Genomic DNA, 57,671 nt, shown 5'->3' with positions numbered 1-57,671 from the left:
CGCACGTTGCAGCGCCAGCAAAGGCGGCAGAAAGCGCTGGCCTAATCCGCTGGGTAACTGGATATGCACGCTGCCTTGCAGCGCTTGCTGTGCCGGGCGCAACTGGCTTTCAACGTCCTGCATGGCGGCAAGTAGCGGCTGCATCTGCTGTAAGTAACGCTCGCCCTGCTCGGTCAATTTCATCGCGCGTGTGGTGCGGTGCAGCAACACGATGCCGAGTTCCTCCTCCAGCGCCGCGATTTGCTGGCTCACGGCAGATTGCTTCATCCCACTCAGCCGCGCTGCTGCCGAAAACGATCCGGCTTCCGCCACGCGAATGAAGGTGTTGATGGCGTTGAGTTTGTTATTCATTTAATGATTTTTTTGATAAGTGGCATCTGAATAGTGGGATATCAGCAGTAAAAATAATAGATAACACTGTGCCTGTCTTGTTCACAGGAGAATCATCATGTCGCAAACTCATCACGTCGCGCTGGTGGCAGGCGCAACCGGCATTGTCGGCAGTCAGCTGGTAAAAACACTGCGTCAGCATGATTGGCAGGTGATCGGCCTGACGCGCCAGCCTGCAACCGCAACGCACGATATCCCTTTCATCCACGTCGATCTGCTGGATGCGCAACAAAGCGCACAGGCGCTCGCCCCACTCAATCAGGTCACGCATATCTTCTACAGCGCCTGGCTGAATGCCGCCAACTGGCGAGAAATGGTTGAGCCCAACGTGACGATGCTGCGCAATCTGGTGGTTAACATCGATAAAAGCGCGCCGCTGCGCAGCGTCAGTTTGATGCAGGGATACAAAGTGTATGGCGCGCATCTGGGACCGTTCAAAACGCCCGCGCGCGAAAGCGATCCCGGCGTGGCCGGAGCCGAATTCAATGTGGAACAGCTGCGCTGGCTAAGTGACTATCAGCGCGGGAAAAGCTGGCACTGGCACGCCTTGCGCCCCGGCGTGGTCGGCAGCGCGGTGCCCGGTAATGCCATGAACCTGGCGCTAAGCATCGCGCTCTACGCATCACTGTGTAAATCTCAGGATTTACCGCTGCGCTTCCCCGGCTCATTGCACGCCTGGCACAGCATGGTCGATCATACCGATGCTGGATTACTCGCACAGGCCACACTGTGGGCGGCCAATGCGCCCGGCGCGCAAAATCAAGCTTTCAACGTTAACAACGGCGATTTATGGCGCTGGAGTGAGCTGTGGCCCGCGATTGCTAAGTGGTTTGAACTGGAAAGCGCGCCGGCGGTGAATCTGTCGTTTCATCAGCTGTTTCAGGATTACCGCGCGCTGTGGCAAACCATCGCTAAAGATCATCAGCTGATCGAGCCAGATATCTTGCAACTCAATGATGGACAGTTTGCCGATTTTGTCTTTGGCTGGGATTACGACATGTTTGGTGACGGCAGCAAAATACGGCGCGCGGGTTTTAACGGTTATCAAGCAACGGAGGAGATGTTCTTTAATTTGTTTGCCGAATTGCGCGCGGCACGCATCATTCCTTAACGCCAACAGGGAAGCCCGTGCTTCCCTGTTGTTTTACGATCAATGCAGAATGGTTTTGGAGAAAACCTGAATCACCACAATACCTAAACCTATTAACATTAAGCCTGCCATTGCAGCAAAATCGAGTTTCTGGTTGTAGAAAAAATAGGACATGACTGAGACCAAAAATATGCCCATTCCGGCCCAGATAGAATAAGCAATGCCGACATTCATCTGTTTAACCACTTGCGATAAGCCATAAACGAAATGGCATAACCGATTACCACAACCACGCTGGGAATAAGGCGTGAGAATCCTTGCGAAGCCTTCATCATGGTTGTGGCAATGGTCTCAGCGACGATGGATATCGCCAGTATCACGTAAACATTATTCATAAAGCCGCCTTCTCTAATGCTCGAGAGTAAACACGCAGTATAGAGTAGCTGTTAGAGGCTTTTTTCCCAACGGATTAAATCACGCTTAAGTAACGTCAGACCGATCGCCACCACCATAATATCTTTGAAAATAAACGAATCGAGTTTGCCCAACTGCGGCAGCAAGCTGAGTGTGACTAATCCAGTCAGTATGAGTAATCCCGCGCCAATCATGCCTAATTCTGGACGTTTGATACCCGCGATAAGCAGAAGCACCGTAGAGAGTTCCACCACACCAAGAAAATAGCTGCTGCCATGCAGGCCGAGGAAGTAGGGAAATATACCAAGCCATGTTTTGGTAAATATGGGTTCCAGCGCCTGAACTTCAAATTCAAACCACTTTGCCATACCAAAAACCAGGAAAATAATAATTATTGATAATCTTAATACCAGCGGCTCTTTGCTGGTGAGAAAATGAATCGCACGTGAAGCACAGACTTGTTTGGCTGTTGTCATAGTAAATTCTCCCGCTATTTATGTGGCCGGCTCGTTAAGAGTTGAGCTGGCTAAAAGTCATGGTTCATGGTGTCGATTACATCTCGTCGCGAGCGTATAAGTTGCGGTGGCCTCACCTTGAGTGCGCTTTTCATGATATCTTCCTTTTGTTAGTGCTCACTAAAATATATAACGCAACCGAACACAAAACGCACCACATTTTATTAGTGAACACTAAAATACGTGACGAATTTATCAGAAAGTTCAGATCCAATGGGAGTTATGTCAATGAATGTCAACAAAAAATCAGGCAGACCACGTCTTCTCCCAAAAGAAGAGCTCGCAGCCATCATGTTCGCGATCTTTGCCAGCAAAGGCTATGAAGCCACGTCTCTTAACGATCTTACGCAAGCCACCGGTACCAAACCTGCCACCTTGTATCAGGCGTTTGGCAACAAAGAAGGGATGTTCATTGCTGCACTTGAACACTACAAAGCAGCATGGCTGGCAGATTTAGAGGTGATTCTTTCCTCTGATGCATTGAGCTTTAACAACAAGATCAAGCAGTTCCTGTTTTCCGCGTTTAATCTCTTCTCCTGTGAAGGTAAACCGCCAGGCTGCTTGCTGGTGTTTTCCGCCCTCTCATTCCGTCCTGAAGCCTCATCGTTGGGCACTAAGCTCTTCAACGAGCGAAATGCATTTAAAGCGTGGATTATTGAAGAAGCGCAACGTGCGCAGCAGAACAACAGCCTTTCCAGCACATTATCACCGGAAGAAGTCGCTGAATTTATTCTGACTTTCGAAAGCGGTTTGGCATTGATGGCATTGGATAATCCCGATCAGAAGGTAATTAGCGCGATGATCGATAAGATGATCGATGCCGTGATGCCATGTTAAAAACAGCCATATCTCCGCTTACTTAATCGCTATATACTCCGATGCATATCGTAATCAGGAGCATTTATGCACATCTCTTTTAAGCGGATTATTCTCGCCGGCCTGCTCACTTTTACCTCTGTACACAGCTATGCCAGCCGCGTGGTGACCGATCAGATTGGTCGTCAGGTGACGATCCCCGACAACATCGATCGCGTGGTAGTGCTGCAACATCAAACTCTGAACCTGCTGGTGCAGCTCAACGCTACCGATAAAATTGTCGGTATCCTGGCGAACTGGCAACAGCAGTTGGGCGAAGGTTATGCGCAGCTGGTGCCGGAACTCACGCACAAAGCGATGCTGGGTGATTTAACGCATGTCGATTTGGAACAGCTGGTGGCGCTGCATCCCCAAGTAGTGTTTGTCACCAACTATGCGCCGAAGGAGATGATCGACCAGATTTCTGCCTTAGACATTCCGGTGCTGGCGATCTCACTGCGTCACGATGATGCCGGTCAGCAAGGCAAAATCAATCCCAGCATGCAGAACGAAGATCAGGCCTACGATCTCGGCATCAGGGAAGGCATCACGCTGATCGGCGAAGTAGTTAATAAACCTAAGCAGGCGCAGGAGCTGATTGATGCCGCGTTTGCCGGGCGCAAAATCGTCAGCGATCGTTTGAAAAATCTCCCCGATCAGCAGCGCGTGCGCGCCTATATGGCGAATCCTGACCTCACCACTTACGGCTCGGGCAAATACACCGGCTTGATGATGGCGCATGCGGGCGCATTCAATGTCGCTGCGGCGACCGTGCAGGGTTTCAAACAGGTCAGCATGGAACAGGTTGTGGCGTGGAATCCGCAGGTGATTTTCGTGCAGGATCGCTATCCAAACGTGGTGCAGGAGATCCAGCAAGATGTGCGCTGGCAAACCATTGATGCGGTGAAAAATCATCAGGTGTGGCTAATGCCGGAATACGCCAAAGCCTGGGGCTATCCGATGCCGGAAGCGATTGGCCTCGGCGAACTGTGGATGGCGAAAAAGCTCTATCCGGAAAAATTCCGCGACATCGACATGCAACAGCAAGCTGATCGCTGGTATCAGCGCTTTTACCGGACGCACTATCATGACAACGCTGAACATTCTGGCAGCCGGTAGTTTGCGCGCGGCGTGGCCGGATGTGGTAGCGGCATTTACCTCGCTCTCCGGCATCGCGGTGAACACCGATTTTGATCCGGCGGGCATGCTGCGCCAGCGCATTGAAGCCGGCGAGCCGTGCGACTTTTTTGCATCTGCCAATCGACTGCATCCTGAAGCGCTGTTGCAGCAAGGACGCGCAATAGAAGTGGGATTATTTGCCGCCAACTCACTGTGCCTGACGGTTAAGCGTGACATTGTCACGCAAGATGATGACTGGTTAGCGCTGCTGTGTCGGGATGATTTACGTTTAGCCACTTCGACGCCGCTCAGCGATCCTTCGGGCGATTACACCTGGCAACTGTTTGATAATATTGAGCAACGTCATCCCGGACTGGGAAGCATGTTGAAAGCCAAAGCGCGCACCTTGGTTGGCGGCCCGGATTGTGTAACGGTGCCCTCCGGTAAGCTGGCGGCGCAGTGGCTAATCGAACAGCACCACGCGGATATGTTTATCGGCTACGCCAGCTATGCGCCGCGTTTGCGTGGCTGCCCACAACTTGAGGTGTTGGATATCCCTGCGCCTTATAACATGCAGGCCGAATATGGCTGGGCATGCTGCTCTGAAGCTGCACGGCCCTTTGCGGCATTTCTCTCCTCAGTCACGGCGCAGACCATCTTGCATCAGCATGGATTCCAATCCACGGTTTAAACCGCGATCGCCTCCAGCACCATACACAACAGCAGCACATAGATACGCGCATGCCAGACATCGGGCACCGCCGGAATCCATCGGCGGGCAAACAGAATCCCTAAAAATCCGGCGACCACCAGCAGCAACAATATCTTCAGGCTGATAAAACCCAGATAACCGCTGGCGGGAATCTGCTGCCAGCCGCTGATGGCGTACGTCGTCGCGCCTAAAACAGCCACCGGCAGCGACAGCGGATTGGCCGCGCTGACGCAGTCGCGCATGGCATAGCCATGACGACGCAGCAGCGGCACGGTCATCACGCTGCCACCGACGCCGAGCATCGCAGCAATCACGCCGATCATTGTGCCGCCCACGCTGGCTGTCATACGCGACAACCTTCGCGGTGCCGCGCGAGTGAAGAAACCTTTGCGCAGCAGGCAATCGGCGATAGTCACCACCATGTAAACCATAAACAGCCTGCGCACCCACGTATCGCTGATCACGCCCGCCAGCCAGGATCCAATCACTGCACCCAGCGCGATAAACCCGATTAGCGGCAGCAACATGTCTGTATGCAATTTTCCAGCTCGCCAGTTTTGATAGCTAGCCCAGCCGGCGTTGAAAATCATCACCGCAGTCGAGGTCGCCACCGCGATATGCATCGCCTGCGCCGCCAGAAGTGGCTGCTGTAATAGCAGTTGATAGACAAACGGCACCACCACAAAACCGCCGCCAAAGCCAAACAGCACCGTAGTGATGCCGGTGGCAAAACCCGCCAGCCCAATAATTAACAGCTCGTTCATCGCCATTCTCTGCATCATGAAAAGAGTGATGCAGCATACGCAGCAACCTGCCCGCTTCCCATTTGTGCAGCGCTCAATTACCCTTGCAAATCAGTCAATTTGCGGTGGATGCCGGGTATGCGAAATAGTCACATTGATGAATACGACAAGATTGATCGTGACGTGGTGGCGCTGGGAAATGACTACGCGCAGGGATTTGTGCTGCCCGAGCATCGTCATCGCCGCGCGCAGTTGCTGTATGGCGCGACGGGTTTGATGCACGTTTCGACCCAGGCGGGCGAATGGGTGGTTCCGCCGCAGCATGCGGTGTGGATTCCGCCTGACACCGCGCACAGCGTGAAGTTTGTCGGCGTCTCCACACGCAGTCTGTATATCGAGCCTGTTTGTGCGACAGCATTGCGTGATAGCGAGCGCTGTCGCGTCATCAGCGTCTCGCCGCTGCTGCGACAGCTATTGATTGAAGCCGTTGATTTACCGCTGTTATACGCATCCGATCGCGATCGATCGCTGGTGCAGTTGCTGCTGCTGGAGTTAGCGGCGATGCCTGTACGGGAATTCGATATTCCACTGCCGCAGCATCCGGCGCTGTTGGCGCAATGCCAGAACTTCTTACAGGCACCAACCATTCATGACACCGCCGATCGCTGGGCCAGCGCACTGTTTATGAGCCCCAGCACCTTCCGCCGCCATTTCCTGCAGCAGACCGGTTTGTCCTTCTCCGCCTGGCGACAGCGTGCCTGCGTGGTAACGGCGCTGGCGCGACTGGTAGCGGGTAAATCTGTTAACGACGTGGCGCTCTCGCTCGGCTATGACAGCAGCTCAGCCTTCTCCACCATGTTTCGCCGCGTAACCGGTCAGGTTCCGTCGTTCTATAGCGATCAAATCTGAGCAAAATTTCACCACTCATTTGGCGATTTCAGGCTGAAAACCGGCTTACTAAGGCTACGTTTTCTTGCGTAACACACTGAATATATTCTTATTCCTTTTAGACCCAATGCGTGTCGAACGTTCAGGCGGTTAACTGCTGCTGCACCGCATCGAGAAACGCCCGCAGCGCCGCCGGTTGCCGTTCCCGCGACATGTAGAGGCCATAAATGGCCAGCGTTTTCGGTTGATATGCCGGCAGCACGGTTTGCAGCTGTCCATGGTCGATGGCGTGACGCGCTTCCATTTCCGGCACCATCGCTAAACCGCAACCGGCGATCGCCGCATCACACAATACCGACGAGATACCGGCGCTGAAATTGCCGTGCACCGCAGCTGAAATAGTTTCGCCCTGCGCATCGGAAAATTGCCAGCTCTGCCCGGCGAAACGGCTGTAATGCAGGCAGTTATGCTGCGCAAGATCGGCAGGCGTTTGCGGCGCACCGCGCGCCTGCACATAGTCTGGCGAGGCGCACACCACCGAAACACACTCGCCCAAGCGGCGCGCAATGGCGCCAGGTTCGGGATCGTCGGTAATCCGTACCGCCACATCAATGCGCTCGCCGATTAAACTCACTGGCTGATTGTTGATCTCCAGCTCGATGCGCACCGCCGGAAAACGGGCGAGAAATGCCGGGATCATCGGGCCAAGAATATGCGTGGCGGTGGAGTGCGCACAGGCGACGCGCAAGGTGCCGTGCGGTTGGCTATCCGCGCCCTGATCGGCAATCTCTTCAGCCAATCTCGCCAGCGCGCGCGATTTTTCGAGGATCTTCTCGCCAGCGGGTGTGATGGTCAGTTTGCGCGATGACCGATGCAGTAAACGCGCACCGGCCCACTTCTCCATTTCATCCAGATAGCGGCTGACCATCGGCCGCGAAATATCCAGCGCACGCGCCGCAGCACTTAAGCTGCCCAACTCGCAAATGCGGTTAAATACCGTTGCCGCCGTGACTCTGTCCATGTTGGCTCCATCTGATCGTTTTATGAAACTGATCATATCCAGTTTCGGGAATTCTACCAGCCAGCAATTTCTCTACAATAAAGCCCTCAAAGACGGCGAGGTGCCGGATAAAGGAAAATTCGATGAAAATGAAAACGCTGACACTGGCATTGGCCTTTGCCGCCCTGCCTGCCTTCGCTGCACCACTCAATTTAGAAGTGTATAACCCGCAGGAGAACGGCATTTTCCCGGTCTCTTCGACGCTGGTTTCTGGTCCGCATGAAGCGATACTGTTTGATGCGCAGTTCAGCACCAAAGACGGCGAGAAGCTGGTGCAGATGATCAAAGCCAGCGGCAAAAAGCTGACGCAGATCGTTATCACCTCCGGCGATCCTGACTTCTATTTTGGTCTGGAACCGATTGTAAAAGCGTTCCCACAGGTGAAGATCGTGGCGACGCCGGATGTGGTAAAACACATCGAAGCCAGCAAAGCCGCCAAGCTGGCGTATTGGGGGCCGCAGATGAAGGACGGCGCGCCAAAGCAGCTGTATGTTCCGCAGGTTACGCATGCCACGACGTTTAAAATTGATGGTGAAACGCTGGAACTGCGTCACGCCAATGATTACGCGGCTTACGTGTGGATCCCGGCGAACAAAGCGATTCTCGGCGGCACCGGCATGGCTTCCGGCATGCACGTCTGGACTGCTGATACGCAAACGCCTGCCATTCGTCAGCAGTGGCGCAATGTGTTGATAGAGATGCAAAAACTGCAGCCTAAACAGGTGATTCCGGGCCATTATCTCGGCGAGCGCCCGGCGGGTGATGCGGCGATTACGTTTACCTTGAACTATCTGCAAACCTTTGAGAAAGCGCTGCAGCAGCATAAAGGTTCGGCGCAGGTGATTGAGACCATGAAAGCCGCTTATCCGCATCTGCCGGAGGAGAGTTCGTTGGATTTGAGCGCCAAAGTGAATACCGGCGAGATGAAGTGGTAATTGATGTTTCAATGAGTGAGGTCGCCATAAATGGCGTAATGCCGATCAGTTAAGCGCCGTATCAAATCACCGCACCTTCCGTAGCGGCGCGATTTATCGCGCAATGAATTGCGCCGCTACAATTTGTGCTCTCGGTAAATAGGGGTTTTCATGTCTAAACTGACGCGCATTACGCCATAAATGGCGACCGTTATTCCAACCCGCACTAAACCCAACCCCCGCAAATATCCATATTCCAGCAATCCAAAGCCATTTTAGTTAATAGGAAAAACAGAATTCGCCTGTTAATTTCCCTGAGCCTGCATCGTTACTGATTATTCTCACAAAGGGTTATTACAATGAATTCATTACGGCTATTAGGTCGGATTTTATTATTTACACTATTGGGAATGCTTTTAATTAATTCTGCTAACGCAGATACGCCGCAAAAAGGCGGCACCCTCACGCTGATTTTGCCAAGCGAACCTTCGGCGCTGGTGGCGCTGGCGACCGTGGCGCAGCCGGTGATTGCCGCCAGCGCCAAGGTCAACGAAGGCCTGCTCACCTACGATTACAACCTCAAGCCGCTGCCGCAGCTGGCGACTTCATGGGAGATCAGCCCGGACGGCAAACGTTACACTTTCCATCTGCGTAAAGGCGTGAAGTGGCATGACGACCAGCCCTTTACCTCAGCCGATGTGGCGTTCTCGATTGATTTGTTGAAGAAAACTCACCCGCGTGCGAAATCGACTTTTGCCAACGTCGCCAGCATCGAAACGCCGGATGAGTTAACCGCCGTGCTGGTATTAAGCCATCCCGCGCCCTATTTAATTACCGCCTTTGCGGCCGGTGAAACGCCAATTCTGCCGAAACATATTTATGAAAACAGCGATGTTTTGAAGAACCCTAATAATAATGCACCGATTGGCACCGGGCCTTATATTTTCGAAAAGTGGGAGCGCGGCAGCTATATCCTTTATAAGCGCAACCCGAATTACTGGGATGCACCAAAACCGTATATCGATCAATTGGTAGTGAAGTTCTCCACCGATCCCACCGTGCGCTCCCTCGCGCTGCAAACCGGCCAGGCTGATATCGGTTATCGCACGCCGGTGGCGCTCAGCGAGCTGAAGCGTTTGCAGGAAAATCCAAAGCTGGTATTTGAAACCAAAGGCAATAATTACTCCTACAGCGTGGCATCGATTCACTTCAATCTGGATGATCCGCTGTTCAAAGATCTGCGCGTTCGTCAGGCGATTGCGCATGCCATCAACCGCAAAGCCTTGCTCAACGTGGTCTATTTCGGTTATGCCACGCCAACCGAAACGCCGGTCGCGCCGGGCCTGAAAGCGTTCCACAGCAACAAACCTTCGCCGTATCAGTACGATCTGGCTGCCGCCAATAAACTACTGGACGAGGCGGGCTATAAGAAAGGCGATGACGGCGTGCGTCTGCGCGTCACGCTTGATTACAACACCTTTGACGATACTTTCCGCCGCAACGCCGAGTTTGTGCGTTCGGCGCTGGCGCGCATCGGTATCGCCGCCACGCTGCGTTCGCAGGACTTGTCGACCTACGCCACGCGCGTCTTTACCCAGCGTGATTTCCAGTTCTCCATCGATCAATACGCCAATCTCTACGATCCTACCGTCGGCGTGCAGCGTCTTTACTGGTCGAAGAACTATCGTCCGGGCGTGCCCTTTACCAATATCTCCCATTATCAGAATGCCGAGGTCGATCGCCTGCTCGAAGCGGCGCAAACCGAGAATGACAACAGTAAACGTCTGCAAGAGTTCCAGCAGTTCCAGGATATCGTGCAACGTGACGTGCCGGATGTGAATCTCGCCTCGCCGCAGTTCATCACCATCAGCAACAAACGCGTGCACGATCACTCGCCTACCGCCGATGGCCTCGAAGGCAATTTATCCAGCGTATGGGTGGAAAAATGAGTCGCGCCGCTTACCAGCCCGCCACCATTGGTATTCTGATGGTGAAAACCGCGTTTCGCCGCTATCAGGGCGATATTGGCAATCCGCAAACCTGGCCGTTCCCGGTGCGTTATCAGGTGGTGGAAGAAGCCATCCCGCAGCGCATGGGACATCTCGGCGAACATCAATTGCTGGAGCCGTTTAAACGCGCGGCGCAGATCCTTATTGATCAAGGCGTCGATGGCTTGACCACCAGCTGCGGCTACTTATCGTGGTATCAGCAGGAGCTGGCGGCGTGGTCGCCGGTGCCGATTGTCACCAGCAGCTTGTTGCAATATGTCAGCCTGCGGCAGATTTTGCCTGGCGATAAACCGCCGCTGATCCTCACCTTTGATGAGTGCACGCTGAAAGCCGATTACCTGACGCGCGTCGGCATTCCCGCCGATGCCCAGGTTGCCGGCATGCCGCCCGAGTCGGAATTTGTGCGCTCGATTCGCACCGGTGACAGCAGCGTCAACTGGGAAACTCTCGCCGACGAAGTGCTTGCGGCGACTGCTGCCGTATTACAACGCTTCCCCAACAGCGGCGCGCTGCTGCTGGAGTGCACCAATCTGGCGCCGTTTAGCGCCCTGCTGCAACAGCGCTTTGGCTTGCCGGTTTACGACACGCTGACGCTGGTGAACAGCTTCCAGGCCGCGCTGCGCCCGCCGCACTGGGATCGAGGTGCGCAATGGACCCTTTGATGTCACGCAGCCACGCGGCGGAACAGAAACCGGCGCTGCCGCTGTCGCGCACCAGCAAACGCGTGTTGTACGCGCTGCGTAGTGCGCTGATTCAGGCGGTGCCCGCCGCGCTCGGCATTGTGCTGGTGGTGTTTGTGCTGCTGCAACTGGTGCCGGGCGATGTGGTGGATGTGATGGCGAGCCAGTCGGGCAGCGCGTCGGCAGAAACCATGGCGTGGCTGCGTGCCGAGTACGGGCTGGACCAGCCGGTGCTGACGCAGTTCTGGAACTATTTGTGGCATCTGGCGCACTTCAGCCTCGGTTATTCGCCGCGCTTTGGCACCGATGTTACGTCGCTGATTGTTGGGCGCTTGCCCGACACGCTGCTACTGATGCTGTTGGCGCAAGCGGTCGCGCTGCTGGTCGGCATCGGCTTTGGTGTGATCATGGCGGTGTGGGCCAATAAATGGCCGGATCGCCTGTTAACGCTGGTCAATCTGCTGCTCTATTCGCTGCCGGGATTCTGGATCGGCTTGCTGGTGCTGCTGCTGTTTTCGGTACAGTTGAACTGGCTGCCCAGCGGCGGCAATCAAACCATTGGCGCGGATTTGTCTGGCGGCGGCGCGCTGCTGGATAAACTGCGCCACGCGGTGTTGCCGGTGCTGGCGCTGAGCAGCTACTTCATCGCTATCTATGCGCGCCTGACGCGCAGTGCCCTGCTCGACGTCGCCGATCAGGATTTTATCCGCACCGCGCACGCCAAAGGCTTAGCGCCGTGGCGCATCGTGTCACGTCACATGCTGCGCTGCGCCCTGACGCCGGTGACCACCGTTGCCGGGCTCTATTTTGGCAATCTGCTCGGCGGCGCGGCGGTGATTGAAACCGTGTTCAGCTGGCCGGGATTGGGCAGCCTGGCGATGGAAGCGATCATCGCGCGCGACTTCAACGTGGTGCTGGGCATTTTGCTGCTGTCGGCCTTTATGGTGGTGATCGTTAACGTGCTGGTCGATCTGCTGCAAAGCCTGATCGATCCGCGCATGGAGGGCCGCGCATGAAAAGCTTAGCGTTACATTCCTCACCAGTGCGGCCGCGCTGGCATCGTCTGTTTCGTTCGCTGGAAGCGATAATCGGCAGCGTGCTGCTGGCCGCCGTGCTGCTGATGGCGTTGCTCGCTGACTGGCTATTTCCCGGCGATCCGCTGGAGATGATCGCGCAGCCGTTTCTCTGGCCCGGCGATGACGCGCAATTTCCGCTCGGCACCGATTCGCTCGGGCGCGACGTGGCCGCCGGGATTTTCCACGGTGCGCGCGTGTCGCTACAAATCGGCGCGACGGCGGTGCTGGTAAGCCTGGTCATCGGCCTGCTTGCCGGTGCCAGCGCCGGCTATTTTGGCGGCAAAACCGACCGCATCGTCACGCGCATCAGCGAGCTGTTTCAAACCTTTCCGGCGTTTCTGCTGGTGGTGGTGTTAGTGGCGATCGGTCATCCCACGGTGAATTACATCGCCTGCGCGATTGGCGTGGCGAGCTGGCCGATGATTGCGCGGCTGGTGCGCGCCGAATGTCGTCTGCTGCGCCATCAGGAGTTTGTGCTGGCCGCGCAAACGCTCGGTTATAGCCCGCTGCGGATTTTGCTGCGTGAGCTGCTGCCCAATTTGCTGCCGACGCTAATTGTCACGCTGTCGGTGATGATGGCGAGCGCCATTCTCACTGAATCCTCGCTGGGTTTTCTCGGCTTCAGCGATCCCAATCGCATCAGTTGGGGCGGCATGATTGGCGATGGCCGACAATCGCTGCAAAACGCCTGGTTCCTCGCAGTGCTGCCCGGCAGCGCGCTGGCCGCCACCATTCTGGCGTTGAATCTGCTGGGCGACGCGCTAAATGACTGGCTCAATCCCCGCCGCAAAGGAGCAGTATGATGAGCGCGATTCTCGAGTTCCGTCACTTTAGTGCGCGTTTCGGCGATCGCCATGCGGTGCAGGATCTGAATCTCAGCTTGCAGCCCGGCGAAATGCTGGCGCTGGTGGGCGAATCCGGCAGCGGCAAATCAATCACCGCGCTGGCCGCGCTGCGCCTGACGCCTTCAGCCGCATCGCTCGCCGGAGAAATCCGTTATCAGGGCCTGGATTTACTGGCGCAGCCGGAAGCGACGCTGCGCCGTTTGCGCGGCAAATCCATCGCCATGATCTTTCAGGATCCGATGACGTCACTCAATCCGGTGCTTACTGTCGGCCAGCAACTTGCCGAAACCGTGCAGCTGCATCTTGGGCTGCGTGCGCGGGAAGCGCGTCAGCGCGCGATTGCCTTGCTGGAGCAGGTGAATATTCCCCACGCGCAGCAACGTATTGATGATTATCCGCACCATTTTTCCGGCGGGCAGCGCCAGCGCATCATGATTGCCATGGCGATTGCCTGCGAGCCGCAGCTGCTGATTGCCGATGAACCAACCACCGCGCTGGATGCCACGGTGCAAAAACAGATCCTCGAACTGCTGGATCGCCTGCGCCATCAACTCGGCATGAGCGTGCTGTTTATCACCCACGATTTAGGGCTGGTGGAGCAATACGCCGATCGCGTTGCGGTGCTGTATCGCGGAATCAAAGTCGAGGAGAGCAGTAAAGCCGCGCTGTTCGCTCAGCCGCAGCATCCTTATACGCGTGGTTTACTGGCCGCCTCGCTGCACGCTGGCGAAACGCCGCATTATCGCCAGCGACGCTTGACGGAGATCGTGCATCAGCCGGATGGACCGCCGCGCCTGATGACGCCGGAGGCGTTAGCGCTGCCGGAGATTGATGCGCAATCTGCCCCGCTGCTGTCGCTGGATAAGCTGCATTTTCGCTATCCCGCGATGCCGCCGGGCAGCGCCTCGGTACGCGATGTGTCGCTGCATATCCGGCAAGGGGAAACGCTTGGATTGGTGGGCGAATCGGGCTGCGGGAAATCCACGCTATCGCGCCTGATCCTCGGCCTGCTGAAACCCGACAGCGGCGAGATTCAGTTTGCCGGGCAGCGCATCGATCACCTGCGCGACGGCCAGCGCGCGCTGCTGCGTCCGCGTATCCAGATGATTTTTCAGGATCCTTTTTCGTCGCTTAATCCACGTCACTCGGTGGAGGAGATTTTGCGCACGCCGCTGCGCGTGCACGGACGCGGATCGCGCGCTGAGCAGCAGCGCGCGGTGCGTGAGATCCTTGATCAGGTGGGTTTGCCGGAGAATGTACTGCAACGCTATCCGCACGAGTTTTCCGGTGGCCAGCGCCAGCGCATTGGCATTGCGCGCGCGCTGATTCTCGATCCTGATTTGCTGATTTGTGATGAGCCGGTATCGGCGCTGGATGTGTCGGTGCAGGCGCAGATCCTCAATTTGCTGGTGAGCCTGAAGCAGCAGCGCAATCTTTCGCTGCTGTTTATCTCGCACGATCTGGCGGTGGTGCGTTACATCGCCGACCGCGTGATGGTGATGTATCAGGGCGAGATGGTGGAGCAAGGCGATCATCAGCAGATTTGGCAGCGCCCGGTGCATGCGTATACCCAACAGCTACTGGCGTCGGTGCGTAAGCCTGCGGTGCAGTCGCTGATGACGGGAACGGGTTGACCATGCGGTCGCCATAAATAGCGTAATACCGATCAGTTACGCACCGCATCACATCACGGCACATTTCGTAGCGGCGCGATTCATCGCGCAATGAATTGCGCCGCTACGATTTGTACACACAGTAATTTGTGTTTTTATCTCTTAACTGACAAACATTACGCCATTTATGGCGACCATCATCCCAGCAGGAAATCCAGCAAATACAAAGCGCGTTTGATTTGGTAGGATTTTGGCCCGAATTTGCGAAATAAGGTGGCGGGTCATGCCCCAAAAGAAGGCGACGCTGATTGGTTTGATGGCCATTCTGCTGTGGAGCGCGATTGTAGGACTGATTAAAAATGTCAGCGAAGGGTTCGGCCCGGTGGGCGGTGCGGCACTTATCTACAGCGCCAGCGCGGTTTTGCTGATTTTCACCGTAGGCTTGCCAAAGTTGCGCACTTTTCCGCGCAGCTATTTGATTATCGGCAGCGTACTGTTCGTCTGTTATGAACTCTGCCTGTCACTCTCATTAGGCTTCACCCACAGCGGACGCCAGGCAATTGAAGTCGGCATGGTCAATTATCTGTGGCCAAGTTTGACCATCGTTTTAGCGGTACTAGTGAATCGACAAAAAACCCATCCGCTGATTGTTCCGGGCGTATTGCTGGCGGTTGCCGGCATTTGTCGCGTGTTGGGCGGCGACCAAGGTTTTTCATTCAGCGAAATCGCCCATAACGTGATGGATAATCCGTTGAGTTACGGCCTGGCGTTGAGCGGCGCGATTATTTGGGCGGTGTATTGTGTGGTAACCAAAAAAATTGCCAACGGCAGCAATGGCATAACGCTGTTCTTTATCCTGACTGCGCTGACGCTATGGCTGAAGTTTTTGCTCTCGCCGCAGCCGCCGTTTGTGTTATCCGCTGAAGTTTGTATCAGTCTGGTGCTTGCTGCGATGGCGATGGGCTTTGGCTATGCCGCATGGAATGTCGGCATTCTGCATGGCAACGTGACCATTTTGGCCGCCGCGTCCTACTTCATTCCGATCATCTCCTCGATTCTCGCCGCCTTTATTCTGCGCTCGCATCTGACCGCCGCCTTCTGGCAAGGTACCGCGATGGTAAGCCTTGGATCGCTGATGTGCTGGTGGTCAACGCGGGTGCAGCAAGCATAATGCTTATCCTTAGAACAAAATTAACTCGTTGATCATTTCCTGCACAGATCGCGATCTGTTGCTACTATAGCGACGCAACACACAGCAATGCGTTGCTACGAGAATTTCAGATTGGTAACGTTTACCTGGCCCGCGCTTAGCGGGCTTTTTTTTGCCGGTTATAAATAACGCGGCTTTTCGGTGCGGAATCCGAGGCCAATTAAGCGGCCAAACAGATGGCGCAGGAACGGAAAGCGGCTGATGATCTGCGGCACTTTGCTTGGTGTGCTGCGTTTGCGCTTGTTGCTGCTCATTTTGATTTGCAGGAATTGGGTGGCGACCGTTGGGAACTGGCGGCGCTGCTGCACTTTTTGCAGATCGTGCAAGGCCACATTGCCCTGCTGCAGCGGTTTGGTCAGCATGTTGGCTGCGGCCACCGCATCCTGAATCGCCAGGTTAACCCCCACGCCGCCAATCGGCGACATCGCATGCGCAGCATCGCCGATACAGAGCACGCCAGGTTTCATCCAGTGATCGAGGCGGTCGATGCGAATCGACAACAGCTTAAGTTTGTCCCACTCATCGACTTCCGCCATGCGCTCTGCGCTGAACGGAGCCACCTGCGCCATGGCGCTTTTCAGCGCATCCAGTCCCGCCAGCTTTAACTCGTCGAACTGGTTTTTCTGGATGGTGTAGCCGCACTGCCAGTAATCGCCGCGATCGATGACGATAAAATTTTGCTTCGGCCCTTTATGGCCCATGCCGAGTTGCGGATCGTCGGGATGTTTCTCCAGCCGGAACCACAACACATCACGTGGCGCACCAAAGCTTTTCCCGGTTAATCCGGCTTTGGCTTTGACCTGCGAATTGCGGCCATCCGCGCCTATCACTAACGAAGTGCGAATAGTGTGACGCTCGTTACCCTGTAACGTTTGCACGCCACTGATTACGCCATTTTCATAGATAAAGTCTTCGAATGCGGTGGATTGCAGCAGGGTAAAACCCGGAAATTCGGCGGCTTTTTTGGCGAGAAAGTTGAGGAAATCCCACTGTGGCATAAAGGCGATAAAGCGGCATTGAACCGGCAGGCGCGAAAAATCCGCCATGGTGATCTCTTCACCAGCCACTTCTGCTTGCAGCTTCTCCGCGCGCTGGTGCGGCAAGGTGAGCAGCTCATCGAGCAATCCCAGCTGGCGCATGATCTCCAGCGTTGAGGGATGAATGGTGTCGCCGCGAAAATCGCGCAGGAAGTCGGGATGTTTCTCAATAACCACGGCGCGTAAGCCCGCGCGCGCCAGTAAATAGCCCAACATTAATCCCGCCGGACCGCCGCCAACGATACAACAATCCGCGTTTATCGCGTTTTCCTGTGCTGCCTGCATCCTCTGCCTCACGCCAAAAATGATAATCGTTATCATTTATAGCATACCCTGGCGTTAATGCGATGAAACGAACGCCGATGCCTGATGTGCCGGCGGCACGGCAAAGTTACGCTGCATGCGTTTGATCTCTTCGGCCGGCGGTAAACCGAACAGGCGTTTGAACTCACGATTAAACTGCGAGGCGCTTTCATAGCCCACCGCGTGACAGGCCGCAGCCGCCGTCATCTCCTGACGCACCATCAACATGCGCGCCTGATGCAATCGTACCGACTTCACATACTGCATCGGCGGCTGATTGGTGATGCCCTTGAAATGGGTGTGAAAGGTGGGCACGCTCATGCCCGCCAGCGCCGCGAGTTGTCCCAGCGTCAGCGGCTGCGCATAGTGCGCATGAATGTGGCTCAGCGCTTTGCCCACTTTGCCAAATTGCCCTTGCAGGGTGAGCGCCGCTCGCAGCGCGCTGCCCTGCGCACCGGTCAGCACGCGGTAATAGAGCTCACGCACCAGCGCTGGACCGAGCATCTTCGCATCCAGCGGATGATTTAGCGTTGTGAGAAAGCGCAACACCGTCTCGCGCAACGTCTGATCCATGGGGCTCGACATCATGCTCTGCGCCGCCTGGCTCTCAAACGCTACATCTTGCTGCTCCAGCTGCAACAGCAATTCCGTCGCCACGCTGAAATCAAGATGCAGATAAATCGCCAGCAGCGGATGTTCCGCCGATGCCGCGGTTTCCATGGTAAAAGGCACCGGCACCGCAACCGCCAAATAGTGCTGCTCATCATAGAGATAAACCTGATCGCCAAAAAAGCCGCGCTTCGATCCCTGACAAACAATCACGATGCCCGGATCGTATAGCACCGGCGTGCGCGCCAGCGGCCGATCGGAACGCAGGATGCGCACGTCCGGCAGCGCGGTGAGGTTGTAACCTTCCTGCGGCGCTAACGTTTTAAGCAGTTGTACGGTTTGCTGCTGGAGCGTTTCTTTCATCGAATAACATCACCCTCATAAGATTAGGCAAGGATTAAACAAAATAAGGCCTTATAGCCGTTTCATTACCAGAATATTATGCATCCTCTACTTTTTGAGGAGAAACCGCAAATGTCCAACGTTAAAACATTATTCATTACCGGCGTCAGCAGCGGATTTGGCCGCGCGCTGGCGCAGGTTGCGTTAAATCGTGGCTATCGTGTGGTCGGTACGGTGCGCAATGCTGCGGCAAAAACCGAGTTTGAAAATTTGCATGCGGAAAATGCGTTCGCCTATGAATTGGATGTCACCCATTTCGCCGCGATTGATGCGGTAATTGCCGATGTTGAAACCCAGCTTGGCCCGATTGATGTGCTGGTGAATAACGCCGGTTACGGCCACGAAGGCGTGATGGAGGAATCACCGCTGGATGAGATGCGCCGCCAGTTTGACGTCAACGTGTTTGGCGCGGTGGCGATGATTAAAGCGCTGCTGCCCTTTATGCGCCAGCGCCGTCAGGGCCACATTATTAATATCACCTCGATGGGCGGTTTTATCACCATGCCCGGCATCAGCTATTACTGCGGCAGCAAGTTTGCGCTGGAAGGGATTTCGGAAACCCTGAGCAAAGAACTGGCGCCGTTCAACATCCATGTGACCGCCGTCGCACCCGGATCGTTTCGCACCGATTGGGCCGGGCGTTCGATGGTGCGCAGCGCACGCAGCATCGCCGATTATGATGCGCTGTTCGACCCGATTCGGCAGGCGCGTGAGGAGAAGAGTGGCAAGCAGCTGGGCGATCCACTTAAAGCCGCCAGCGCGATGCTCGATGTGATCGAAAGCAGCAATCCACCGGCGCATCTGTTGCTGGGCAGCGATGCTTTGGCATTGGTGCGACAGAAGATGGAATCATTTAGCGCGGAGATTGATCGCTGGGAAGCGCTGACGCGATCGACGGATGGCTGATGGAATAATTGCGGTGATATTCAGGTGCGCATGAATGCGCACCCTACAAAATCTCGCCACGTTAACATTCATGGCGACCGATTTACGTTCAACTGAGGGACATTAACGCAGCACTTCCAACCCCTTTCGCTCGATAAGATTGAGCAATCGCAGTGCTGCGCCGTTAGGTTTTTTCTCTTCTCGCTCCCATTTCACTACCGTACCCACCGACATGCCGACGTAGGCGGCCAGCATCGCCTGGCTCAAATTATAGCGTTGACGTAACTGATTTATTTCATCACCCGACATCATGTGGAGGACAGGTAGCGAAGCGCGCAATTCACGCAATCTCACACGAGAATCAATTTTTTCTTTTAGCTCATCTGTGACCACGCCAATTTCATTAAAATCCTCGGCGATCTCTTGTAAATCTTTCAGATGATTAACCATCACATTTTACCTCACGCATCTTGCCAGTTTTGATGGCTACTTTTGCTTGTTCCAATGTCATTTCAAACAGTTGTTTGGCCACTTCCTTGTAGAGAGCGAGATCAGATTCAGATATCTCCCGACCACTACTTTTGAATGCGGATTTAGCATAGCCGTTAACGAAAAAAAGATGTTTTTCAGTTTTAAAGGCTACAACCGCTCGGGCCCCGCCACTTTTTCCAGCATCTAAAGGAATACGCTTTTTGTAAACTCCCCCGCCGAAACTGGCTTCATAAATCCCTGCCATGACTTCCAGCGCCGCTTTGCATAATTTTGCACTATCGATAGCGTCACCTTTGGTGTTTCTATCGAATGGCTTTAAGACATAAATTGCCATGTGTTCCCTCCGTTCTTAATGAGGACTCTCCTTGTCCTGGCATGAAAATCTATTGTACTAAGTGCAATATATATACTCAAGAACAGCCTTCATCACTAAGCATTGTATAAAATACATTCAGCCTCCCTGACCTATTCCTTAAGTTATTGTTAACAATAACTTAGCACTTTTGGCCAAATCACTGCGCAACTGATTCGCCATATTCCTGTACATATTAATTAAACTTGTATAAGTTTGATGGCTAAAGTTATACGTCAACCTTGAGGATGGAACCATGCGTCAGGATCGTAACTTTTCCACAGCGTCGGAAGCTATTGCACGCTACTTCAAAGAAGCCTCTTTGCCTTCGCAGCAGGAAACGCTGGGACAGATTGTGGTTGAAATCTTGCGTTCAGGACGGACATTAAGCCGTAAAACGCTGTGCACCAAGTTGCTGTGCCGTATGGAGCAAGCGCGTGGTACTGAAGCGGAAATTCACTATCAGCAATTAATCGGCCTGATGTTTTCCGTAGAACGAGAAGCGTAAAACAGGCGCCGCTGACCAGAGAATTAACCAAGTGGTTTCCGCCTCATTCTCCTTGTGGTTAGACTGAATCCACTTTGTTATTTGCCGCAGGTCCGCCGCGATAACCAGAGAGAATCTATGTACAGAAGTGATGAAGAACGGCTCACCGACATCATCATGGGCGATGCGATTTTACAGTTGCTGAAAAAATCCGGCCCGGTCTCCACCCGCGCGCTGCTTGATAAATTGCGCGTGATGGCGTCGATTGAACGCGATCCGCCGCGCCAGCAAGCACTGAGCCGTGCGATGTCGGAAGTGATGAATCATATCGAAACCCCGCAGCAGAGCGGAATAGCGATCAAAAACACCGATAACGTCACGCATATTTTCCGCAATCGTGACGGTTCAGGTAATGGAATCAAGCACTAAACGTTGGGCGAATGCTGGTTGATCCGCGTTCGCCCTTTTGTTTCACAGATGTAAACACTTCACGCTTGTTTTCTCCTCGCACTCTGTTAGATTCAGAACTCACACCGAATTCTGGCGAGCTTTTATGTCTATCTTCAACGCATTAACCACAGAGACCACAACCACCACCGCATATGGCGGCGGCGTGTGTGCATCTGTAGCGAAGAGATAAGCTCCAGCATCCTCAGCCCCGTCAATCATTGAACGGGGAATGGTCTCCGTTCATAGCATGTAGAAAGGAGACACACCATGCAGCCATCGCAACATAAAGCCTTGTTAGTCATTGATATGCAGAATGGGTTATTTCACGCTTCGCCAGCGCCCTTTGCTGCGGAATCTGTTTTAGCCAATATCAATCAGCTGATCGCGTTAGCCCATCAAGCGCATACGCCTGTTTTCTTCGCGCGCCACACTGGACCGGATGGATCGCCCTTCGCCGAAAGCAGCCCGCTGACTCAGCTGATTCCTGAACTGCAGATGGATGCATCGCGCGATCGGGTATTTGTGAAGCGCTATCCCAACTGTTTCCGTGATACTGAATTCCTGGCTGCGCTGAAAAGTGCCGATATCCACGAATTAGTGATTGTTGGCATGAAAAGCGAATACTGCGTGGATACCACTTGTCGTGCTGCGGCAGATTTAGGTTTTCGCGTGGTGCTAATTGAGGATGGACATACTTCCGTGGATAACGGCGTGCTGAACGCCGGGCAGATTATTGCGCACCATAATAAAACTCTGGCTGGGCCCTTTGTGCAGCTATCAGCGTGTGTCGATTATGCGTTTGCGGAGTAATTAGAGATTCGGTGCGCAGCAATGCGCACCGTTGACAATTTAGCGGCAATTAATGCCGAATCGCACATCCGCACTGCGACATTTCGCCCGGCACATGTTTGCCGTGATGCGAATGGCGCACCTGCAATTCGCCCTGCTGCCAGGCGTTACTGGTATCGGCACGGTTTTCCAGCAAACGATTCAGCGCTTCGGCCACCAGCAAATCCCGTCGCTGCGCCCAACTGGTGAGATGCCAGGTTGACGCGCGCGCCTCATCAACATCATCAAACCCCACCACCGCGACATGTGCGCCTTGCGCGAAGTCGCGTACCGCTTGTAACGCGCCGAACGCCAGCACATCGCTTTCGCAGAACAGCGCATTGATACGCTCGGCAGCGCGCGTTTTCTTCAAATACGCCATCATTGCCTGATAAGCCAGTTCGCGATCGTTGCCACCGGCACAGAGCTCGATATTCAATTCTTTCTGTTCAGCTTGCAGGCTGGCGACAAAACCGTCCATCTGGCGCGCGGGCACGCTGTTTTCCTGGCTGTGCATAAAACCGAAACGTTGATGACCTTGCGACAGCAGCAGCAATCCCATCTCTCCGCCTGCGTCATAACCATCGGCAATCACAACGTTAGCATCCGCGCTGGCGCTGAGATGGACCGTTGCCGCCTGCGGCAGAATATCGGCCGCCACACTCAGTTCATCGCTAAATAGCGAAGTCAGAAAAACCAAACCGCCGACAGGAAGTTGTGCCGCATTACGCAGCGCGCTTTGAAAACTTTCGCGGGAATTCGCATTCAGCAGCAGCGTAATAAAACCACGCTCATTCAGCTGGCGCGTGACTTCATTGAGCAGCTTTACGGTGTTGGGGTTGATGAACTCATCGCTGACAATGCCAACGATTTTGGAATTAACGGCCATGAAATGACTCTCCTGCAACTTAGCGTGCGGTAATTATTTGTAGGTAACAAAGTTAAGCATTCCACGTTACCCGAATAATCCGTGAGCGCCAATCGCTGGCCGTTGTTCCTGAGGTGAATTTGTTAACGACGCGTCAGCGCCAGGCGTAAGCCTAAACCGATAAAGGTGATGCCCACCACACGATCAAGCAATTTCTGCAACATCACATTGCGCGACACCGCGCTAGCCGCGCTGCCAGCAACCAGGGCAAAGATCACGTCAGTCATTAAACCCACAACCGCATACGTCAGGCCGAGCAACAGAAACGAGCTGGCATGATGATCGCCATCAACTACCACGAATTGTGGGAAGAAGGAGATGAAAAACAACAATACTTTTGGATTGGTAATCGATGTAATAAAACCGCGAACTAATAAGTTGCGAGTATTAGAGCGTGGAATTTCAGCCTGCGGTGTTTTGTCTTCTTCACGGCTGAAAAAGCTTCCCCACACCATCTTACTGCCCAGATAAATTAAATAAGCCGCACCAATATATTTAATCACCGTAAATAACAGTGGCGAAGCGGTAATTAACGCCGTTAAACCGATTGCGCTGGCAATGGCATGCGTGCAACTTCCCAGCGCTACGCCACTCGCTGATATCACACCGCTGCGTCGTCCATTCGCTACGCTTTGTCCTACGACATAAGCTAAATCCGGTCCCGGTGTAATACACAACAGAAATACGGATGCGAGGAAAAGCGGAAAGTGCATGATATCCAGCATAGTAACTCCTTGTTAAGGGTGAATAATTCCAGCACCTATCGTAGCGGCGCGATTAATTGCACACAATAGAAGTAAGAGACATACAATAATTTTGAAACAAAATAGCGCGATAAATCGCGTAAGGCCAATCAGTTACGTACCGCATCAAATCACCGCACATTTCGTAGCGGCGCGATTTATCGCGCAATAAATTGCGCCGCTACGGTTCAATGCAGTTGCAAATACTCAACTACGCCTCCAGCAAAATCGCGAATCCGCCATAGATCATGCGCTTACCATCGAACGGCATATTCTCGCCCATCTCTTTCATGCGCGGATCGGACATCATTTTGGCATTGGCGGCGTCACGCACTTCCCGCGAGGGATATTCGATCCAGCTGAACACCACCGTTTCGCCCTCTTCGGCTTTTACTGCGCGATAGAAATCGGTCTGTGAACCTTCGGGTACATCGTCTGCCCAGCACTCGACGACACGCGTGGCGCCAAACTCTTTAAACAGCGGCGCGGCTTTAGCCGCCATGGCACGATAATCCTCCTTATTGGCTTCCGGCACCGCTACGACAAAACCATCAACATACGACATAGCTCGTTACTCCGTCGTCATTTGCGCGGTCAGTAATAACCGCCCATTAATTGTATAAATGATGTGCAAGCCGAGCCGAAACAGAGATGAAAAATTGCGCGCTTACTCGCAGATTCTGCGCGCGCCAGAGGATTTACGTTACACTGACGCCTTTGATCGTTACGTCACCGAGAAATCTATGCGCATCACCATTGAACCGGCCGATCAGCCGTTTATTCACCGCTTGTTGGGTGAAGAGATTGAGAGTATTGACACCGCATCCACCGATGCCACGCTATTACAGCAGGCGCTGCACAGCGCACGACAGCAGAAGAATCACGAAGCCGATCTCGACTGGCGTCGCAACGCGCTGTTTTTGCTACTGTTTGTGTTTTTATATGCCGCGCTCGGTGCGTCGTTAACGCTGGATCTCACGCCGCAGGCATCGAGCCATAAAAGCCTCGCTTACGCGCTGGAAGCCGTGCCGGTGCTGATCGCCTTCTCCGGATTATTTGTCTCATTGCTGTACGTATTTCTGACCCGCAGCGGCGCACGACGCTTGCGTAACTGGGAACAGGGAATTTTTGTGCTGGAGAAATACAGCGGCGCGAATATCAGCCGGCAGATTAATGAAATGGGATCACGCACTACCAATTATTCGCAGTCGGCGATTAATGTTGCGCTGGCGCTGTTTATTTGTGTGACCTGGGTGGTGATGTATAACTATTTCACGTTCACCACCAGCGGCGTGATTGGCAGCGTGATTTCGTTATTCATCACCACCATGACTTACGTGATTCTGGATATTCAGCTGCTGTAATCTAATTCATCCATCGCCATTGATGAACCGCTGATTCCGGCTGAAGACGAAAAAGAGAAGCCTTAAGGATCTCGATGTGCGACATCCCTGTCGCACATATTTTGCTAAAGTTCTTTGCCGTTGCTGGCGATGACCCGACGATACCAGTCAAAACTCTTCTTCTTCGAGCGGGAAAAATCCCCGCTACCATCGTCATTTTTATTTACGTAAATAAAGCCATAGCGCTTGCTGTATTGCCCGGTGGTGAAAGATACGCAGTCAATACATCCCCAAGGGGTATATCCCATAAGATCGACGCCATCTTCAGTCACGGCTTTCTTCATCTGTTCAATATGCGCGCGCAGATAGTCGATGCGGTAGTCATCATTGACCTCGCCCTTTTTATCCATTTTGTCGATGGCACCAAAACCGTTTTCCACCACAAAAAGCGGCTTTTCGTAACGCTCGTAGAGAATATTCAGGACATAACGCAGGCCAACCGGATCGATCTGCCAGCCCCAATCTGAGGCTTTAACGTGCGGATTCGGTACGCTGCCCTCGAAGCCTGAAAGCGCCGTCCCGCTGCCGGCATTTTCTTTACTGACCGCATTACTCATGTAATAGCTCAGCCCGATATAATCGGCACAGCCTTCCCGCAGAATCTGCGCATCATCCGGTTCCATTGCAATATGGTATCCCTTGCGTTGCCATTCATTGAGAATATAAGCCGGATAATGACCGCGCATGTGCACGTCACTGAACAGGAATCGCTCCCTCATTGCTTCCTGGGCATACATCACATCATCCGGATGACAGGAAAACGGATATAGCGGCACCATGGCAATCATGCAGCCAATTTGTAGTGCAGGATTAATTTCATGCCCCAACTTCACCACTTGAGCACTGGCCACAAATTGATGGTGTAGAACCTGATACATGCACTCTTCAGGATTAGGCTCGTGGGTGAAAATAACGCCCGAGCAGCAGTATCCAAACAGCGGGGTTTTCCAGTTGCGCTGATTATTAATTTCGTTGAAGGTCATCCAGTATTTTACTTTGTGCTGGAAGCGTTCAATAACCACCGTGCTGAAGCGGACAAAGAAGTCCAAAACTTTTCTGTTTTTCCAGCCGCCATATTCGGTGACCAGGAAATTAGGCATCTCAAAATGGGACAGCGTGATAACCGGTTCAATTCCGTATTTCAGCAGCTCATCGAATAGCGCCTCGTAAAAACGCAAACCCTCTTCGTTCGGCTCGGCTTCATCGCCGCGTGGAAAAATACGCGACCAGGCAATTGAGGTGCGGAAGCAGCGGAAGCCCATTTCGGCCAACAGCGCGATGTCCTCACGATAGCGATGGTAAAAATCTGATGCCTCGTGATTGGCATAAAAGCAGTCACCCTGAATGCCGGAAGTGATGACGCGATCAACACCGTGCGCCCCGCTGGTCAGGACATCGACAATGCTCGGCCCTTTGCCGCCTTTATCCCAGGCACCCTCGACCTGATGAGCCGCAACAGCGCCGCCCCACATGAAATTTTCTGGAAATGGCTTATTCATAATCTGTATCTCAATTTATCAGATGGTGCCAGGCTGCGGCACAGAGCGAACGTCAGGTTGGCTATCTTCTTTGAATCCCGCGACCCAGGAGAAGATCATGCCCAATATGAAGGCGACGAATATGGATACCAGGAAGCCGAGGAACTGCGTCATGTGCCCCTCTTTAAAGAACACCGGCAGGACGGCAATGCCTGGAATGCAGTAACTCCATGAAACCGCGTTGAAAGCCCCGGCGATCATGCCGCCGGCAGCGCCCGCCAGACAGCCACAAATCATCGGTCGTTTAAGACGCAGTGCCACACCGTAAATGGCGGGTTCAGTAATGCCGAACAGCGCCGTTACACCCGCAGAGAGCGCCATACGTTTAAGCTCTGCGTCTTTCGCCTTCAGGTATACGCCCAGCACCGCGCCCGCCATACCAAATACCGCGGAGGCTTGCAGTCCGGTAAAGGTGTCGTAGCCCAGGGTGGCATAGTTACCGACGGTCACTGGCGTGATGCCCCAATGTACGCCCAAGGTAACCAGTGGCATCCACAAGGCACCGACCACAAATCCGGCAATGGCGGGGCTGAGATGATAAAGGGTGTTGTAGACGCCACCGATGGCGCCGCCAATCATATTGCCGATCGGCCCGAATGCCAGAAGCGTGAGCGGAACCATGATGGCGAGGCAGAACATCGGCGTGAACAGGTTGCGTATCACCATCGGAAGCAGGCGCTCAAAGAAACGCTGAACATACGACATGCCCCACACCATCAAAATAATGGGGATCACCGACGAGGTGTAACTCAAATATTCTACCGGCAGCCCCATAAAGGTCAGCGGCGCGGCATCAAGTGGAACGCCAGCGATCTGCACCATCACCTTTGAAATTTCGGGATTTTCAACCGCGCTCTTCATCAAAGCTTGTACGGCCGGATCGGCTGAGTTGGCGGTAAGGATTTTGTTGGCCGTCAACATATTCAGGTAATCCGGCGACACCAGCGCGCAGGCGGAGATAACCGCCGTGAACGGATTGACGTTGAATTTTTTGGCGGCGGTAAACGCCACCATCACGGGCAGGAAGGTAAAGCCGGTCCACGAAACGAAGTTAAGGATGCGATAAGTGCCGCTTGCCGGATCCATCAGGTCGATGGCGGTCAGCAGCGAAATGATGCCCTGCAACACACCGCAGGCTGCCAGCGGATAGAGAAAAGGCGCAAATATGCTGGAGATGATATCCATAATGCGGCTAACGATACCGACGTTAGGCGGTGTTACCGCTGCACTTTCGTCGATAGTGAGTAGATTCTGCACTTCGCGGTAAGCGTCACCGACGTGATTACCAATTACCACCTGCATCTGGCCGCTGGCCTGCATCGCGGTAATAACGCCTTTTACCCGCTTTAAGGTTTCAACCTCGACCAGAGAATAATCTTTCAGCACAAATCTCAGACGCGTAGCGCAATGCGTGACACTTATCACATTATTATCGCTACCTATCAGTCTTACGATCTCTTTCGCAGAATCCGCATAATTTATTGCCATGGTTTTCTTCCATTGCCAGAGGGAATTCAGTCCGTCAGGAGCGAACTAATCCCGGCAATGTTAGAAAATCATCCCGGCAATGTCACGAGGTCACAATATGTTATAACGGGTCGATAATTACAAAAATGTCACACCGCGTGACATGTCGCTGACATTATCCACCACCAGCTTTCTGCCGATCGATTCAAGAATGAAAATAACCGGAACCTGAGTGGTAATATCGTATTCGTTTTCAATCAAAATGCGAGAAACGTGGTAAGGAACAATAAAGTCAGAAAGTTTTGCTAGAGTTGAATCCGGGTTGCAAGTAATAGAAATCACTTTGCACTTGTGAATAACAAACTGCCTGGCAAGCTTCAATATTTCGGGGGTTTCGCCAGAGACAGAAAGCACGATAGCCACTGAACTCTGCACCATATCGGTACTCACCGGATAATAGGGATCATCTATGTGATTGCTGAACTTGCCCACATTAGAGAAGAAACGCGCGCCATACCTGCCGAGCGTGCCAGAGCTGCCTGCGCCAGCAAAGAACACCCGTTCGGCATCACGAATGTATTGAGCCGCATGGTTAATCATCTCATCAAATTCATCGTTTCTGATGCTTTTAAAAAAGGTCAATATTTCCTCAGCCCCATGAGGAATCAGTAATGTGCTATTTTTGTTCAGGTGCAACTTCATACTCGCTTTGAGTTCTGAGTAACCTTTGAAATCCATTTTTTTACAGAATCGCAAAACAGTCGCGGTAGACACGCCAGAATTATCGGCAAGCTCTCTGATCGTCATATAAATAACGGCATTGATATTTTTGATAATGTAATTGTGCACGCTGCTTTCGAGGGCATTTAGGGTTGCTAGTTTTCTGGCGTTGAACATGTATTTAAACATCCTGATGATTCAGTTATGACGCTTATCATGTCACAAACCGTGACATACGAGGGATGTTTAACGAGGAAACAGGCGCAGCGAACAAAAAGAAATTCTGTTAATTGTGATAGCTCGCACAATTTGGATCAAGCATGGCGGAATGCATATTAGTTTTCCAGCTCAGCAAGGATCGTCGCTTCCATTTTTTCCGGCGTGGTGATCGGTGCAAAACGCTTGAGCGGTTTGCCGTCGCGTCCGATCAGAAACTTCGTAAAGTTCCATTTGATCCGGCTGCCCAACACGCCGGGTAGTGCCTCTTTCAGGTAGCGAAATATGGGGTGCGTTGCGGCGCCGTTAACCTCGATTTTCTCGAACATCGGGAAGCTCACACCGTAGTTGATGAGGCAGGTCTGCGCGATATCATCGGCACCGCCGGGTTCCTGCTTGCCAAACTGGTTGCAGGGGAAACCCAATATTATCAGCCCCTTGTCGGCGTACTTCTTATAGAGCGCTTCAAGGCCGGCATATTGTGGTGTGAATCCACACTGGCTGGCGGTATTCACCACCAGAACCAGTTTACCGGCGTAATCGGCCATAGAAATGGGCTGCCCACGCAGGCTGATGGCATTGAGTTGATGAAAGGTGGTCATGTATAAATCCTCAGAGCAGAATCAGTTCGGCGTTAAAGACGGTGCTTTAGTCTGTTAGAGGATAGCCGCCTCTGCTCCTTATTCTATGATTAAACCGCCTGCGATTCATGTTTGACGTGATGTGTGAAACGTCATTACTACCGCACCAAGAAGTAATAAAGCACTCGAGCCGAAAGCACTTTGCCAACCCAGACTGTCGAAAATCAAACCCCCAACGGTTGATCCAAGCGCAATGGAGAGTTGGATGACAGCAACCATGAGACCACCACCTGCCTCTGCATCTTCGGGAAGCGTCCGCGCAATCCATGTCCACCATCCGGTTGGCGCGGCAGTCGCAAGCATTCCCCACAGGCTCAGCAAAACGGCAACAATCCACATGCTGTGGCCAAATATAAGTAACGTACCGGCAATCGCTGACATAAGCAGTGGTATCAAGATTAATGTCGGATAAAACCTTGAGTTCAGGAAGGTCGAAACAATCGTTGTGCCGATAAAACCTGCTGCGCCTATAGCAAGCAAAATCCAGGGCAGGCCTGGAGCGCTCACTTTGGTCACGTTCTCCAGAAACGGTCGCACGTAGGTAAATAAGGCAAACTGCCCCATAAAGAAGAGTCCGCAAGCCAGCAGCCCCGTTGATACGATTGAGACTCTGAACAGACGAAGCACCGATCCCTGTGGCTTGCGTTGATTATCGCTTTCCATCGAAGGCAGGCTGAGGCATTGCCAGATGAACGCGACTATCGCAAGCGGTACGAGACATAAAAAGGCGCCCCGCCATCCGACAGTCGCCCCGAGGTAGCTACCCAGCGGTGCCGCCACAACGGTGGCCAGCGCGTTCCCGCCGTTAAAAATCGCCAGCGCGCGAGGAACCTTGTGCTGCGGTACCAGCCGAATGGCTGTTGCGGCCGACATTGACCAGAACCCACCGATGACGATCCCGATTAGCGCCCTCCCGAGCATATAAACCGAATAACTGGCCGCCAGCGCGACAATGATTGCCGATACCGCCATCAGAACTGTCAGTCCCAGCAGAAGATATTTCCGATTCAGATTCCCGGCAATGCGGGAGATAGCCAGGCTGGTAATGACCGCCAGCGCGCCAGAGATGGCAATTCCCTGTCCTGCCAGCCCTTCCGTGACGTGCAAGTCGCGGGCAATAGGGGTTAGCAGACTAACCGGCATAAATTCAGAAGCGATCAACACAAAAACGCAGAGCGTCATGGCAAATACGCCGCCCCAATACGACTGGGTTTTATGGTGAGAGGGTTTAATATTTACTGTGGACATTATCAACATCTCTTAATTCGAGCCGACCTGATTCAGGCGAAGCTGGGAGATGCGTTTTTCAGGGAATAACATCATCATTTCACTGCGTCACATCAGGCAAGTTAATGCCACCCGTGCAATATGGGTGGCATGGTAAATGCAAATTATTTCAGAAGGTTACCTTAAATTTGATTTGAAAAATTGTTCAAATTTAGCAAATGGGATCTTTCCAGCCACGTTGTCATATAAGTCCACATGGTTTGCCCCAGGAATAATCACCAGCTCTTTCTTTTTACTCCCGATCGCTTTAAAAGCGTCTTCAGCAAAATAACGTGAATGGGCTTTTTCACCGGTCACAATAAGCGCAGGGATAGTGATTTCATTTGCATAACTCAGCAGCGGCATATTCATAAATGACAGTGGCATTGTTGCATTCCATGCGCCGGTTGAGTTGACCGAACGCGCATGGAAACCTCGCGGCATGCGGTAATAATCAAAGAATTCTTTCAAGACGGGATTCGGATTAGCGGGTAACGTTTCCGGCAGAATACGTTCAGAAGCGCTGACTTTACCTTTTTCGTCAACATAGATGTCGTGACCACCGGGCGCGGAAGTGCCGTTTTCCGCATCCTTCCAGCGCTGCGCGTTCAGATACTGCAACACAGCACGACGATCGGCGGTGGTGTAACGGTCTTTGCCATCGCCCACGCCATGGCCCATTGCGCGGCTCATGTCATACATCACGCTGGTTGCCACGGCTTTAACTCGTGTATCCATAGCGGCGTCGTTTAAGGCCATGCCGCCCAGGCCGCAAATACCGAGCAGCCCGATACGGTTGCGGTCCACCTCTTTTTGCAGACCTAAGAAATCAACTGCCGCGCTGAAATCCTCGGTATTGATATCCGGAGACGCCACATTACGCGGGTAGCCGCCACTTTCGCCCGTATATGAAGGGTCAAACGCGAGGGTAACAAATCCCTGTTCAGCCAGCGTTTGCGCGTACAGGCCGCTGGATTGTTCTTTGACTGCACCGAAAGGCCCGCTGATGGCAACGGCTGCCAGCTTGCGCTCGCCGCGATCCTTTGGAAGGTAGAGATCCCCAACTAAGGTGATTCCATAACGGTTCTGAAAGGTAACCTTACGGTGATCCACTTTCGTACTTTCAGCAAAGGTTTTATCCCAATTTTTGACCAGCGAAACGGGTGCGTTCGGATTGGTGGTATCAGCATAACTCATCGTTGAAACTCCACTTAATGATGCGCATAGCAGCATTGCAGGTAACACCGCTGTCAGTTTTTGCGTGAAAACAGTCATTAAAATCCTCCAGAAAAAACATCAAAGAGGCAGGTGTCATACCGACAACGCTGCTGTGCTTTATTGCAATGTGCATATTGTAATTAGCAGCATGTGTTCTGATTAGAGGGGAATATTTGCTAAGATTAATATCAAATTGTTTTAAATAACGATGTAGTCATGAGGGCGGGCTGATGGCAAAAAGGGAAAACTACAACGATCTCTACCTGTTCATGCTGGTGGTGCGCGAAGGGAGTTTTACTGCTGCGGCGAAACGCCTTGGCCTGGCACAATCTGGTATCAGTCGTTCAGTGCGTGAACTTGAAGAAAGACTGGGCGTTCAACTCATTGTTCGCACCACGCGCAGATTATCGCTTACCCATGCCGGTGAGCAGCTCTATCAAACCGTTGAGTCAGGATTCGATGCTTTAGATATGGGGCTCGCCACGCTGGCTCACTATCGTCAGACCCCATCCGGTACGGTACGCATCAATGCCAGCCAGCACGCGATTGATAAAGTACTCCTGCCAAAACTTGCGGTATTCAAACAACGCTACCCCGATATCAGACTGGAACTTATCAGTGAAAGCCGGTTTGTGGATATTATTGCGGAGAGATTCGATGCGGGTATACGTCTGGGGCCGGAAGTTGGCAGCGGCATGATCGCTGTACGCATTTCGCCCGAAATGGAGATGGCTGTTGTCGGTACGCCAGAACACTTTCGTCGCTACGGCTTCCCGCAGGTCCCCGCAGATTTGGCCGTTCATCCCTGCATCGCTTATCAGTTTGGCGATGGCAGCCTTTATGCCTGGGAACTTCATCAGGATGGCAAAAAAATCACCCATCGGCCGCAGGGCCAATGGGTTTTTGCTGACAGCTATATGGAAGCGAAAGCCGCCACTCTGGGACTCGGGCTGGCTTATGTTCCGGAAGAGCTGGTTTCTGAGGATCTGGAACAAGGAAAGCTGATCAGGGTTCTGCAACGTCACAGCCAACGTCTGGAAGCTTCATTTCTCTATTATCCGCATCGCAATGTGTCGCCCGCTTTGCGCGCGGTTATTGATACATTGAGAATTTAAAATATTTTCAATGGAAAAAATGTATACCCGCTACTGTCATCATCTCTCTCATTCACCCGCTGTTAATTTAACCTGAAGTAAATAAAGGCTTCTTAGCAACCTGAAATTTTAATTTGCACTGGTACTCTCTCTCCCGACGTTTTCCGGAAATCTATTAAACACCAGCAAATATACGTATTTTGCCTGTTTGCACGTGCATAATTGGACATGACGGGAAGCGGTTGCAAATGGCAGATTCTGCGCTGGTATTAACAGCCTGAGTAATCAGGACGAATTCAGGCCTTATCTGAAAAACCATAACCTCATATAAAGCCAAATACTTTTTATATCCTCGTAATGACAAGGATACTTAAATTAATCCTGTTAATTTATGCACTCGCCAGCAGGGGTAAGAATGAAGATTATCGTGGGCGGTAACGGCTACCCGGAAAAGAGAAACATCATTACAGACCCTTCAAATCGCTATCTGGATTACCGTCCGAGAAATATCTGGACCTGGATCAACGTTATAAGGCAGCGCTTGCTGCACAAAAATAAACTCTTTATTTTTCGACCCCTGCCCCTAATGTCTTCAGTTAAAGCGGACATTATCCATCTTTTTAACGAAGTCTCTTCGGGGTCAGGCGACTGGGTGGCGACCTTTGAAACCGAACTACCCCGTGTTCTACCGTTGAGGGAATACCCAAATTTGCCAACCCCGAGCTGGCGCGGGAACTCCGGTACATCTGCTCTCCGCGCTGCAAAAGCATCATCGCTATCTCAGAAGCCACACGGCAGATCCAACTGCGGCTGCTGGAACATTTCCCCAGAGAGCAGGCCATCATCGGGCCCAAACTACACGTACTGCATCCCCCGCAGCCGGTACTGCAGGAAAAAAATGCTGTGGTTAAGGAAGGACCGGTGACTTTCACCTTCGTGGGTAATGAGTTTTATCGCAAGGGAGGTGCAGAAATTGTGCTGGCCTTTAGCCAGCTATTAAGGGAAAACGTGATAAGCAGCAATGACGTGCGCGTGAATTTGGTTGGGGATCTGCGCAGGACGCATAATGTGGCCCACCAGGAATTCCAGGACGATGCCGCTTTTCGGGTAAGCGTGGAGGGCATGCTGCGTGAATGCCCGATATTCCGTCACCATACGTCGCTAACCAACGACGCGGTGCTGGCGTTAATTAAGACTTCTGATGTCGGGCTGCTACCAACATGGCAGGAGACGTACGGCTTTTCCGTTCTGGAAATGCAGGCCTGCGGCTGCCCGGTTATCACCACCAATGTCCGAGCTTTGCCGGAAATCAATCCAGAAAATGCAGGCTGGCTGATCCGCTGCCCCCTGAATCCGATGTTAGAGCTCACGGTAGCATCAGTGAGTGACAAAACCCTTTTGAGAAGTGCCATCGTATCTCAGCTGAAAACCTACATATTGCAAATCATCAGCGACAGCAAAATCGTATCAGAGCGCGCTAAAAATTCATTAGCGCGAATATGTCTGGAGCACGATCCAATGTTGTTCAGAGAGCGACTCAATAGGATATATATGGGTTTTAAGACCGACAAAAATAAAACGTTTTTCTAATCGGGTGCAGTCCATATTGCTAATAGCGGGTGAACTGCTCCCTTTTATTCAACTCAGAGTACTTTCAGTTTTCCACATTTTTTGGCACGCCCTGCATGACAAAAATCAAAAACCAATATTCACGCGAATCATAATCATCTGCGAGCGGCTGCCCGCGCCATCCAGGCCGAGCGTGCCCTGATAAGCAATGCCGGGGGTGATAGCGTGCGGCAGTAAGAAGTCCAGCCCCATGCCGAGCACCAGATTTTCCCGGCTTTCGCTGGTGAGATCCATCGTCCAACTATCGTTGCCAACATCGGCATATCCGACGCGTGCGCGACCTTGATCACTGAACGTCTGCGCATACTCCAGGCGACTCTGCCAGCGCAGCGTGGACCAGGTTAACGGCACCGCATACTGCGTACGCAAGCCCGCCGTACCGGTGAACTGACTCAGCGTTTGTGCAGCGAAAGCGAGATTGTAAATGTCAGCGTTCTGCTCGGTATACGCATCCAGCCAGGTACGTGACAGTTGAGCTCGTGCATAGGGTGAAATCAGTAAAGCGGCAAGGCGATAATCATAGCCGGAGGTCACCGCGCTAAACATTTGATAACCGCCGCGACTGGAGCGCGCCATGCCTTCGGTATCGCCGACGTAGCGGCGGCCGTCGTAGTCGAGGCGGCTGTAACCCAGTAGGCCATCAATAAACCATTCAGCGGGATGATAGCTGGCGTAAATCGCGGAGCTGATGGAACGTCCGTTACTGCGCGAGCCGTTGTTACCGACATCGCTCACATCACGACCAAACCCCATCCCCATACCCGCAGTGAAGCTCGGCGTGAAGCGATAATCCGCACCGGTACTGACGCCCACCAAAGTATGACTGAAACTCACGCCACCCTCTCGCGCATGACCAAAATCCACGTAGCCGCCGGTCCAGGTATTTATGCGGGTTGGCGCGTTAGCATGCGATTGTGCGTCCGATGACTTGCCGGCGAGCTGGGGCAACGCTGGGAGCCTACCGTTACGTTCCCACGCGTTGTTCCACACTGCATCATCTCGCACGCCATGCTCGGTTTTACTGGTTGGCATATTAAAGCGAATACCGTTCATATCGCTGCGCGCGCTGGCGTCATCATGCAAACGTTCCAGACGGTCATTGAAATTACTGATTTGCGCGCGGGCGAAATTCTGCGCCGACTGCAACTGCGCGCTGATCATGCCAATTACGTCAGGGTTTTGCGCCGGATTTGGTCGTCCGGCGATGGTGATGGTCACCGTCGCCGCTGCGGATGGCGTGCTGCCGTTGAACAACACATAGCGCAAGGCGACGGAACCGCTGGCCTGCGGCGCAGCCTGGAAAATCAGCTGATAATCGTTGTCATTGGCACTGATGGACGCGCTGCCCAAAGCGCTGTCGGGTTGAGCCAATAAACGTGCTGCGCTAAACGGGCCGCCACGAGCATTCTCGGTTAGGCTGACGCGCACTGCACCACCTGCGACCACGCTGGTTGTGTGATCAACGCCAACCGGCTGTGCCGCACTCACCTTCAGCGTATATGCCGCCTGACCGGTTGCGCCGTTGGCATCGGTGGCGATGAGCGTGAATGCGGCATCGCTAACTGTGTCTGGCGTGCCGCTCAGGCCGCCGTTAGTAAATACCATTCCGGCAGGAATCGCTCCCTGTATGCGATAACTGTATGGCGCAACGCCGCCGGTGGCGCTGAAGTTTTGTGCGTAGGCGTTACCCACCACAGCCTGCGGTAAAGCCCCCGCAGCTGGCGTAAACGACAGCACCGCCGCTGTCACATTCAGTGTTACCGTTGCCTGCGTGGTGCCGAAGCTGTTACTGGCGCTGTAAATCAATCTATCGCTGCCGGAAAAACCGGCCGCCGGCTTGTAAAGGATACGACTATTCAAAACGCGCGCGCTGCCGTGCAAAGGTTGCTGCAAGATGTTGATGGTGGTTGCTGCGCCGCCGGACATCAGCAGCTCAATGCTATTTTCGCCGCTGTTGGCAACGACATTGGATGTCACCGTGTTAGCAACTGGTGGTTGTCCGGTGAGCGCCACATTCAGCGTATAAGACTGATGTGCGCTGCTGTTCGTGATGGTATCCGTTACGATCACACTGAAGCTGAAACTCCCGGCATTCGCAGGCATACCCGACAACACGCCAGCGGGCGACAGCGTTAAACCGGGAGAGAGGCCGCTCATGCTGAAGCTGTAATTGCCCGAGCCGCCGCTGGCGCTAAACGTTTGGCTGTAAGGCGTGTTGAGGGTGGCTGCTGGCAATGAGCCTGGTGCGATGGCGAGCGTGGGGGGGCTGACCGTCACACTCATAGTGCCGGTGGCGGAAGAACCGGCACTATTGCTGGAGGTGTAAGTGAAGCTGTCGTTGCCGACGTAATTGGCGGCGGGTGTGTAAGTCACGTGGCTGACATCAACGACAGAAAGCGTGCCGTGTGCCGGTGAAGTACTTATTGTCAGGCTATTTGGCGTCCCGCCTGTGATCGGCAAGTTGATGGGGTTGTTGATGCTGTTAAATGCCACGTTCAGGCTGCTGGAACCGGCAATCGGGGTAGGTTCAAGGCGTTCTACCTGCACGAGATAGTTTGCGGAACTGGTGCCATCTTCAGCGGTGACCACAACGTTAATACTGTTCGTGCCAACGACCAGCGGCACACTATAACCGCTGCCAGAATTGAGGCTGATGCCATTGACGCGCACGTGGGCAGCTAGGTTGCTGGTGGTCGGCGTCACTGTTATTGATGTCACACCATTAGCAACGCGGGTGCTGTAGCTGGTAATGCCGGAGGAAAAGCCGGGTGTCAACGTGCCTTCTGACAGCGAGAGGCTGCTCAATGTTGCATCAGAAGATACGATAGCAGCTGCGGAGCAGGAGATGATTATATCATTGATATAACTATTGTTATTGTTAACTGCAAGGAACAACCCGGTGCTTGTGATTTGAGAGGCGCTGGCATCCAGGGTATAGGCTCCTGCGCTTCCGGTGAACGTTCTGTATTCTGAATAGAGCGCAAAGCTTGATGAACGCATAATCACCGAGTCTGAATTTGTTTGATTCGTTTTAGGATCGAGTCCGTTATCGGTGAGCGTGATGTGGACACTCTCTCCTGCTTCAAAAGCAGAAGCAGCATAGCTGCGAGAAAAGGTGGCTGGATTGATCATGTTCAACGCGGAACACGCGGCTGAAAGAGCATAAGCTGATGAACCTGGCAGTAGCGTTAACAGCAAAATGGCACTGAGGAAGCAGGCGAAGCGGCCGCTCCTGATTGGCATACGTAACATGATTATCCCTGAGGTCGCGTGACGCATCACGTCGAAATCTATAATTTTATTTCAGGGATAATAGCGATAGGGATATAGCGGCAATCGAGTAAATAGCGAAGAAATAGTGGGTTAATCTGTTTCCAGTCAGATACCGTTGTTGCACAGCATCAGCGCTGTTGATGTTAATCACGCTAATTAGGCTGCTATCAGCCATAAGCTGTTGAGGTATATGAAGAGACAGCGAATTTTGTCTATCTCATGATTAAAAAAATTTAACTTGGTTACGTAATGAGCGCGCCATTATTAACATTATTGGTTAGTGATAGGTCATGGTAAAAGACGCCGTGGCGCTCAACGAGCCTGACCGTGCATTCGCTGAGGTCATATAATATGCGGCCTTGAAGGGAATATTGACGACCTCTCCTGGTGAGGTCGTCGTGCCGTATTTAATTAGCTTACCGAACTGAACGGGCACATCATTGTACTTCAGCTGAATGCCCAAACCTTTTGCTGTCGAGCTGCTGTTTAACCCCAATACTCCGTTGGCAGGATCGGCAAGCGGGCTGACGTTATCCAGCGTCACATTTACTGCGGTCTGTTCACTACAAATAAGCGGTATGGAAAACGTTACCGGATTTTGGATGCTGCCTACGCCGTTAAACTTCGGCATCAGCGCAATTCCCATATTAATATTCAAATTACTATCGCCGATCTGACAGGATGCGGTGCTGATATTGATTGGCGAAAATATATATTTATAAAGCGGCAGGCGAGTAATGTTATTACTGACCGGCGTACTGTATTCCATATTTAGCGTCAGCGCGGGTATTGAGCCCGTCGCCGGGGTGGTACTCGTTTTGATCAGCTCAAAGGTATCCGTGAACGTTGATACGCCATTCTGGAGGATCCCTCGCCTCCAGCTCGCGTTATTGAGGCTCATTCTGGAGACAAACTCGCTGGTTCCCGTGGTACTGGAAAAGTTCTTCCACCGGATGCCAATGCCTTGGACCTCCGTTGCCCGTACGTTAGCCAGCGGCGAGGTGCCATAATCCGCATTCGTCCCCGAAAGCTGAATAAACCATGAGCCATCGTATCCAATTACCTGACCCTCAGGGTCACATTGCATGGCATTACTCGTGGTTATCGTTGCTAATACCGTCCCAACGGGCGCATCCCGCTGAACGATAATATTGTTATCAAAGTTGACCGCTACGTCATTTGCAGAACACAGCGCAAAAGCATTCAGTGAGATAGCGCTACACATAGCAGCCGTCGAGATTATAAATACGGTGGACATCATATGTTCCTTCATTTAAGCAAGGCGTAGGCCTTCTCTCGCAAGAGTAATAATGCGAATCAACGCAATGAGAAATTTAACGACATACTGCAGTGGTACGTTGAATTTTACCCGGTAACGCGTTTAAGGTTATTTTGGCGCGGCAGGTTTTCGCGCCCCACTGTACCGTAATGCCGTCACCGTCGTTCAGGCCGCTCATATAAACCTCGCCGTCACTTCCCACAATGCTCATCGCATCGCTTTCGTTGAGTTTTGCCGTCGCGCCAAAAGGTACAGGCGAATTCTGATACATTAGCGTTATTAGGGCCCGCCGCCCCGTTCGCGTATTGAACGTAGCGCGCACCACCGCGCCGCGCGTAGGCACAACGTTGATCACAGACTCGGCAACATCCACGTCCGCCCCCAGCGAACCGGTGTCTATTGCAATGCGGTTTTCCTGATAGGCACTGGCATAAGGCACCACAGCGTATCCGCGCGAGTCCGTTTTAACGCCGGGGTTATTGCGCACCCTCACGCCGGATGCGCCCTGCGCCTCCAGCAGCACTATGGTATCTCCTAGCGGCTGAGAGAACGTCACGCCATGCTCATGGCCGATAATCCCCCCCTGTAGGCCGAAATTCAGCTGGCTATTCTGTTGGCTTTGGTTGTAGCCCGCGCTCACGGTGCCGTGCCCGCCCTTGTAGGTTCCACTCAGTGAGCTTCTTGATTCATCGCCCGACGAGGTATAGCCCTGCTGGACCATGTAGCTCAGGTTATTATCGTCGAGCGCGGTGCCGCTCAGCCCCACCTGATGGGTTTCAGGACCGTTTTTTTGCATATTCACGCTGTAGCTGGCCCAGCTTTGCGATAGCCATTTGCTCAGCGGTACCTGCAGGCTAAAGGCTACAATCTGGTCCTTTCGGTCTTTACCTGGCGTTTCGCTGTAGGTGTAGCCGAGCGAATAATTGATATCGCTGATACTGGTGTTAAAGCCGGTGCTGACGTTGCGTTCATAGCCCCGCTTGCTCCAGTAGTCCTGCTGGTAAGCCGCAATATAAAAATTTCCCCAACTTTGCAGCGACTGGCTAAGGTTGAGCTGCAGTCGGCTTCGCTTGTTGTAGCGCTGGCTGCTGAATTCATTCACCTCCTGGAAGGTATAAAACCCTTCCGTAGAGTAGCGATAGCTGGCGAGCGTCACGGTAGTATCGGTCGCAGCCACCGTTTTCGAATACTGCACGCGATAGGACTGCCCCCGGCTGCGACGGTTTTTCTCATCAACAAGTTGGCTCTCGGCAGCGGTAATGTCTGCCGAGAGCGAGCCTATATCGCCAAAACTGAGGCCGGTACCGAAGACACCTGACGCATAGTTGCTTGCCGCCAGGACGCCGCCGTACAGCGTGAGATTATTGGAGAGGCCATAGGCCAGCGTGCCCAGGCCAAATGAAGGCGTTAGCGCGCCATTCTTTGTGGTTCGGTATTCACCTACGCTCAGCGCATACTTTATGCGCCCTTCCCGCAGCATGACGGGAACCGCAGAGAAAGGCTGCACAAAATGCTGGACGCTGCCGTCGGCTTCGGTGACGACAATTTCCAGATCGCCGCTCGCCGACGTGGGATAGAGATCGCGAATTTCAAAGCTGCCGGGCGCCACGTAGGTTTGATAAACCGTGTAACCGTTTTGCTTCACGGTAACCGTGGCGTTGGTGCGAGCGATCCCTCGAATGATAGGGGCGAAACCGCGCATGCTCTCCGGCAGCATGGTGTCATCGGAAAAAATCTGCGTGCCGCGAAACATCACGCTGTCAAACACGTCACCGGGGGTGCTGGTTTCACCCACCTGAAACTGCCCTCTTAAAAACTGGACATCGCGGCTCAGGGTGGTATTCAGCGACGAAAACGACTGCTTTCCGTTGTTCTTCGTCGCGGTGCTGTAGTTACGCAGGCGCCATGGTCCCACGTTAATACCGCTTTGCAGGTTGGTGTAAAGCTGCTCCTGCGTCTCACCGTACCGGCTCCAGTTGCGCGATCCGTTGATGCTGTAATTTACCAGCAGTGCAGAAATACCCTGGTTCCAGCGCGACGGGTCAACGGTGCCGCGCGCGCGCGCGTTTAGCGCCGATTGAGGGATAGAGATATCCAGTCTCTGCTTGTCAAAATCCAGCCGGGTGGTGGCATCCGGTATAAATGCACCGGGATCAGTAATAATAACTTCGGCCGGCAGCATGGCTAATTCAGGAAATGCCTTAACCCTGACGCCAAATGATTCCAGCACTCCACGATTAAGCTCGGGTGCCAGCCCAAACCCTTTTACAGATACGAAAGAGATATTTTCCGTTCGGATATAATTTTCATTAAGCCATATTTCCACCCTATAGGTTCCGGGTAACTGCTCTCCCCGCTCGAAGCGGCTCAGATCAATATCCTGGGATGTAGAGTGTGTTTTTTCAAGCGCATCGGCCATGAAATAAATATCGCCCGCGGCTGCAGGAAAAACGCCCGACAAAAAAAACGCTATCGTCGAGAGTCGACTTACGCAGTTAGGCCATGAGCCAGAGAAAAATGCATTTTGAGAAAAAGAAACAGTATTCACCTTGCTTACCTGCGCGATTAACTTAGCGTATTGTTAATATTTTTCATTTCAGCATCTGGCGCTTTTCTGTCGTTACTCCACCAAAATCATTTATGGCTCTCCAGGCTACTTGCTTTCCACTGCCGGTCACCGTTTCGGAACTAAAAGGTGATATCATTGGCGGCTGTGAAATAGATTTGTTACCAACTTTTAATGAATAAAGAGAAACGTAGAACGGTGTCGAATTGCTAATCACCAAGTGTTCACCACGTGGCTCAAACTTTAATTTTTTCCACGCATCATCTGCTACTTCTGATGCCAGTGATGCAGGCCGGTAGAAAAGCTTCATGCGTGTCTTAACGGCAATGAGCAGCCGATTCTCATCTGACCGGTTCATTGAAGGGATAGACTTAACGTTAAGCCAAAAAACTGATTCACGATTTTCAGGTAGCTTCTTTTCGCCGGTATAAATGACCCGCAGCGTATTTTCATGGCCAGCATCGAGACGAAAAAGCGGCGGCGTGACGATAAAAGGAACCTGATCCTTCACGTTTTCACTTAACTCAACCCATGACTGAATTAAATAGGGAACACCATCCTGAGTGTTACTCACAGGGAGTGAGGCTTCGTTTTCAGTCGCATTATAAATTAATCGCGTCCCGCCGACGGTTATGCTGGCCTGACTCGTTAAAGAGATCATGCAAGCGCCTGATAATAAAATCGCTCGAATAAGTTGATTCATTATACGTTTCCGACATTTCAGCAAGAGGCAATAGGGCGCACCTTAGGTACGCCCAGCGTATTACTGATAGGTAATGGTGAAATCTGACGTTGCGTTTGCTGTTCCCGCAACCACGGCAGCTTGGGTCGCCTTATATTTCGCCACAAAGGTCATTTTATTGCTGTTAGAGGGCTCTTCGCCTGCGCTGGTGTCAAGAGTGATGCTCTTAGACTGTGTAGCCAGCGGAATCGCGGTGATGCCATCCTCTTCATAAAACGCAACACCAACGCCTTTCGCCGTTTGACCGCTGTTCAGCGCAAGAATACTGGTGTCGGAATTGTCCGCATTACCATCAAAATTAATCGAGGCAGAGGTAACCGCGGCAGGGCAATTGTTTAACACAATGCTAAAGCGGGTTGCGGCAGCAACGGCCCCGGCCGCGTTAAACGAGCTTTTAGGGATTTTGCCGAGGTTGACAGTCTGATTAGCCGTATCAGTATCAATCGTACAGGCAGAATCCAGAATGGTCCCAGTAAAGTTGATCTTTCCATCGGCTGCGCTGGCGGCAAAAGTAATTCCAGAAACGGCTGCAGCCGCGACCATATTTCGAAAGACATTACTTAACTTCATTTGCATAGCTATTTATCCTCAGGATTAAAGGTACCTGCACAAAATAAACTTTTGCGCAGTAAGGGCGGAACAGGGCCGCTAGATCAAAGTTTTTCATTCAAGGCATTAATTGGGCGTTATTTATCTATGAGCACCTCAGGCTCTGCGATGATAAAAGTAAAATAAGCTGCTTCATTTCCAGACCGCTGCCTAACTCCAGACGATTTCGCAAATAGTAATTCTTATTAACCTCGCATTTATTTCTAATTCGATACTGGCGCGTCGATTTGTCATAAACCTTCAGGAGAAAGTTCAAATGTTCGTTCGACAGTCGCGTCGATAGCCTCTGATACAACACGTCTTTTAATACGCATGAATTTTCCGCCGTCCGGAATTTAGAGGCGCGCTCGCACAATTGCTTAAGATCTTTAAGCGTGGTGACAAGTCGAAATGATTTTAAGAAAACGTTATCTGCATTATCTTCTGGCGCAATAAAATAGGTTAGAGATAACAACCCCCTTTCCTCAAGCCGATAATAGATCCACCGAATATTCTCGCTACTTTCTCCTATTGTATCGATAAGAATGTAGGACTTACCCAGGATGGTCGCACTTACTAAAAACTCCAGGCGATTGTCGAAATAAAATACTTTTCCATTGGCTAAGGTTAATGAAGTAACTGCCTGCTTTATGGCAAAGTTTCGTGAAAAAACCAATAGCGCCGTCAAAATTTATTCCTTATAAATTTATCATCGTCATTGTGAAGAAGGTCTGAAAACATATATGCGTTCTAAAGAATCGCAGTCGATTTTGTACGCTTTCCCATACATTCTTATAAAAGGGTATCGTTCAAATCCCACGGTATTAAACGCGTGCTGGATTTTCTTCATCATCGACAATAAATAGGATTTCGAGCACCGTAGTCCATAATCTTCAAAAACGTGCATGATGATGTCATTATCGAAGACAATTTCGTTATCCATCCCCGCGAGGAGATATTCGAATAGTCTCGCTTTCGTCTTACCGAATCTTTTAATACGTCCATTCTTGGTGTTGATAAGCGTTCTTGTTAAAAGCCGATACTCAAGATGATTGAAAATCGTGTATCCATACAAAAGCTCGTCAGAGACAAAAGGCACAAAGACTCCTTAGAAGTTTATCGTTCCCATTTCCATGTCGGCGCCTTCTCCATTCGAAAGTTTTAGTGTTCATCTGATGCAATGAAATGTTATTAAAATGGGGAAAATGTGACAATGGGACTAATTTATTAAAGTAAATAACTACCAAACATGGATCAAGCAACATAAAAATCTACTTAATGATATTTTTTTAGTTTAAAAATTTAAATGTTGCTTTTTTGTTTCTATCACCCTCACCATAAAACAAAAAATTCACAAAAATATATTTAGCTAATTTTGACCTGAAAATAGCAAAAAGAGCTGAAAAAAATAAACATCATTTTATAATCAATTAGTTACAAAGGTAGCTTAGCCCTATTAAACCTAGCCTTAATAAGGTCATTTTAGGATTTTTCATGACATTTTTTACGATTTTTCCGAACCAAAACTGACAAATATTGAGCATTCCTTACATTCATAGCTTTTGGCACATTCAAAAAGCAAAAAAGCGAGTAAAAGCAATAAACTGGATAACATCACTTCCCAGCTCAATAATCTCAATACAAATCAACAATCCTGCCCGGTACGTCATAGCGATTGCCGCCACACTGCTGGCATTTTTCACTGGAAAATTCACATTTCCGTTACTATCATCAGCTCACTTATTCACCCATTGATAACTAAGGAGGATTACTATGCCATCGTGTGAACTGTTTATTTACTCACACTTCTATAGTAATTGGCCGCGTTCAGGCATTTCCGCACTCGTGCTGCGATAATCCGTCCTGAGCGAAGTTAACTGAAAATCTAATCCCTTCCTCCGGCTTACCGGGTTGTCGTCAGCGATTTCTGACGACGGGCCTTTTTGCGCCTGCAACTTATGAGTAAGCACATGAGCACTTTACTGTCCGCCCACGCTGTCGGCTTCGATAACGCCTTCGGCTCGCTGTTTCACGATATCCATTTCAGCCTGAAAAAAGGCGATCGCATCGGTTTGCTGGGTGATAACGGCACCGGCAAAAGCACCTTATTGAAAATTCTCAGTGGTGAACTGGAAGCCAGCCACGGAAGCGTTACGCCGGCTAATCACTGTTTACTGGCGCGCATCGAGCAGCATCTGCCAGCTGAACTGCACAACGCGTCGCTGCTGGATGGCGTGATGGCGCGCTTGCCGGAACAAGGTGATCGCTGGCGCGCCGAAGCGCTGCTGGGCAGCCTGGGTTTCACCGCTGAGCAACAAGTGCAAATCGCCGCAACGCTAAGCGGCGGTCAGCATATGCGTCTGCTACTGGCGCGCGCAATGATCCTGCAACCGGATCTGCTGCTGCTCGATGAACCCAGCAACCATCTCGATCTGCCGACGCTGCTGTGGCTGGAGAATTTCCTCAACGGCTGGAGCGGCAGCTTCGTGCTGGTTTCCCACGACAGCACCTTGTTGGATCGGGTGACCAACTGCAGCTGGATTCTGCGCGATCGCGGTCTGCAATTCTTCCGTCTGCCCTGCAGCGCGGCGCGTCAGGCGCTAATCGAGCAGGATGACGCTGACGCTCAGCGTTATCAGGCCGAGCAGAAAGAGATCGAACGCGTCGAAAAAAGCGCCAAACGTCTGGCGATTTGGGGGCGCACCTACGATAACGAAGGTTTGTCGCGCAAGGCGCAGCAGATGGAGAAGCGCGCCGGCTGGTTGAAAGAGGCACAAACCACGCTGAGCGAAGGATCGCTGTGGCGGCTGCAACTGCAAGGTGAAGCGCTGGATGCCGATCGCGTGCTGGCGTTACCTGAGATGTCGATTCGTCCAGCCGATGACGCGCCTGCACTGTTTTCACTGCCGACGCTGCAGGTGAAAAGTGGCGATCGCGTGGCGATTGTTGGCCGCAACGGTTGCGGTAAGTCGTCGCTGCTGCGCCATTTGTGGCGTGAATCTCAGCAAGCAGATAGCGCGCTGTTTCATCCCCGCGCGCGCCTCGGTTATTACGATCAAAGTCTGCATCAGCTGCACGATGCGGAAACGCTAAGTGACGCGCTGGCGCATTTTGCTCCGCTCAGCGATGAGCAGCGCAAGATGGCGCTGATCGGTGCGGGTTTTCCGTATCTGCGTCATCAGCAGCTGATTGGATCACTCAGCGGCGGCGAGCGCTCGCGCTTGCTGTTTTTTGGGCTGACGCTGGCGCGCTATTCGCTGCTGCTGCTCGATGAACCCACCAACCATCTGGATATGGTGGGCAAAGAGGAGCTGGCAGAGGCGCTGAATCAGTTCGACGGCGCGGTGTTGCTGGTGTCGCACGATCGTCAGTTAATCGCCAACAGCTGCAACCGCTTCTGGCTGATTGAGGATCAGCGGCTCGGCGAGTGGCACGATTTTGACGCGGTGACCGAGCGCCTGCGTGCTGAGCAGGCGATAGCCAAGTCTGAGGTTGTTGCAGCTGCGGCGACGGAAAGAGCATTGGATGAAGATGCTTTGCTGCTGGCGTTGCTGGAGATGGAAAGCAAGCTGGATGAAGATCTGGCGCGCAAGCCGAAGCATCAGAAACCGGCGTTGCAAGCGCAGTGGCGTGAGGAGATTGCGAAGCTGAAAACCCAGCTCGATTTGTAGTGATACGGTCGCCATAAATGGCGTAATACCGATCAGTTAAGCGCCGTATTAAATCACCGCACATTCCGTAGCGGCGCGATTTATCGCGCAATGAATTGCGCCGCTACAATGTGTGCTCTCGGTAATTAGGGATTTTCATGTCGTAACTGGCGAGCATTACGCCATAAATGGCCACCCTACGCCAGTAAGTGCCGGGGCCTCAGATAAATCCGGCGAATTTTCTCCAGTTTGTCCCATTTAGTGATTATGATTCTCGCTTCATAAAAGGGACGCTTATGCTCAATATCTCGAAAAAGTGGCTATTCGCCACGCTTGCTGCGGTCATTTTCCTGCTGTTGATCTGGCATTACGCCGGTTCACGCAATAAACCCAACGCGGTGGTCACCGCTGAAGTGCGTCAGGGCAATATCGAAAACGTGATTGCTGCTACCGGCAAAATGGATGCGGTCGAACGCGTCAACGTCGGGGCCCAGGTTTCTGGTCAGGTGAAAAAGCTCTATATCAAAGCCGGCGATAACGTCAGGAAAGGCCAGCTGATCGCTGAAATTGACGATCAGCCGCAGCGCAGCGATTTGCGTAACGCGCAGGCGGCGCTGAGCGTGGCGCAGGCCGATCTGGAAACCCGCGAAGCTGCGCTGGTACGACAGCAAGCGCAATATCAGCGCTTGCAGCAGATGATCAAAACCAATGCGATCTCGCGTCAGGATTTTGATACCGCTGAACAAGACTGGCGCAGTGCACGCGCCGAGCTAACAGCGCAAAAAGCGCGCGTGATTCAGGCGCAGATTGAGGTGGATAAAAAGCAGCTCGATCTCGGCTATACCCGCATCATGGCGCCAATGGACGGCACGGTCATCGCCATCGTCACGAAGCAAGGTCAAACGGTGAATGCGGTACAAACCGCGCCGACCATCGCTAAGCTGGCGCAGCTCGGCACCATGACGATTAAAGTGCAGATCTCCGAAGCCGACATCAACAACGTGCAGCCGGGCCAGCAAGCCTGGTTCACCACCTTCTCTAATCCAGACAAGCGCTACAACGCCACCTTGCGTAGCCTCGAACTGGCGCCGGAATCGGTGATGAAAGATGACGCGCTGATGGGCAATAGCGAAAGCACAACGAGCAGCACCAACGCCGCGGTCTATTACAACGCGCTGCTGGATGTGCCAAACCCCGACAACGCGCTGCGCATCTCCATGACGGCGCAGGTCAACCTACTACGTGATTCCGCCAAAGAGGCATTGCTGGTGCCGGTGCAGGCGACGAAGAAAGACGCTGACGGCAAAACCTATGTGGAAATCCCCGATCAGGATAACCAGCCGGTGAAACGCATCATCACCACTGGCATTACTGACAGCGTTGATATTCAGGTGCTGAGCGGATTAAAAGTCGGCGAGAAAGTGATCCTTGCCACGCAGACGGCGGGCGCCGACAAGGTGGTGATGTGAATATCATCGAACTGAAAAACATTCAGCGCAGCTATGTTAACGGTTCGCAATCTCTGCATGTGCTGAAAGACATTAATCTGAGTATCGCCAGCGGTGAACTGGTGGCGATTATCGGGCCGTCCGGTTCAGGTAAATCGACGCTATTGAATATTCTCGGCTGCCTTGATGCGCCGGATAGCGGCGACTATTTGATTGGTGGTCAGAATACCGCCACGCTGTCGCCGGATGCATTGGCGAAAGTGCGCCGCGAACATATCGGCTTTATCTTCCAGCGCTATCATCTGATGCCGGATCTCAGCGCCTTGAGCAACGTCGAGATTCCGTCGATCTACGCCAATCTGCAGGGCAAAGCGCGGCTGCAGCGCGCGGCGGATCTGCTGGCGCGTTTAGGGTTGCAGGGCCGCGAACATCACAAACCGGGCGAGCTGTCCGGCGGACAGCAGCAGCGCGTCAGTATTGCGCGCGCGCTGATTAACGGTGCCGAGATCATTCTTGCCGATGAACCGACCGGCGCGCTGGATTCGCACTCCGGCGAAGAGGTGCTGCGTATCCTGCACGATCTCAATCGCGAAGGTCACACGGTGATCATCGTGACGCACGACATGAAAGTGGCGCAGCACGCCGATCGCATCATTGAGATTCAGGACGGCGAAATTGTTGCCGACAGCGGCCGCAAACAGGATGCAACGCGCGCGCAATATGCGCCCGCCGCGCGTAAAAGTCAGAGCAAACTGCGCGGATTTCTCGACCGCTTACGCGAATCGCTGCGCATGGCGCTGAATGCCATGAACGCGCATCGACTGCGTACCGCGCTGACCATGACCGGGATTATTTTTGGCATCGCGGCGGTGGTCACGGTGGTGGCGCTCGGCCAGGGCGCGCGGCAAAAAACGCTGGAGAGCATTTCCGGGCTCGGCACTAACGTGGTGTCGATCTATGCCGGCGGTGATTTTGTCGAGGATGAAGCGCATCCGGTGTTGACGCTGGTGATGGCGGATGCCGACGTGATTGGGCGTCAGCAGTTTGTTGCGGCGGTTAGCCCGGAGATGATCGCCAATCAGCCAATTCGCTATCTCTCCAACGCCTCCAAAACCTCGGTGTACGGCGTCGGTAAGGAGTATTTCCAGATTCAGGGCATTAAACTGCTGGAAGGCAGCAACTTCAGCGATGAACGTCACGCGCGTCAGGAGATCATCATTGATACCAACACGCGCAACAAACTGTTTGGCGAACACGGGGAAAGCCCAATTGGCAAGATGATCGTGCTGGGTTCGGTGCCGGTGCGCGTGATTGGCGTGGCGGATAATAACGATGGCATGTCGCCCAATCGCCTCAGCGTGTGGCTGCCGTGGAGCACCGTGATGTATCGCATCAGCGGCCAAACCGCGCTAACCAGCATCAGCATTAAGCTGAAGGACGATGTGGTGAGCGGCCCGGCGGTGGAATCGCTGACGCAGCTGCTGACCGCGCGTCACGGCAGCAAAGATTTCCTGGTCTTCAACCGCGACAAATACCGCAAAGCGATTGAGGATGCCGCCGCAACGCTAACGCTGTTGATTCTGCTGGTCGCCTCGATTGCGCTGATGATTGGCAGCATCGGCGTGATGAACATCATGCTAGTGTCGGTGACGGAGCGTACCCATGAAATCGGTGTGCGCATGGCGGTGGGCGCGCGACGCGGCGACATCATGCAGCAGTTTATGATCGAAGCGGTTTTAGTCTGTCTGGTGGGCGGATCGCTCGGCGTCGCGCTGGCGCTGGTGATTGGACCGATTATCAGCCTGCTGGCGGGCGGCATGATCACGGCGATCTTCTCGTGGCAGTCAGCGGGCGCGGCCTTTGCCTGCTCCACCATCATCGGCATGATTTTTGGTTACCTGCCCGCGCGCAAAGCAGCACGCATGGATCCGGTAGCGGCATTAGCCAGCGAATAACTGAAATACCGCTTAAATCTATTTACACTATTCCGTAGCGGCGCGATTTATCGCGCTCTTTAGGCCTTTTTACACTTGTAAAAACGCGCAATAAATTGCGCCGCTACGGATTTGCCGTTTTACATCAGCATCGGCAATGTCGCCGTTGCCGTTTGCTGGCTGGCCGCCAGATAACTGGCATCATGCGTCATCAACTCGTTAATCAGCACTTCCACCAGCAGCATCGCGCCCACTTTGCCGCTCAGCGCACCGGCGTTGAACGGGCCTTCCGGCCGCGCAGCCACCAGCAGCATATCGGCTAAACTGCCCATCGGGCTACGCAGCGTGTTGCTCAGCATCAGCACGCGCGCGTTTTGCTTCTTCGCCACCTTCACCACATGCATCACATCTTTGGTTGAGCCGGAAGCGGAGATGGCGATCACCAAATCGCCCTCTCTGAGCGTCGAGGCATTCATCGCCGCGCGATGCATATCACCAAACAGCTGCGCCGATTTACCTAAGCGCAACAGGCGATAGTGCAGATATTCACCGGTAATCGCGCTGGCCGCCACGCCGTAGATCTGGATGGTTTTAGCCTGATGCAGCGCTTCCACCGCCTGCTGTAACACTTCGCGGTTAATGAATTTTCCGGTATCCCGCAGCGCCTGCACCGTTTCCTCCACCAGCATGTCGATGTTGTCGCCGCTGGCGATGGCGGCGGGCTGATTGTGTTGCACATCCAGCGCCAGCGCCATTTTGAATTCGGTATAGCCTTTGCAGCCGAGATGACGACACAGCCGCGTGACGCTCGCTTCGCTGGTATCGGTTTCGCGCGCCAGTTCGGTGATGGTGAGATACAGCACTTTCTGCGGGTCGGTGAGGATGAAATCGCCCAGCTTTTGCAGCGTCGGACTGTAGCCCGGCAAGCCCTGGCGCAAGTGCAGCAAGATGTTTTCATTGTCCGTCATGGCGGCCTCTCTTCTTCACGACATTAATGGCGCACAGTGTGCAGCAGATTAGAGCATAAGTGAAAGCTATCACAATAATGATGGAAATTTTCATCTAATGAATTAGATTGTGGTAATAATTTTTACCACAACATCACTTCAGGGATAAAAATTTATGTCATCACTGTTCAGCGGTGCCTCTTCAGGAGGTTGGTTTGAAAAAGCCCAGCGTTTTGGTAAGTCGTTCATGTTACCGATCGCCGTGCTACCGGCGGCCGGTTTGCTGCTGGGCATTGGCGGCGCACTCTCCAATCCCAACACCGTCAAAGCCTATCCCTTCCTCGATGTCGCCTGGCTGCAAGGCGTGTTCACCATCATGGCGAGCGCCGGATCGGTGGTGTTCGCCAACCTCGCGGTGCTGTTTGCGGTTGGCGTAGCGGTAGGATTGGCCAAAAGCGACAAAGGCACCGCCGGATTGGCCTCGCTCTTGGCTTATCTGGTGATGAACGCCACCATCAATGCGCTGCTGACGCTAACCGGCGTGCTGGCGCAGGGCAACCTTAGCGCGGTGGGACAAGGTATGGCGCTTGGCATTCAGACTCTGGAAACCGGCGTATTTGGTGGCGTGGTGATCGGGCTAGTGACGGCCATGCTGCATAACCGCTACAACAAAATCGCCCTGCCGCAGTTCCTTGGCTTCTTCGGTGGCTCGCGCTTCGTGCCGATTATCAGCTCCTTCGTCGCCATTCTGGTGGGCGCAGCGATGACCATTGTCTGGCCGCATTTCCAGAAGCTGATTTTTGGCTTGGGCGGATTGGTAGACGCCACCGGCTATTTCGGCACCTTTATCTACGGCTTCGTGCTGCGCATGCTCGGCCCGTTCGGCCTGCATCACATCTTCTATCTGCCGTTCTGGACCACCGCACTCGGCGGCAGCGAAGTGATCAACGGACATCTGGTGGAAGGCACGCAGCGCATCTTCTTTGCCCAGCTTGCCGATCCCAACACGCAACAATTCTTCGTTGGCACCTCGCGCTTTATGTCAGGGCGCTTCATCACCATGATGTTTGGCCTGATCGGCGCGTGTCTGGCGATGTACCACACCGCGAAACCGGAAAACCGCAAACGCGTGGCCGGATTGCTGCTGTCGGCGGCGCTGACCTCTTTCCTTACCGGCATCACCGAACCGATTGAGTTCTCGTTCCTGTTTGTCGCGCCGGTGTTGTACGTCATCCACGCACTGTTCGATGGCTTGGCGTTCATGATCGCCCACATCCTGCACATCACCATTGGCCAAACCTTCTCCGGCGGCCTGATCGATTTCATTCTGTTCGGCATATTGCAGGGCGAAGCGAAAACCCATTGGTGGTATGTCCCGCTGGTTGGCGTGCCGTGGTTCCTGCTCTATTACTTTACTTTCCGCCTGCTGATCACCCGCTTCAATTTCAAAACGCCGGGGCGCGAAGACGCCAGCATAGAAACTGCGCCGATGACCGCCGAAGAACGTCCACTGCAGGTCATCGCGGCTTTAGGCGGCAAGCAGAACATCGCCGAACTGGATTGCTGCGCCACGCGTCTGCGCATCACGCTGATCGACAGCAGCAAGCTCGATGAAAACGCATTGAAAGCCACCGGCGCACGCGCCGTGATCCAACGTGGCAAAGGCGTGCAGGTGATTTATGGCCCGCACGTCACCATTATCAAAAATGAAGTTGAGGAGTTACTCGCGCTATGAAAGCACCGATGCTGGCCCAGATTCAGGGAAAACTGGTGGTCTCGTGTCAGGCTCTGGAAGATGAGCCGTTACACAGCCCGTTTATTATGTCGCGCATGGCGTTAGCGGCGATGGAAGGCGGAGCGGCGGCGATTCGCGCCAACAGCCTGATCGACGTGCAGCAGATTATGCAAACCGTGGATTTGCCGATTATCGCCATTATTAAACGCGACTATCCCGGCAGCGATGTGTATATCACCGCGACGCTGCGGGAAGTGGATGAGTTGATGGTGGCGAATCCGGCGATGATTGCGCTGGATGCCACGCTGCACACGCGTCCCGGCGATTTGCAATTGCCGGCATTGGTGGCGGCGATTCGCCAGCGCTATCCGCAACTGCTGCTGATGGCCGACATCGCCACGGTGGAAGAAGCGCGTCAGGCCTCGCAATTAGGTTTCGATTGTGTCGGCACTACGCTGCACGGTTATACCGCAGAGACGCAAGGCTGCTATTTGGCCGCTGATGATTGTCGCTTCCTGCGCGACGTATTGGCTGCGGTAAAAGTGCCGGTGATTGCCGAAGGGAATGTTGAAACGCCGGAAATGGCGGCGCATTGTCTGGCGCTGGGCGCACATGCGGTGGTGGTGGGCGGCGCGATAACGCGTCCACAGCAGATAACGCGCCGCTTTGTGAATGCGCTTAACTTGGAATAATACTTTACTGTTTTTCGTTGCACATTCTTGTAGCGGCGCGATTTATCGCGCAATAAATTGCGCCGCTACGATTTATCGTCCTACTGTGTTGAACTGTTTTTCTGATTCATTGCGGCGGCGAGTTCTGATGGCGCCATCTGATGCAGATCTTTATACAAACTCGCCATATACAGCACGATCACGATCGAGAATGGCAATCCGCACAGCACCACCGCAGTTTGCATCGCGCTGAAGCTTCCGGCATACAGCAGACCGGCGCACACCAGCGTGGTGACGCACGCCCAGAAGATACGCAGCCAGGCGGGCGCATCGTCGCTCACGCTGCCGCCTTTGCTCGACAGATTGGCAATCATCAGCGTGCCGGAATCGACTGGCGTCAGGAACAGCACAAAGCTGATCAGGATGGTGAATCCAGCCACAACCTGGGTAAACGGCAGATACTCAAACATCTTAAACACCGCCATCGGTGGATCGCTCAGCGCGATCTCGCCGAGAATGGCATGGCCGCCTTCCAGCACCAGACTGATGGCGGTATTACCAAACAGCGACAGCCACGCCAGCGTGAAGCCGAGCGGAATCAGCAGCACGCCGAAAATCAATTCGCGGATAGTACGACCTTTGGAGATACGCGCGATAAACAGGCCAACAAATGGCGCCCAGGCAACCCACCACGCCCAGTAGAACAGCGTCCATGCGCCCTGCCACTGACGCGCCTTACCGTACAGGTAAAGGTCGAAGCTTTTGCCAACAATCGAAGTGAGATAATCCCCGACGTTCTGCATCATGCCGTTAACCAGCGTCATGGTGGGTCCGGCAACAAACACAAACAGCAGCAGCAGGCAGAGGAAACCGACGTTAATGTTGGAGAGCATCGCGATGCCTTTCTCCACGCCCGTCACCGCCGCCAGCGTTGCCACAACCATCATCACCACGATCAGAATCATCAGCACGTGGATGTTTTGCGGAATGTGGAACAGATAGTTAAGGCCGGAGTTGACCAGCAGCGCGCCGATGCCGAGGTTGGTCACCATCGAAATCACCGTCACCAGAATGCCAAAGCTATCCACCAGATGACCAATCCAGCCATGAATGCGTTTACCGAACAGCGGATAGAGCGCCGAACGTAACGCCAGCGGCAGATCGCGGCGATAGGCAAACCACGCCAGCGCGGTCGCGATCAACGCATACAGCGCCCAGCCATGCAGGCCCCAATGTAAGAAGGTGATTGCCATCGCCTGGCGCGCCGCTTCGACGGTGCCGCCCTGACCTTCCGGCGGTTGCAGGAAGTGATCGAGCGGTTCATATGCGCCGTAATAGACCAGCGCAATACCAATACCGGCGGAGAACAGCATCGCCACCCACGAGGCGTAACCGAACTGCGGCTTTTCATCCTCATGGCCGAGTTTGAGCTGGCCAAATCGCGACAGCGCCAGCCAGAACACAAACACCATACACACCACCATCAGCAGCATGTAGTACCAGCCAAACATATCCGCAACCCAAAGCTGGGCATGGTTAAGCCATTTCTGGCTGGCGGAGGGATACAGCACAATCATAAAGGCCAGCAGCAAAATCACGCTGGCGGAGCTGAGAAATACCGCGAAATTCACGCGGATCGGTTCTTCTTCTGTTTTGACGGGGTTTTGACTATTCACTGTCATGGTTCTTTTCCTTGGTGCAGGTAAACAGCGGTTCCATATGGCAACACGTAGTTAACATTCGACCACATTTATTTGACATTCGTGCAGCATAAAGTACATTGATTGAACGTTCAATCAATCAATAATCCCCTTAATAAAAATTAAATCGGAGTCGTGACGGTGCGCAAAGAAATCCCCGAGAAACGCAAAGAGCAGCTGATTAACGCCGCATTCGAAACCATTGGCGACGTTGGGCTGGCGGGGATCACCATGTCGCAGGTCGCCAAAGAGGCAGGCATGTCGACCGGCATCGTGAGCCACTACTTTGGGGATAAAGAGGGATTGTTAAACGCGACGATGCGCAAGATCCTGCGCGATCTGCGCGATGGCATTGCCGAGTGTCAGGCCAAGGCATCACAGCAGGATCTGCGCGCGCAGCTTTATGCGGTGATCGATGGCAACTTCCATCCCAGCCAGACCAGCGCGAACTCGATGCGCGCCTGGCTCGACTTCTGGGCCGCGAGCATGCACAACAGCGAACTGCGCCGTCTGCAGCGCCTTAACGATCGTCGTCTTTACTCGAATATTTGCTGCCTGTTTCGTCAGGTGATGTCGCACGACATGGCGCGGAAATCCGCTCGCGGACTGGCGGCGTTGATTGATGGTTTGTGGCTGCGCGGCAGCCTGACCGGAAAGGATTTTGATGTAGAGCAGGCTTGTCTGATCGCCCGCGATTATGTCGATGAAAAACTGGCATCGCTGCCAGCTGTGTAACAAAAAGAGCCAATAGCTAAGGAACAGAAGAGAATGGCAAAGTACCCAACACAAAAACTCTACATTGACGGTCAGTTGACCGATGCCAGTGGACAAGAGACCTTCGACACCATCAACCCGGCCAACGGTGAAGTGCTGGCACAGGTACAACGTGCTACCCAGGCTGACGTGGAGCGCGCGGTCGAAAGCGCCGAGCGCGGCCAGCGCATCTGGGCGGCGATGACCGCCACCGAGCGTTCACGCATTTTGCTGCGTGCCGTCGCCATCCTGCGTGAGCGCAATGACGAACTGGCCGAGCTGGAAACCCTCGATACCGGCAAGCCCTACTCTGAAACCTCCGCGGTGGACATCGTCACCGGTGCCGACGTGCTGGAGTATTACGCGGGCCTGGCGACCATCATCGAAGGCGAGCAGTATCCGCTGCGCGATACCAGTTTCTTCTACACGCGCCGCGAGCCGCTTGGCGTTACCGTCGGTATCGGCGCGTGGAACTATCCGATTCAGATTGCACTGTGGAAATCCGCGCCAGCGCTGGCCGCAGGTAACGCCATGATCTTTAAGCCAAGTGAAGTTACGCCGCTCAGCGTGCTGAAGCTGGCTGAGATTTACACCGAAGCGGGCGTGCCGGACGGCGTGTTTAACGTGGTGCAAGGCGCTGGCCGTCAAGTGGGCCAATGGCTGACCGAACATCCGCGCATTGCGAAAATCTCCTTCACCGGCGGCATCGAAACCGGCAAGAAAGTGATGGCGAGCGCCGCAGGTTCGACGCTGAAAGAAGTAACCATGGAGCTGGGCGGTAAATCGCCGCTAGTGATTTTGCCGGATGCGGATATTGAGCAAGCGGCAGATATAGCCATGATGGCGAACTTCTACAGCTCCGGTCAGGTGTGCACCAACGGTACGCGTGTGTTTGTGCATCGCTCGCAAAAAGCGGCGCTGGAACAGGCGCTGCTGCTGCGCGCACAGCGCATTCGCCTCGGTCAGCCGATGGACGCCGCCACCAACTTCGGCCCGCTGGTGAGCTTCGCCCACATGGAAAATGTGCTGCGTTACATTGAACTCGGCAAGCAGCAAGGCGCGAAAGTGCTGATTGGCGGCGAGCGCGAAACCCGTGGCGCTTATGCGCAAGGCGCGTGGGTGCAGCCGACCATTTTCACCGATTGCGAAGATCATCACACCATCGTCAAAGAGGAGATCTTTGGCCCGGTGATGAGCATCCTCACCTACGACGACGAAGAGGAAGTGATCCGTCGTGCCAACGATACCCACTTTGGCCTCGCGGCTGGCGTGGTCACCAACGATCTGGCCAGCGCGCACCGCGTGATTCATCGCCTTGAAGCCGGCATCTGCTGGATTAATAGCTGGGGCGAATCGCCGGCGCAAATGCCGGTGGGCGGCTACAAACAGTCTGGCGTTGGGCGCGAGAACGGCATTTCTACCCTCGCCCATTACACCCGCATCAAATCCATTCAGGTTGAACTGAACCCGTTCACCTCCGTGTTTTAATCGAAGGAACGCAAGATGAGCATCACCAGGGAGTACGACTACATCATTATTGGTGC

The 57,671-nt window shown here is 53.2% G+C and carries 52 protein-coding genes and 1 pseudogene (2 of these 53 cut by a window edge); 27 read left to right on the top strand and 26 right to left on the bottom strand.

Annotated features, from left to right (window positions below; genetic code table 11):
* Positions 1-351, bottom strand: the beginning of a protein-coding gene (locus HX773_RS21170; RefSeq protein ID WP_176973184.1) for a LysR family transcriptional regulator. The gene continues 549 nt to the left of window position 1, outside the view; the window shows 351 of its 900 coding nt (coding positions 1-351); it begins with the start codon at positions 349-351; its stop codon lies beyond the left edge, outside the window.
* Between the two features lie 97 nt (positions 352-448).
* Here HX773_RS21170 and HX773_RS21165 point away from each other — a divergent pair, with 97 nt between their 5' ends.
* Positions 449-1,501 carry an SDR family oxidoreductase gene (locus HX773_RS21165; RefSeq protein WP_176973183.1) on the top strand — a complete coding sequence of 351 codons (1,053 nt, stop codon included), beginning with the start codon at positions 449-451 and terminating at the stop codon, positions 1,499-1,501.
* A 39-nt stretch (positions 1,502-1,540) separates the two neighbouring features.
* Here HX773_RS21165 and HX773_RS21160 read toward each other — a convergent pair.
* A pseudogene (locus HX773_RS21160) lies at positions 1,541-1,875 on the bottom strand (multidrug efflux SMR transporter).
* 51 nt (positions 1,876-1,926) lie between these two features.
* Positions 1,927-2,370 carry a DUF417 family protein gene (locus HX773_RS21155; RefSeq protein WP_176973182.1) on the bottom strand — a complete coding sequence of 148 codons (444 nt, stop codon included), beginning with the start codon at positions 2,368-2,370 and terminating at the stop codon, positions 1,927-1,929.
* A gap of 267 nt (positions 2,371-2,637) precedes the next feature.
* Between HX773_RS21155 and HX773_RS21150 the strand changes: the two genes are divergently transcribed.
* The 3 genes from HX773_RS21150 to HX773_RS21140 all read left to right on the top strand — a co-directional run bounded on the left by HX773_RS21150 (position 2,638) and on the right by HX773_RS21140 (position 5,074).
* Positions 2,638-3,246: a TetR/AcrR family transcriptional regulator gene (locus HX773_RS21150; protein ID WP_255433286.1), complete on the top strand. Its 609-nt coding sequence runs from the start codon at positions 2,638-2,640 to the stop codon at positions 3,244-3,246.
* Between the two features lie 66 nt (positions 3,247-3,312).
* Positions 3,313-4,383, top strand: a complete 1,071-nt coding sequence (locus HX773_RS21145) for an ABC transporter substrate-binding protein (RefSeq protein ID WP_218168324.1) — start codon at positions 3,313-3,315, stop codon at positions 4,381-4,383.
* Positions 4,352-5,074, top strand: a complete 723-nt coding sequence (locus tag HX773_RS21140) for a substrate-binding domain-containing protein (protein ID WP_176973180.1) — start codon at positions 4,352-4,354, stop codon at positions 5,072-5,074. The genes HX773_RS21145 and HX773_RS21140 overlap by 32 nt, the downstream gene beginning before the upstream one ends.
* On the opposite strand, the gene HX773_RS21135 is transcribed toward HX773_RS21140, so the two are convergent.
* Positions 5,071-5,859 carry a sulfite exporter TauE/SafE family protein gene (locus tag HX773_RS21135; RefSeq protein WP_176973179.1) on the bottom strand — a complete coding sequence of 263 codons (789 nt, stop codon included), beginning with the start codon at positions 5,857-5,859 and terminating at the stop codon, positions 5,071-5,073. The genes HX773_RS21140 and HX773_RS21135 overlap by 4 nt on opposite strands.
* Before the next feature lie 117 nt (positions 5,860-5,976).
* Here HX773_RS21135 and HX773_RS21130 point away from each other — a divergent pair, with 117 nt between their 5' ends.
* Positions 5,977-6,747, top strand: coding sequence for a helix-turn-helix transcriptional regulator (locus HX773_RS21130; RefSeq protein ID WP_176973178.1), 771 nt, complete (start codon positions 5,977-5,979; stop codon positions 6,745-6,747).
* A 121-nt stretch (positions 6,748-6,868) separates the two neighbouring features.
* Here HX773_RS21130 and HX773_RS21125 read toward each other — a convergent pair whose 3' ends face one another.
* On the bottom strand, positions 6,869-7,747 hold the full coding sequence (locus HX773_RS21125) for a LysR family transcriptional regulator (RefSeq protein ID WP_176973177.1): 879 nt from the start codon (positions 7,745-7,747) through the stop codon (positions 6,869-6,871).
* Between the two features lie 122 nt (positions 7,748-7,869).
* Here HX773_RS21125 and HX773_RS21120 point away from each other — a divergent pair, with 122 nt between their 5' ends.
* The 7 genes from HX773_RS21120 to yddG all read left to right on the top strand — a co-directional run bounded on the left by HX773_RS21120 (position 7,870) and on the right by yddG (position 16,094).
* On the top strand, positions 7,870-8,721 hold the full coding sequence (locus HX773_RS21120) for a Vmh family MBL fold metallo-hydrolase (protein WP_176973176.1): 852 nt from the start codon (positions 7,870-7,872) through the stop codon (positions 8,719-8,721).
* A 389-nt stretch (positions 8,722-9,110) separates the two neighbouring features.
* Positions 9,111-10,649, top strand: coding sequence for an ABC transporter substrate-binding protein (locus HX773_RS21115; RefSeq protein WP_176973175.1), 1,539 nt, complete (start codon positions 9,111-9,113; stop codon positions 10,647-10,649).
* Positions 10,646-11,371 (top strand): aspartate/glutamate racemase family protein, encoded by a 726-nt coding sequence (locus tag HX773_RS21110; RefSeq protein WP_176973174.1) that lies wholly within the window; start codon positions 10,646-10,648, stop codon positions 11,369-11,371. Before HX773_RS21115 ends, HX773_RS21110 begins: the two co-directional genes overlap by 4 nt.
* Positions 11,371-12,405, top strand: a complete 1,035-nt coding sequence (locus tag HX773_RS21105; protein WP_255433284.1) for an ABC transporter permease — start codon at positions 11,371-11,373, stop codon at positions 12,403-12,405. The genes HX773_RS21110 and HX773_RS21105 overlap by 1 nt, the downstream gene beginning before the upstream one ends.
* Positions 12,402-13,268, top strand: coding sequence for an ABC transporter permease (locus HX773_RS21100; protein ID WP_176973173.1), 867 nt, complete (start codon positions 12,402-12,404; stop codon positions 13,266-13,268). Before HX773_RS21105 ends, HX773_RS21100 begins: the two co-directional genes overlap by 4 nt.
* Complete coding sequence (locus HX773_RS21095) at positions 13,268-14,944, top strand: ABC transporter ATP-binding protein (RefSeq protein WP_176973172.1); 1,677 nt, start codon at positions 13,268-13,270, stop codon at positions 14,942-14,944. Before HX773_RS21100 ends, HX773_RS21095 begins: the two co-directional genes overlap by 1 nt.
* A gap of 262 nt (positions 14,945-15,206) precedes the next feature.
* The gene (yddG, locus tag HX773_RS21090) at positions 15,207-16,094 is read left to right on the top strand and encodes an aromatic amino acid DMT transporter YddG (RefSeq protein ID WP_176973171.1); all 888 of its coding nucleotides are present in this window, start codon (positions 15,207-15,209) and stop codon (positions 16,092-16,094) included.
* A gap of 158 nt (positions 16,095-16,252) precedes the next feature.
* On the opposite strand, the gene HX773_RS21085 is transcribed toward yddG, so the two are convergent.
* Together HX773_RS21085 and HX773_RS21080 are read right to left on the bottom strand one after the other, a co-directional pair.
* Positions 16,253-17,455: an FAD-dependent oxidoreductase gene (locus HX773_RS21085; RefSeq protein WP_176973170.1), complete on the bottom strand. Its 1,203-nt coding sequence runs from the start codon at positions 17,453-17,455 to the stop codon at positions 16,253-16,255.
* 54 nt (positions 17,456-17,509) lie between these two features.
* Positions 17,510-18,445: an AraC family transcriptional regulator gene (locus tag HX773_RS21080; RefSeq protein ID WP_176973169.1), complete on the bottom strand. Its 936-nt coding sequence runs from the start codon at positions 18,443-18,445 to the stop codon at positions 17,510-17,512.
* A 111-nt stretch (positions 18,446-18,556) separates the two neighbouring features.
* On the opposite strand from HX773_RS21080, the gene HX773_RS21075 reads away from it, so the two are divergent.
* Positions 18,557-19,390: an oxidoreductase gene (locus HX773_RS21075; protein ID WP_176973168.1), complete on the top strand. Its 834-nt coding sequence runs from the start codon at positions 18,557-18,559 to the stop codon at positions 19,388-19,390.
* A gap of 102 nt (positions 19,391-19,492) precedes the next feature.
* Here HX773_RS21075 and HX773_RS21070 read toward each other — a convergent pair whose 3' ends face one another.
* Together HX773_RS21070 and HX773_RS21065 are read right to left on the bottom strand one after the other, a co-directional pair.
* Positions 19,493-19,819 (bottom strand): DNA-binding transcriptional regulator, encoded by a 327-nt coding sequence (locus HX773_RS21070; RefSeq protein ID WP_061719193.1) that lies wholly within the window; start codon positions 19,817-19,819, stop codon positions 19,493-19,495.
* Entirely contained in the window at positions 19,812-20,195 is a 384-nt protein-coding gene (locus tag HX773_RS21065) for a type II toxin-antitoxin system RelE/ParE family toxin (RefSeq protein WP_176973167.1), read from the bottom strand. Before HX773_RS21065 ends, HX773_RS21070 begins: the two co-directional genes overlap by 8 nt.
* Before the next feature lie 274 nt (positions 20,196-20,469).
* Between HX773_RS21065 and ycgZ the strand changes: the two genes are divergently transcribed.
* The 3 genes from ycgZ to HX773_RS21050 all read left to right on the top strand — a co-directional run bounded on the left by ycgZ (position 20,470) and on the right by HX773_RS21050 (position 21,960).
* The gene (ycgZ, locus tag HX773_RS21060; RefSeq protein WP_110866812.1) at positions 20,470-20,721 is read left to right on the top strand and encodes a regulatory protein YcgZ; all 252 of its coding nucleotides are present in this window, start codon (positions 20,470-20,472) and stop codon (positions 20,719-20,721) included.
* A gap of 117 nt (positions 20,722-20,838) precedes the next feature.
* The gene (locus tag HX773_RS21055) at positions 20,839-21,129 is read left to right on the top strand and encodes a hypothetical protein (protein WP_176973166.1); all 291 of its coding nucleotides are present in this window, start codon (positions 20,839-20,841) and stop codon (positions 21,127-21,129) included.
* Positions 21,130-21,417: 288 nt separating this feature from the next.
* Positions 21,418-21,960, top strand: a complete 543-nt coding sequence (locus HX773_RS21050) for a cysteine hydrolase family protein (RefSeq protein WP_176973165.1) — start codon at positions 21,418-21,420, stop codon at positions 21,958-21,960.
* A 49-nt stretch (positions 21,961-22,009) separates the two neighbouring features.
* Here the strand turns inward: HX773_RS21050 and HX773_RS21045 are convergent, their stop codons facing one another.
* From HX773_RS21045 to HX773_RS21035, 3 genes are all read right to left on the bottom strand, one after another.
* Positions 22,010-22,867 carry a substrate-binding domain-containing protein gene (locus HX773_RS21045; RefSeq protein WP_176973164.1) on the bottom strand — a complete coding sequence of 286 codons (858 nt, stop codon included), beginning with the start codon at positions 22,865-22,867 and terminating at the stop codon, positions 22,010-22,012.
* Positions 22,868-22,989: 122 nt separating this feature from the next.
* Positions 22,990-23,631 (bottom strand): LysE family translocator, encoded by a 642-nt coding sequence (locus tag HX773_RS21040; RefSeq protein ID WP_176973163.1) that lies wholly within the window; start codon positions 23,629-23,631, stop codon positions 22,990-22,992.
* Between the two features lie 229 nt (positions 23,632-23,860).
* On the bottom strand, positions 23,861-24,214 hold the full coding sequence (locus HX773_RS21035) for a DUF1428 domain-containing protein (RefSeq protein ID WP_176973162.1): 354 nt from the start codon (positions 24,212-24,214) through the stop codon (positions 23,861-23,863).
* Between the two features lie 94 nt (positions 24,215-24,308).
* Between HX773_RS21035 and HX773_RS21030 the strand changes: the two genes are divergently transcribed.
* Positions 24,309-25,013: a hypothetical protein gene (locus HX773_RS21030; protein ID WP_255433282.1), complete on the top strand. Its 705-nt coding sequence runs from the start codon at positions 24,309-24,311 to the stop codon at positions 25,011-25,013.
* A 104-nt stretch (positions 25,014-25,117) separates the two neighbouring features.
* Here the strand turns inward: HX773_RS21030 and HX773_RS21025 are convergent, their stop codons facing one another.
* The 6 genes from HX773_RS21025 to HX773_RS21000 form a co-directional block, all read right to left on the bottom strand.
* Positions 25,118-26,551 (bottom strand): 6-phospho-beta-glucosidase, encoded by a 1,434-nt coding sequence (locus HX773_RS21025; protein WP_176973161.1) that lies wholly within the window; start codon positions 26,549-26,551, stop codon positions 25,118-25,120.
* Positions 26,552-26,569: 18 nt separating this feature from the next.
* The gene (locus HX773_RS21020; RefSeq protein ID WP_176973160.1) at positions 26,570-28,078 is read right to left on the bottom strand and encodes a PTS transporter subunit EIIC; all 1,509 of its coding nucleotides are present in this window, start codon (positions 28,076-28,078) and stop codon (positions 26,570-26,572) included.
* A 117-nt stretch (positions 28,079-28,195) separates the two neighbouring features.
* The gene (locus tag HX773_RS21015; protein WP_176973159.1) at positions 28,196-28,954 is read right to left on the bottom strand and encodes a MurR/RpiR family transcriptional regulator; all 759 of its coding nucleotides are present in this window, start codon (positions 28,952-28,954) and stop codon (positions 28,196-28,198) included.
* A 158-nt stretch (positions 28,955-29,112) separates the two neighbouring features.
* Entirely contained in the window at positions 29,113-29,595 is a 483-nt protein-coding gene (locus tag HX773_RS21010) for a glutathione peroxidase (RefSeq protein WP_176973158.1), read from the bottom strand.
* Positions 29,596-29,700: 105 nt separating this feature from the next.
* Entirely contained in the window at positions 29,701-30,882 is a 1,182-nt protein-coding gene (locus HX773_RS21005) for an MFS transporter (protein ID WP_176973157.1), read from the bottom strand.
* Positions 30,883-31,038: 156 nt separating this feature from the next.
* Entirely contained in the window at positions 31,039-32,175 is a 1,137-nt protein-coding gene (locus tag HX773_RS21000; RefSeq protein ID WP_176973156.1) for an alpha/beta hydrolase, read from the bottom strand.
* 173 nt (positions 32,176-32,348) lie between these two features.
* Between HX773_RS21000 and HX773_RS20995 the strand changes: the two genes are divergently transcribed.
* A complete protein-coding gene (locus HX773_RS20995; RefSeq protein ID WP_176973155.1) occupies positions 32,349-33,233 on the top strand; it encodes a LysR family transcriptional regulator in 885 nt (294 codons plus the stop codon).
* A gap of 900 nt (positions 33,234-34,133) precedes the next feature.
* Positions 34,134-34,802: a glycosyltransferase gene (locus HX773_RS26015; RefSeq protein ID WP_370463629.1), complete on the top strand. Its 669-nt coding sequence runs from the start codon at positions 34,134-34,136 to the stop codon at positions 34,800-34,802.
* A 105-nt stretch (positions 34,803-34,907) separates the two neighbouring features.
* Here the strand turns inward: HX773_RS26015 and HX773_RS20985 are convergent, their stop codons facing one another.
* The 6 genes from HX773_RS20985 to HX773_RS20960 all read right to left on the bottom strand — a co-directional run bounded on the left by HX773_RS20985 (position 34,908) and on the right by HX773_RS20960 (position 43,977).
* Complete coding sequence (locus HX773_RS20985; protein WP_176973196.1) at positions 34,908-38,084, bottom strand: autotransporter domain-containing protein; 3,177 nt, start codon at positions 38,082-38,084, stop codon at positions 34,908-34,910.
* Between the two features lie 307 nt (positions 38,085-38,391).
* Positions 38,392-39,372, bottom strand: a complete 981-nt coding sequence (locus tag HX773_RS20980) for a fimbrial protein (protein ID WP_255433281.1) — start codon at positions 39,370-39,372, stop codon at positions 38,392-38,394.
* Positions 39,373-39,448: 76 nt separating this feature from the next.
* Positions 39,449-41,941, bottom strand: a complete 2,493-nt coding sequence (locus tag HX773_RS20975; RefSeq protein WP_370463628.1) for a fimbria/pilus outer membrane usher protein — start codon at positions 41,939-41,941, stop codon at positions 39,449-39,451.
* Positions 41,942-41,984: 43 nt separating this feature from the next.
* The gene (locus HX773_RS20970; RefSeq protein WP_176973153.1) at positions 41,985-42,662 is read right to left on the bottom strand and encodes a molecular chaperone; all 678 of its coding nucleotides are present in this window, start codon (positions 42,660-42,662) and stop codon (positions 41,985-41,987) included.
* A 60-nt stretch (positions 42,663-42,722) separates the two neighbouring features.
* Complete coding sequence (locus HX773_RS20965) at positions 42,723-43,277, bottom strand: fimbrial protein (protein WP_176973152.1); 555 nt, start codon at positions 43,275-43,277, stop codon at positions 42,723-42,725.
* A 118-nt stretch (positions 43,278-43,395) separates the two neighbouring features.
* Complete coding sequence (locus tag HX773_RS20960; protein WP_176973151.1) at positions 43,396-43,977, bottom strand: hypothetical protein; 582 nt, start codon at positions 43,975-43,977, stop codon at positions 43,396-43,398.
* A gap of 1,282 nt (positions 43,978-45,259) precedes the next feature.
* Here HX773_RS20960 and HX773_RS20955 point away from each other — a divergent pair.
* The 3 genes from HX773_RS20955 to HX773_RS20945 all read left to right on the top strand — a co-directional run bounded on the left by HX773_RS20955 (position 45,260) and on the right by HX773_RS20945 (position 50,342).
* Complete coding sequence (locus tag HX773_RS20955) at positions 45,260-46,960, top strand: ABC-F family ATP-binding cassette domain-containing protein (protein ID WP_176973150.1); 1,701 nt, start codon at positions 45,260-45,262, stop codon at positions 46,958-46,960.
* Between the two features lie 275 nt (positions 46,961-47,235).
* Positions 47,236-48,408, top strand: a complete 1,173-nt coding sequence (locus HX773_RS20950; RefSeq protein ID WP_176973149.1) for an efflux RND transporter periplasmic adaptor subunit — start codon at positions 47,236-47,238, stop codon at positions 48,406-48,408.
* Entirely contained in the window at positions 48,405-50,342 is a 1,938-nt protein-coding gene (locus HX773_RS20945; protein ID WP_176973148.1) for a MacB family efflux pump subunit, read from the top strand. The genes HX773_RS20950 and HX773_RS20945 overlap by 4 nt, the downstream gene beginning before the upstream one ends.
* A 119-nt stretch (positions 50,343-50,461) precedes the next feature.
* Here the strand turns inward: HX773_RS20945 and HX773_RS20940 are convergent, their stop codons facing one another.
* Positions 50,462-51,289, bottom strand: a complete 828-nt coding sequence (locus tag HX773_RS20940) for a MurR/RpiR family transcriptional regulator (protein ID WP_176973147.1) — start codon at positions 51,287-51,289, stop codon at positions 50,462-50,464.
* Between the two features lie 154 nt (positions 51,290-51,443).
* Here HX773_RS20940 and HX773_RS20935 point away from each other — a divergent pair, with 154 nt between their 5' ends.
* Positions 51,444-53,003 (top strand): maltose/glucose-specific PTS transporter subunit IIC, encoded by a 1,560-nt coding sequence (locus HX773_RS20935; RefSeq protein WP_176973146.1) that lies wholly within the window; start codon positions 51,444-51,446, stop codon positions 53,001-53,003.
* Positions 53,000-53,695 carry an N-acetylmannosamine-6-phosphate 2-epimerase gene (locus HX773_RS20930; RefSeq protein ID WP_176973145.1) on the top strand — a complete coding sequence of 232 codons (696 nt, stop codon included), beginning with the start codon at positions 53,000-53,002 and terminating at the stop codon, positions 53,693-53,695. The genes HX773_RS20935 and HX773_RS20930 overlap by 4 nt, the downstream gene beginning before the upstream one ends.
* 80 nt (positions 53,696-53,775) lie before the next feature.
* Here HX773_RS20930 and HX773_RS20925 read toward each other — a convergent pair whose 3' ends face one another.
* The gene (locus HX773_RS20925) at positions 53,776-55,356 is read right to left on the bottom strand and encodes a BCCT family transporter (RefSeq protein ID WP_176973144.1); all 1,581 of its coding nucleotides are present in this window, start codon (positions 55,354-55,356) and stop codon (positions 53,776-53,778) included.
* Between the two features lie 159 nt (positions 55,357-55,515).
* Here HX773_RS20925 and betI point away from each other — a divergent pair, with 159 nt between their 5' ends.
* The 3 genes in view from betI to betA are tightly spaced (at most 33 nt apart) and all read left to right on the top strand, a layout consistent with a single transcriptional unit that may run on beyond the window.
* Positions 55,516-56,109, top strand: a complete 594-nt coding sequence (betI, locus tag HX773_RS20920) for a transcriptional regulator BetI (RefSeq protein WP_176973143.1) — start codon at positions 55,516-55,518, stop codon at positions 56,107-56,109.
* A gap of 33 nt (positions 56,110-56,142) precedes the next feature.
* Positions 56,143-57,615 (top strand): betaine-aldehyde dehydrogenase, encoded by a 1,473-nt coding sequence (gene betB, locus HX773_RS20915; protein ID WP_176973142.1) that lies wholly within the window; start codon positions 56,143-56,145, stop codon positions 57,613-57,615.
* A 15-nt stretch (positions 57,616-57,630) separates the two neighbouring features.
* Positions 57,631-57,671, top strand: the 5' end (the start) of a protein-coding gene (betA, locus tag HX773_RS20910) for a choline dehydrogenase (RefSeq protein WP_176973141.1). It continues 1,642 nt past the right edge of the window; 41 of the gene's 1,683 nt are visible here — the first part of the coding sequence; its start codon is at positions 57,631-57,633; its stop codon lies off the right edge, out of view.

It is taken from the genome of Pantoea sp. B9002, assembly GCF_013385945.1.
GTDB lineage: Bacteria > Pseudomonadota > Gammaproteobacteria > Enterobacterales > Enterobacteriaceae > Pantoea.
The sequence above is the reverse complement of the archived record's forward strand: the minus strand, read 5'-3'. Positions and strand labels throughout refer to the sequence as shown.

What these genes read in the sequence shown, in the direction of transcription:
- HX773_RS21165 (WP_176973183.1), top strand. Translation starts at nt 449, where the DNA reads ATGTCGCAAACTCATCACGTCGCGCTGGTGGCAGGCGCAACCGGCATT.
- HX773_RS21155 (WP_176973182.1), bottom strand. Translation starts at nt 2,370, where the DNA reads ATGACAACAGCCAAACAAGTCTGTGCTTCACGTGCGATTCATTTTCTC.
- HX773_RS21150 (WP_255433286.1), top strand. Translation starts at nt 2,638, where the DNA reads ATGAATGTCAACAAAAAATCAGGCAGACCACGTCTTCTCCCAAAAGAA.
- HX773_RS21145 (WP_218168324.1), top strand. Translation starts at nt 3,313, where the DNA reads ATGCACATCTCTTTTAAGCGGATTATTCTCGCCGGCCTGCTCACTTTT.
- HX773_RS21140 (WP_176973180.1), top strand. Translation starts at nt 4,352, where the DNA reads ATGACAACGCTGAACATTCTGGCAGCCGGTAGTTTGCGCGCGGCGTGG.
- HX773_RS21135 (WP_176973179.1), bottom strand. Translation starts at nt 5,859, where the DNA reads ATGAACGAGCTGTTAATTATTGGGCTGGCGGGTTTTGCCACCGGCATC.
- HX773_RS21130 (WP_176973178.1), top strand. Translation starts at nt 5,977, where the DNA reads ATGCGAAATAGTCACATTGATGAATACGACAAGATTGATCGTGACGTG.
- HX773_RS21125 (WP_176973177.1), bottom strand. Translation starts at nt 7,747, where the DNA reads ATGGACAGAGTCACGGCGGCAACGGTATTTAACCGCATTTGCGAGTTG.
- HX773_RS21120 (WP_176973176.1), top strand. Translation starts at nt 7,870, where the DNA reads ATGAAAATGAAAACGCTGACACTGGCATTGGCCTTTGCCGCCCTGCCT.
- HX773_RS21115 (WP_176973175.1), top strand. Translation starts at nt 9,111, where the DNA reads ATGCTTTTAATTAATTCTGCTAACGCAGATACGCCGCAAAAAGGCGGC.
- HX773_RS21110 (WP_176973174.1), top strand. Translation starts at nt 10,646, where the DNA reads ATGAGTCGCGCCGCTTACCAGCCCGCCACCATTGGTATTCTGATGGTG.
- HX773_RS21105 (WP_255433284.1), top strand. Translation starts at nt 11,371, where the DNA reads ATGTCACGCAGCCACGCGGCGGAACAGAAACCGGCGCTGCCGCTGTCG.
- HX773_RS21100 (WP_176973173.1), top strand. Translation starts at nt 12,402, where the DNA reads ATGAAAAGCTTAGCGTTACATTCCTCACCAGTGCGGCCGCGCTGGCAT.
- HX773_RS21095 (WP_176973172.1), top strand. Translation starts at nt 13,268, where the DNA reads ATGAGCGCGATTCTCGAGTTCCGTCACTTTAGTGCGCGTTTCGGCGAT.
- yddG (WP_176973171.1), top strand. Translation starts at nt 15,207, where the DNA reads ATGCCCCAAAAGAAGGCGACGCTGATTGGTTTGATGGCCATTCTGCTG.
- HX773_RS21085 (WP_176973170.1), bottom strand. Translation starts at nt 17,455, where the DNA reads ATGCAGGCAGCACAGGAAAACGCGATAAACGCGGATTGTTGTATCGTT.
- HX773_RS21080 (WP_176973169.1), bottom strand. Translation starts at nt 18,445, where the DNA reads ATGAAAGAAACGCTCCAGCAGCAAACCGTACAACTGCTTAAAACGTTA.
- HX773_RS21075 (WP_176973168.1), top strand. Translation starts at nt 18,557, where the DNA reads ATGTCCAACGTTAAAACATTATTCATTACCGGCGTCAGCAGCGGATTT.
- HX773_RS21070 (WP_061719193.1), bottom strand. Translation starts at nt 19,819, where the DNA reads ATGGTTAATCATCTGAAAGATTTACAAGAGATCGCCGAGGATTTTAAT.
- HX773_RS21065 (WP_176973167.1), bottom strand. Translation starts at nt 20,195, where the DNA reads ATGGCAATTTATGTCTTAAAGCCATTCGATAGAAACACCAAAGGTGAC.
- ycgZ (WP_110866812.1), top strand. Translation starts at nt 20,470, where the DNA reads ATGCGTCAGGATCGTAACTTTTCCACAGCGTCGGAAGCTATTGCACGC.
- HX773_RS21055 (WP_176973166.1), top strand. Translation starts at nt 20,839, where the DNA reads ATGTACAGAAGTGATGAAGAACGGCTCACCGACATCATCATGGGCGAT.
- HX773_RS21050 (WP_176973165.1), top strand. Translation starts at nt 21,418, where the DNA reads ATGCAGCCATCGCAACATAAAGCCTTGTTAGTCATTGATATGCAGAAT.
- HX773_RS21045 (WP_176973164.1), bottom strand. Translation starts at nt 22,867, where the DNA reads ATGGCCGTTAATTCCAAAATCGTTGGCATTGTCAGCGATGAGTTCATC.
- HX773_RS21040 (WP_176973163.1), bottom strand. Translation starts at nt 23,631, where the DNA reads ATGCTGGATATCATGCACTTTCCGCTTTTCCTCGCATCCGTATTTCTG.
- HX773_RS21035 (WP_176973162.1), bottom strand. Translation starts at nt 24,214, where the DNA reads ATGTCGTATGTTGATGGTTTTGTCGTAGCGGTGCCGGAAGCCAATAAG.
- HX773_RS21025 (WP_176973161.1), bottom strand. Translation starts at nt 26,551, where the DNA reads ATGAATAAGCCATTTCCAGAAAATTTCATGTGGGGCGGCGCTGTTGCG.
- HX773_RS21020 (WP_176973160.1), bottom strand. Translation starts at nt 28,078, where the DNA reads ATGGCAATAAATTATGCGGATTCTGCGAAAGAGATCGTAAGACTGATA.
- HX773_RS21015 (WP_176973159.1), bottom strand. Translation starts at nt 28,954, where the DNA reads ATGTTCAACGCCAGAAAACTAGCAACCCTAAATGCCCTCGAAAGCAGC.
- HX773_RS21010 (WP_176973158.1), bottom strand. Translation starts at nt 29,595, where the DNA reads ATGACCACCTTTCATCAACTCAATGCCATCAGCCTGCGTGGGCAGCCC.
- HX773_RS21005 (WP_176973157.1), bottom strand. Translation starts at nt 30,882, where the DNA reads ATGTCCACAGTAAATATTAAACCCTCTCACCATAAAACCCAGTCGTAT.
- HX773_RS21000 (WP_176973156.1), bottom strand. Translation starts at nt 32,175, where the DNA reads ATGACTGTTTTCACGCAAAAACTGACAGCGGTGTTACCTGCAATGCTG.
- HX773_RS20995 (WP_176973155.1), top strand. Translation starts at nt 32,349, where the DNA reads ATGGCAAAAAGGGAAAACTACAACGATCTCTACCTGTTCATGCTGGTG.
- HX773_RS20985 (WP_176973196.1), bottom strand. Translation starts at nt 38,084, where the DNA reads ATGCCAATCAGGAGCGGCCGCTTCGCCTGCTTCCTCAGTGCCATTTTG.
- HX773_RS20980 (WP_255433281.1), bottom strand. Translation starts at nt 39,372, where the DNA reads ATGTCCACCGTATTTATAATCTCGACGGCTGCTATGTGTAGCGCTATC.
- HX773_RS20970 (WP_176973153.1), bottom strand. Translation starts at nt 42,662, where the DNA reads ATGAATCAACTTATTCGAGCGATTTTATTATCAGGCGCTTGCATGATC.
- HX773_RS20965 (WP_176973152.1), bottom strand. Translation starts at nt 43,277, where the DNA reads ATGCAAATGAAGTTAAGTAATGTCTTTCGAAATATGGTCGCGGCTGCA.
- HX773_RS20955 (WP_176973150.1), top strand. Translation starts at nt 45,260, where the DNA reads ATGAGCACTTTACTGTCCGCCCACGCTGTCGGCTTCGATAACGCCTTC.
- HX773_RS20950 (WP_176973149.1), top strand. Translation starts at nt 47,236, where the DNA reads ATGCTCAATATCTCGAAAAAGTGGCTATTCGCCACGCTTGCTGCGGTC.
- HX773_RS20940 (WP_176973147.1), bottom strand. Translation starts at nt 51,289, where the DNA reads ATGACGGACAATGAAAACATCTTGCTGCACTTGCGCCAGGGCTTGCCG.
- HX773_RS20935 (WP_176973146.1), top strand. Translation starts at nt 51,444, where the DNA reads ATGTCATCACTGTTCAGCGGTGCCTCTTCAGGAGGTTGGTTTGAAAAA.
- HX773_RS20930 (WP_176973145.1), top strand. Translation starts at nt 53,000, where the DNA reads ATGAAAGCACCGATGCTGGCCCAGATTCAGGGAAAACTGGTGGTCTCG.
- HX773_RS20925 (WP_176973144.1), bottom strand. Translation starts at nt 55,356, where the DNA reads ATGACAGTGAATAGTCAAAACCCCGTCAAAACAGAAGAAGAACCGATC.
- betB (WP_176973142.1), top strand. Translation starts at nt 56,143, where the DNA reads ATGGCAAAGTACCCAACACAAAAACTCTACATTGACGGTCAGTTGACC.